Origin of the sequence: Acidovorax sacchari, from assembly GCF_042847045.1 — a bacterium.
GTDB classification, from domain to species: domain Bacteria; phylum Pseudomonadota; class Gammaproteobacteria; order Burkholderiales; family Burkholderiaceae_C; genus Paracidovorax; species Paracidovorax sacchari.
The window spans coordinates 609,833-663,773 of the sequence record NZ_AP035783.1; the positions used below are offsets into that span (position 1 = coordinate 609,833).

General features: G+C 68.5%; 60 protein-coding genes and 1 tRNA gene (2 of these 61 cut by a window edge). 43 read left to right on the plus strand and 18 right to left on the minus strand.

All coding sequences use genetic code 11. The features are described 5' to 3' along the window. Window positions 1-1,580 carry the 5' portion of a hypothetical protein gene (locus tag ACGHC0_RS02855; RefSeq protein ID WP_415267376.1) on the minus strand. The gene continues 118 nt to the left of window position 1, outside the view, so only the first 1,580 of its 1,698 coding nucleotides appear in the window; it begins with the start codon at window positions 1,578-1,580; its stop codon lies beyond the left edge, outside the window. A 464-nt stretch (window positions 1,581-2,044) separates the two neighbouring features. Here ACGHC0_RS02855 and ACGHC0_RS02860 point away from each other — a divergent pair, with 464 nt between their 5' ends. From ACGHC0_RS02860 to ACGHC0_RS02900, 9 genes are all read left to right on the plus strand, one after another. Further along, the gene (locus tag ACGHC0_RS02860) at window positions 2,045-2,614 is read left to right on the plus strand and encodes an aminodeoxychorismate/anthranilate synthase component II (protein ID WP_415267377.1); all 570 of its coding nucleotides are present in this window, start codon (window positions 2,045-2,047) and stop codon (window positions 2,612-2,614) included. A 5-nt stretch (window positions 2,615-2,619) separates the two neighbouring features. Next, a complete protein-coding gene (locus ACGHC0_RS02865) occupies window positions 2,620-3,120 on the plus strand; it encodes a DinB family protein (RefSeq protein ID WP_415267378.1) in 501 nt (166 codons plus the stop codon). A gap of 18 nt (window positions 3,121-3,138) precedes the next feature. Further along, window positions 3,139-3,813, plus strand: a complete 675-nt coding sequence (locus ACGHC0_RS02870) for a LysE family translocator (RefSeq protein WP_368353916.1) — start codon at window positions 3,139-3,141, stop codon at window positions 3,811-3,813. Between the two features lie 35 nt (window positions 3,814-3,848). Next, complete coding sequence (gene trpD, locus ACGHC0_RS02875; protein WP_415267379.1) at window positions 3,849-4,886, plus strand: anthranilate phosphoribosyltransferase; 1,038 nt, start codon at window positions 3,849-3,851, stop codon at window positions 4,884-4,886. Window positions 4,887-4,911: 25 nt separating this feature from the next. After that, window positions 4,912-5,067 carry a hypothetical protein gene (locus ACGHC0_RS02880; RefSeq protein WP_415267380.1) on the plus strand — a complete coding sequence of 52 codons (156 nt, stop codon included), beginning with the start codon at window positions 4,912-4,914 and terminating at the stop codon, window positions 5,065-5,067. Further along, window positions 5,060-5,860: an indole-3-glycerol phosphate synthase TrpC gene (gene trpC / locus ACGHC0_RS02885; protein ID WP_368353919.1), complete on the plus strand. Its 801-nt coding sequence runs from the start codon at window positions 5,060-5,062 to the stop codon at window positions 5,858-5,860. The genes ACGHC0_RS02880 and trpC overlap by 8 nt, the downstream gene beginning before the upstream one ends. A 10-nt stretch (window positions 5,861-5,870) precedes the next feature. Then, window positions 5,871-6,599, plus strand: coding sequence for a uracil-DNA glycosylase (locus tag ACGHC0_RS02890; protein ID WP_368353920.1), 729 nt, complete (start codon window positions 5,871-5,873; stop codon window positions 6,597-6,599). A 440-nt stretch (window positions 6,600-7,039) separates the two neighbouring features. Further along, window positions 7,040-8,971, plus strand: coding sequence for a hypothetical protein (locus ACGHC0_RS02895; protein WP_415267381.1), 1,932 nt, complete (start codon window positions 7,040-7,042; stop codon window positions 8,969-8,971). Window positions 8,972-9,059: 88 nt separating this feature from the next. Beyond that, window positions 9,060-10,676: a gamma-glutamyltransferase family protein gene (locus tag ACGHC0_RS02900; RefSeq protein WP_415267382.1), complete on the plus strand. Its 1,617-nt coding sequence runs from the start codon at window positions 9,060-9,062 to the stop codon at window positions 10,674-10,676. Between the two features lie 48 nt (window positions 10,677-10,724). Here the strand turns inward: ACGHC0_RS02900 and queA are convergent, their stop codons facing one another. From queA to ACGHC0_RS02920, 4 genes are all read right to left on the minus strand, one after another. After that, window positions 10,725-11,834, minus strand: a complete 1,110-nt coding sequence (gene queA, locus ACGHC0_RS02905; RefSeq protein WP_415267383.1) for a tRNA preQ1(34) S-adenosylmethionine ribosyltransferase-isomerase QueA — start codon at window positions 11,832-11,834, stop codon at window positions 10,725-10,727. A gap of 335 nt (window positions 11,835-12,169) precedes the next feature. Beyond that, window positions 12,170-12,955, minus strand: a complete 786-nt coding sequence (locus tag ACGHC0_RS02910; RefSeq protein WP_368353924.1) for a fumarylacetoacetate hydrolase family protein — start codon at window positions 12,953-12,955, stop codon at window positions 12,170-12,172. Window positions 12,956-13,046: 91 nt separating this feature from the next. Then, window positions 13,047-14,012 (minus strand): AraC family transcriptional regulator, encoded by a 966-nt coding sequence (locus ACGHC0_RS02915; RefSeq protein WP_415267384.1) that lies wholly within the window; start codon window positions 14,010-14,012, stop codon window positions 13,047-13,049. Further along, the gene (locus ACGHC0_RS02920; protein WP_415267385.1) at window positions 14,009-15,304 is read right to left on the minus strand and encodes an HD-GYP domain-containing protein; all 1,296 of its coding nucleotides are present in this window, start codon (window positions 15,302-15,304) and stop codon (window positions 14,009-14,011) included. The genes ACGHC0_RS02915 and ACGHC0_RS02920 overlap by 4 nt, the downstream gene beginning before the upstream one ends. Window positions 15,305-15,482: 178 nt before the next feature. Here ACGHC0_RS02920 and recG point away from each other — a divergent pair, with 178 nt between their 5' ends. The 4 genes from recG (at window position 15,483) to ubiA (ending at window position 20,256) form a co-directional block, all read left to right on the plus strand. Next, a complete protein-coding gene (recG, locus tag ACGHC0_RS02925) occupies window positions 15,483-17,609 on the plus strand; it encodes an ATP-dependent DNA helicase RecG (RefSeq protein WP_415267386.1) in 2,127 nt (708 codons plus the stop codon). Between the two features lie 106 nt (window positions 17,610-17,715). Further along, window positions 17,716-18,681 (plus strand): LysR substrate-binding domain-containing protein, encoded by a 966-nt coding sequence (locus ACGHC0_RS02930; RefSeq protein WP_013593054.1) that lies wholly within the window; start codon window positions 17,716-17,718, stop codon window positions 18,679-18,681. 100 nt (window positions 18,682-18,781) lie between these two features. Continuing rightward, window positions 18,782-19,306 carry a Dps family protein gene (locus ACGHC0_RS02935; RefSeq protein WP_368353928.1) on the plus strand — a complete coding sequence of 175 codons (525 nt, stop codon included), beginning with the start codon at window positions 18,782-18,784 and terminating at the stop codon, window positions 19,304-19,306. Between the two features lie 62 nt (window positions 19,307-19,368). After that, on the plus strand, window positions 19,369-20,256 hold the full coding sequence (gene ubiA / locus ACGHC0_RS02940) for a 4-hydroxybenzoate octaprenyltransferase (protein ID WP_415267387.1): 888 nt from the start codon (window positions 19,369-19,371) through the stop codon (window positions 20,254-20,256). A 45-nt stretch (window positions 20,257-20,301) separates the two neighbouring features. On the opposite strand, the gene ACGHC0_RS02945 is transcribed toward ubiA, so the two are convergent. The 7 genes from ACGHC0_RS02945 to ACGHC0_RS02975 form a co-directional block, all read right to left on the minus strand. Beyond that, a complete protein-coding gene (locus ACGHC0_RS02945; RefSeq protein ID WP_368353930.1) occupies window positions 20,302-21,114 on the minus strand; it encodes a ChbG/HpnK family deacetylase in 813 nt (270 codons plus the stop codon). Continuing rightward, the gene (locus ACGHC0_RS02950) at window positions 21,111-21,542 is read right to left on the minus strand and encodes a GtrA family protein (RefSeq protein ID WP_415267388.1); all 432 of its coding nucleotides are present in this window, start codon (window positions 21,540-21,542) and stop codon (window positions 21,111-21,113) included. The genes ACGHC0_RS02945 and ACGHC0_RS02950 overlap by 4 nt, the downstream gene beginning before the upstream one ends. Then, window positions 21,539-21,709 (minus strand): hypothetical protein, encoded by a 171-nt coding sequence (locus tag ACGHC0_RS02955; RefSeq protein ID WP_368353931.1) that lies wholly within the window; start codon window positions 21,707-21,709, stop codon window positions 21,539-21,541. Before ACGHC0_RS02955 ends, ACGHC0_RS02950 begins: the two co-directional genes overlap by 4 nt. A gap of 23 nt (window positions 21,710-21,732) precedes the next feature. Beyond that, window positions 21,733-23,250 carry a glycosyltransferase family 39 protein gene (locus ACGHC0_RS02960; protein WP_415267389.1) on the minus strand — a complete coding sequence of 506 codons (1,518 nt, stop codon included), beginning with the start codon at window positions 23,248-23,250 and terminating at the stop codon, window positions 21,733-21,735. 104 nt (window positions 23,251-23,354) lie between these two features. Further along, on the minus strand, window positions 23,355-24,197 hold the full coding sequence (gene proC / locus ACGHC0_RS02965; protein WP_368353933.1) for a pyrroline-5-carboxylate reductase: 843 nt from the start codon (window positions 24,195-24,197) through the stop codon (window positions 23,355-23,357). 106 nt (window positions 24,198-24,303) lie between these two features. Further along, the gene (gene glpK, locus ACGHC0_RS02970; protein WP_368353934.1) at window positions 24,304-25,824 is read right to left on the minus strand and encodes a glycerol kinase GlpK; all 1,521 of its coding nucleotides are present in this window, start codon (window positions 25,822-25,824) and stop codon (window positions 24,304-24,306) included. A gap of 43 nt (window positions 25,825-25,867) precedes the next feature. Continuing rightward, window positions 25,868-26,632, minus strand: a complete 765-nt coding sequence (locus ACGHC0_RS02975; RefSeq protein WP_013593062.1) for a DeoR/GlpR family DNA-binding transcription regulator — start codon at window positions 26,630-26,632, stop codon at window positions 25,868-25,870. 226 nt (window positions 26,633-26,858) lie between these two features. Between ACGHC0_RS02975 and ACGHC0_RS02980 the strand changes: the two genes are divergently transcribed. The 26 genes from ACGHC0_RS02980 to ACGHC0_RS03105 all read left to right on the plus strand — a co-directional run bounded on the left by ACGHC0_RS02980 (window position 26,859) and on the right by ACGHC0_RS03105 (window position 45,523). Continuing rightward, the gene (locus ACGHC0_RS02980) at window positions 26,859-27,935 is read left to right on the plus strand and encodes an ABC transporter ATP-binding protein (protein WP_368353935.1); all 1,077 of its coding nucleotides are present in this window, start codon (window positions 26,859-26,861) and stop codon (window positions 27,933-27,935) included. A 101-nt stretch (window positions 27,936-28,036) separates the two neighbouring features. After that, a complete protein-coding gene (locus ACGHC0_RS02985; RefSeq protein ID WP_415267390.1) occupies window positions 28,037-29,110 on the plus strand; it encodes an ABC transporter ATP-binding protein in 1,074 nt (357 codons plus the stop codon). Window positions 29,111-29,125: 15 nt separating this feature from the next. Beyond that, entirely contained in the window at window positions 29,126-30,016 is an 891-nt protein-coding gene (locus ACGHC0_RS02990; RefSeq protein WP_092833670.1) for a carbohydrate ABC transporter permease, read from the plus strand. Window positions 30,017-30,076: 60 nt separating this feature from the next. Beyond that, the gene (locus tag ACGHC0_RS02995) at window positions 30,077-30,889 is read left to right on the plus strand and encodes a carbohydrate ABC transporter permease (protein WP_092833672.1); all 813 of its coding nucleotides are present in this window, start codon (window positions 30,077-30,079) and stop codon (window positions 30,887-30,889) included. Window positions 30,890-31,111: 222 nt separating this feature from the next. Continuing rightward, window positions 31,112-31,420 carry a DUF2160 domain-containing protein gene (locus tag ACGHC0_RS03000; protein ID WP_415267391.1) on the plus strand — a complete coding sequence of 103 codons (309 nt, stop codon included), beginning with the start codon at window positions 31,112-31,114 and terminating at the stop codon, window positions 31,418-31,420. An 89-nt stretch (window positions 31,421-31,509) separates the two neighbouring features. Continuing rightward, the gene (locus ACGHC0_RS03005; protein ID WP_415267392.1) at window positions 31,510-33,243 is read left to right on the plus strand and encodes an ABC transporter substrate-binding protein; all 1,734 of its coding nucleotides are present in this window, start codon (window positions 31,510-31,512) and stop codon (window positions 33,241-33,243) included. A 150-nt stretch (window positions 33,244-33,393) separates the two neighbouring features. Beyond that, a complete protein-coding gene (locus ACGHC0_RS03010; RefSeq protein WP_415267393.1) occupies window positions 33,394-34,986 on the plus strand; it encodes a glycerol-3-phosphate dehydrogenase/oxidase in 1,593 nt (530 codons plus the stop codon). 190 nt (window positions 34,987-35,176) lie between these two features. Next, the gene (rplN, locus tag ACGHC0_RS03015; RefSeq protein ID WP_013593070.1) at window positions 35,177-35,545 is read left to right on the plus strand and encodes a 50S ribosomal protein L14; all 369 of its coding nucleotides are present in this window, start codon (window positions 35,177-35,179) and stop codon (window positions 35,543-35,545) included. A gap of 9 nt (window positions 35,546-35,554) precedes the next feature. Next, window positions 35,555-35,875: a 50S ribosomal protein L24 gene (rplX, locus tag ACGHC0_RS03020; RefSeq protein ID WP_013593071.1), complete on the plus strand. Its 321-nt coding sequence runs from the start codon at window positions 35,555-35,557 to the stop codon at window positions 35,873-35,875. A gap of 9 nt (window positions 35,876-35,884) precedes the next feature. Further along, window positions 35,885-36,424, plus strand: a complete 540-nt coding sequence (rplE, locus tag ACGHC0_RS03025) for a 50S ribosomal protein L5 (protein WP_011793788.1) — start codon at window positions 35,885-35,887, stop codon at window positions 36,422-36,424. Window positions 36,425-36,433: 9 nt separating this feature from the next. After that, a complete protein-coding gene (gene rpsN / locus ACGHC0_RS03030) occupies window positions 36,434-36,739 on the plus strand; it encodes a 30S ribosomal protein S14 (protein ID WP_013593072.1) in 306 nt (101 codons plus the stop codon). A gap of 18 nt (window positions 36,740-36,757) precedes the next feature. After that, window positions 36,758-37,153, plus strand: coding sequence for a 30S ribosomal protein S8 (gene rpsH, locus ACGHC0_RS03035; protein ID WP_011793790.1), 396 nt, complete (start codon window positions 36,758-36,760; stop codon window positions 37,151-37,153). A gap of 23 nt (window positions 37,154-37,176) precedes the next feature. Beyond that, window positions 37,177-37,710 carry a 50S ribosomal protein L6 gene (gene rplF, locus ACGHC0_RS03040; RefSeq protein WP_013593073.1) on the plus strand — a complete coding sequence of 178 codons (534 nt, stop codon included), beginning with the start codon at window positions 37,177-37,179 and terminating at the stop codon, window positions 37,708-37,710. Window positions 37,711-37,721: 11 nt separating this feature from the next. Further along, window positions 37,722-38,087, plus strand: coding sequence for a 50S ribosomal protein L18 (rplR, locus tag ACGHC0_RS03045; protein ID WP_011793792.1), 366 nt, complete (start codon window positions 37,722-37,724; stop codon window positions 38,085-38,087). A gap of 16 nt (window positions 38,088-38,103) precedes the next feature. Beyond that, window positions 38,104-38,622, plus strand: coding sequence for a 30S ribosomal protein S5 (rpsE, locus tag ACGHC0_RS03050; protein WP_011793793.1), 519 nt, complete (start codon window positions 38,104-38,106; stop codon window positions 38,620-38,622). Between the two features lie 14 nt (window positions 38,623-38,636). Next, window positions 38,637-38,819, plus strand: coding sequence for a 50S ribosomal protein L30 (gene rpmD, locus ACGHC0_RS03055; protein WP_011793794.1), 183 nt, complete (start codon window positions 38,637-38,639; stop codon window positions 38,817-38,819). Window positions 38,820-38,829: 10 nt separating this feature from the next. Then, window positions 38,830-39,261 (plus strand): 50S ribosomal protein L15, encoded by a 432-nt coding sequence (gene rplO / locus ACGHC0_RS03060; protein WP_208948012.1) that lies wholly within the window; start codon window positions 38,830-38,832, stop codon window positions 39,259-39,261. A 27-nt stretch (window positions 39,262-39,288) separates the two neighbouring features. Then, on the plus strand, window positions 39,289-40,608 hold the full coding sequence (gene secY, locus ACGHC0_RS03065) for a preprotein translocase subunit SecY (protein WP_019699980.1): 1,320 nt from the start codon (window positions 39,289-39,291) through the stop codon (window positions 40,606-40,608). Window positions 40,609-40,754: 146 nt separating this feature from the next. Next, window positions 40,755-40,868, plus strand: a complete 114-nt coding sequence (rpmJ, locus tag ACGHC0_RS03070) for a 50S ribosomal protein L36 (RefSeq protein WP_011793797.1) — start codon at window positions 40,755-40,757, stop codon at window positions 40,866-40,868. A gap of 21 nt (window positions 40,869-40,889) precedes the next feature. Then, window positions 40,890-41,255, plus strand: a complete 366-nt coding sequence (gene rpsM, locus ACGHC0_RS03075; protein ID WP_011793798.1) for a 30S ribosomal protein S13 — start codon at window positions 40,890-40,892, stop codon at window positions 41,253-41,255. Window positions 41,256-41,273: 18 nt separating this feature from the next. Further along, window positions 41,274-41,678 (plus strand): 30S ribosomal protein S11, encoded by a 405-nt coding sequence (rpsK, locus tag ACGHC0_RS03080; RefSeq protein WP_011793799.1) that lies wholly within the window; start codon window positions 41,274-41,276, stop codon window positions 41,676-41,678. A 104-nt stretch (window positions 41,679-41,782) separates the two neighbouring features. Then, on the plus strand, window positions 41,783-42,406 hold the full coding sequence (rpsD, locus tag ACGHC0_RS03085) for a 30S ribosomal protein S4 (protein ID WP_013593079.1): 624 nt from the start codon (window positions 41,783-41,785) through the stop codon (window positions 42,404-42,406). Between the two features lie 111 nt (window positions 42,407-42,517). Further along, entirely contained in the window at window positions 42,518-43,510 is a 993-nt protein-coding gene (locus ACGHC0_RS03090; protein WP_011793801.1) for a DNA-directed RNA polymerase subunit alpha, read from the plus strand. Between the two features lie 101 nt (window positions 43,511-43,611). Then, window positions 43,612-44,016: a 50S ribosomal protein L17 gene (gene rplQ / locus ACGHC0_RS03095; protein ID WP_011793802.1), complete on the plus strand. Its 405-nt coding sequence runs from the start codon at window positions 43,612-43,614 to the stop codon at window positions 44,014-44,016. 19 nt (window positions 44,017-44,035) lie between these two features. Beyond that, window positions 44,036-44,112 (plus strand) — tRNA-Met (locus ACGHC0_RS03100). Between the two features lie 160 nt (window positions 44,113-44,272). Beyond that, complete coding sequence (locus tag ACGHC0_RS03105) at window positions 44,273-45,523, plus strand: Hsp70 family protein (protein ID WP_415267394.1); 1,251 nt, start codon at window positions 44,273-44,275, stop codon at window positions 45,521-45,523. Window positions 45,524-45,584: 61 nt separating this feature from the next. Here the strand turns inward: ACGHC0_RS03105 and rsmI are convergent, their stop codons facing one another. After that, window positions 45,585-46,544: a 16S rRNA (cytidine(1402)-2'-O)-methyltransferase gene (gene rsmI, locus ACGHC0_RS03110; RefSeq protein WP_368353941.1), complete on the minus strand. Its 960-nt coding sequence runs from the start codon at window positions 46,542-46,544 to the stop codon at window positions 45,585-45,587. Between rsmI and ACGHC0_RS03115 the strand changes: the two genes are divergently transcribed. From ACGHC0_RS03115 to ACGHC0_RS03125, 3 genes are all read left to right on the plus strand, one after another. Then, window positions 46,544-46,951: a YraN family protein gene (locus ACGHC0_RS03115; RefSeq protein WP_368353942.1), complete on the plus strand. Its 408-nt coding sequence runs from the start codon at window positions 46,544-46,546 to the stop codon at window positions 46,949-46,951. The genes rsmI and ACGHC0_RS03115 overlap by 1 nt on opposite strands. Window positions 46,952-47,022: 71 nt before the next feature. Continuing rightward, entirely contained in the window at window positions 47,023-47,625 is a 603-nt protein-coding gene (locus ACGHC0_RS03120; RefSeq protein WP_053842687.1) for an SIS domain-containing protein, read from the plus strand. Beyond that, window positions 47,622-48,278: a BON domain-containing protein gene (locus ACGHC0_RS03125; protein WP_415267395.1), complete on the plus strand. Its 657-nt coding sequence runs from the start codon at window positions 47,622-47,624 to the stop codon at window positions 48,276-48,278. Before ACGHC0_RS03120 ends, ACGHC0_RS03125 begins: the two co-directional genes overlap by 4 nt. Window positions 48,279-48,441: 163 nt before the next feature. Here ACGHC0_RS03125 and ACGHC0_RS03130 read toward each other — a convergent pair whose 3' ends face one another. From ACGHC0_RS03130 to ACGHC0_RS03145, 4 genes are all read right to left on the minus strand, one after another. After that, a complete protein-coding gene (locus ACGHC0_RS03130) occupies window positions 48,442-49,380 on the minus strand; it encodes an NAD(P)-dependent oxidoreductase (RefSeq protein WP_368353944.1) in 939 nt (312 codons plus the stop codon). A gap of 83 nt (window positions 49,381-49,463) precedes the next feature. Next, the gene (locus tag ACGHC0_RS03135) at window positions 49,464-50,600 is read right to left on the minus strand and encodes a PilT/PilU family type 4a pilus ATPase (protein ID WP_013593087.1); all 1,137 of its coding nucleotides are present in this window, start codon (window positions 50,598-50,600) and stop codon (window positions 49,464-49,466) included. Between the two features lie 27 nt (window positions 50,601-50,627). Continuing rightward, entirely contained in the window at window positions 50,628-51,266 is a 639-nt protein-coding gene (locus ACGHC0_RS03140) for a cyclic nucleotide-binding domain-containing protein (protein WP_013593088.1), read from the minus strand. 85 nt (window positions 51,267-51,351) lie between these two features. After that, window positions 51,352-52,395, minus strand: coding sequence for a type IV pilus twitching motility protein PilT (locus ACGHC0_RS03145; RefSeq protein WP_368353945.1), 1,044 nt, complete (start codon window positions 52,393-52,395; stop codon window positions 51,352-51,354). Between the two features lie 41 nt (window positions 52,396-52,436). Between ACGHC0_RS03145 and ACGHC0_RS03150 the strand changes: the two genes are divergently transcribed. After that, the gene (locus ACGHC0_RS03150) at window positions 52,437-53,162 is read left to right on the plus strand and encodes a YggS family pyridoxal phosphate-dependent enzyme (protein WP_368353946.1); all 726 of its coding nucleotides are present in this window, start codon (window positions 52,437-52,439) and stop codon (window positions 53,160-53,162) included. An 11-nt stretch (window positions 53,163-53,173) separates the two neighbouring features. On the opposite strand, the gene ltaE is transcribed toward ACGHC0_RS03150, so the two are convergent. Beyond that, window positions 53,174-53,941: the 3' portion of a low-specificity L-threonine aldolase gene (gene ltaE, locus ACGHC0_RS03155; RefSeq protein WP_107132100.1), read on the minus strand. It continues 297 nt past the right edge of the window; the window shows 768 of its 1,065 coding nt (coding positions 298-1,065); the start codon falls outside the window, past its right edge — the gene reads right to left on this strand; its stop codon occupies window positions 53,174-53,176.

A 53,941-nucleotide genomic window follows, 5' to 3' on the forward strand; every position in this document is an offset into this window, starting at 1 on the left:
GCGGCCACGCCGATGGCGCCCTGCACCGCGTCGAAGACGCTGCGCGAGGCCTGCTCGATGGGCTGCATCGCCGCGTTGCGGGTGATGGCCGCCAGGTCGCCTCCCAGGGTGCGGGCGTTGTTGCCGCCGCCCGCCAGGCCCTGCAGCAGGCGCTGTCCGATGGCCTCGGTGGCCTGGCGGGTGGCCTGGTCGATGGCCATCTCGATGGACAGGCCCATCTGCTGGCGGATGTGCGCGGCAGCGCGGCGCGCCATTTCCGCCGGGCCCTGTCCGGTGGGGGGGGCGCTGGTATCCGAGGCTTCCGACAGCGAGGCGAAGCCCTTGAGCGCTGATGCGTCCAGCTGGCCGAGCGCGCTCTGGATGGCTTCCAGGATGGTGCGTGCGATCACCTGCTGCACGAACTGGTCCACGGCGAGCAGGATGGCGCCCTTGGTGGCGGCCAGGGCGGTGGACGGTGCCATCGGCTGCACCGCGCCGTCCAGGCCGCGCTGGCGGCCCGTGAAGGCATGGTTCACCGCGGCGCCGGCCACGCCCGCGGCGGCGTCGGTGCCGATGGCGCCCAGGCTCGAGCCCAGGCCCGTGCCCGTGCCTGCACCCAGCGGCGACAGTTGCTCGTAGATCGCGCCCTGGACGGCGGTCTGCGCCGAGAAGTTCAGGCTGTTGAGCGCGGCGTCCGTGGCGGCGCCCTGCACGCCGCGCAAATGCTCGCCGGCCGTGGCACGCGTGCCGTCGGCGCGGCGGCGGCCGGCAGTGGCCTGGAAGAGGGCGGCGTTCGCCGCGCTGTCGAAGGCGTTCGCCCCTGCTTCGCCGGCGCGCGAGTCGCCGTCGGGGTCCAGGGTCATCTGCACCTTCAGCGTGAGCGTGGACACCTGTTCCTGCGCGAAGCCGAAGGCGGCCGTGCGGGCCGTGTCCTGCACGGCGTGTTTGGCGCCCTGCAGCATGCCCGTGGCACCCGTGCCGCAGCCCGCGAAGCGGCCGGCACGCGATCCGCCCAGGCCGCCGCCCACTGCCGCGCCCACCATGTCGGTGGCCAGCGCTCCGAAGCGGGAGGTTCCGTGCGGGTCCAGCACCTTGGCCGCGAGCTTCGTGGCCTCCTGCCCGGCCAGCCCGATGGCGGCGTCCACGGCCATGCGTGCCATGTTCTTGGCCACGCCGCCGGGGCCGAAGTTGGACGCCGTGTCCACCACCCCCATCGCCAGCTGCGTCAGACCCTGGAAGGCCTTGGAGAAGTTGCCCTTGGCGATGGCCTTGGCCGTATTGACCACGCCGTCCTTGATGTTGGAGAGGCCTCCTTCCACGCTGTCCACGACGGAGTCGGCCAGCTTCTGCGCGGTTTTTTGCACCTTGTTCAGCACCTTGTCGAGCGCGCCGTCGAGCAGTGTGTTGGCCGCCATCGCCGCCGGCATGAGGTTCATGGCGCCGCGCGCCATGGTCATGGTGGCGTCGGCCAGGCCCTTGAGACCTTCGGCCGCGGCCTTCAGGTTCAGCGTGACGATTCCCTTGGCGATCTGGCCGACGCTATGGACGGCTTTTTCGATTCCCTTCCCTATCGCCTGGAAGGCTTTCTTGATGGCACTCATCGGTAGTGGCTCCTAGTGGTTGACGTGGAAAAAAGCACCGGTGCACCAGGCACTTTCACCATCGGAGGGGGAATCGTGGATCGGTGGACCAACGCGGCTACCAATGTGCGGGGGCGGCCCGGCGCGGAAGGCCGGCCGTGCGATGGCATGTAAGAAGATGCGAAGCGGCCGGGCCGCCGCCATGGCTGGCGGGCCCGGGGCGTGGCGCGCGCCGCCCGCCGGGTGATAATGCGGCGCATGCTGTGTCCGCAGGCGTTCCCTTCCCGTCCCTGGCAGGCGACCTTTTCCGGTTTCCGCTGGCGCAAGCCTGCGCGCTGACCACCCCCTCGCGCCCCATGCCGGGCGCCCCCTCCCCCAGTCCGCCCGGAAAGCGCTGCGCCCGCCGCGCGCCCGGGTGCCGGAACCGTCCCTGGAAGGGGCCGACGGACCCGCGGGTCCCGCCCCGTCCGCAGAAGGAAGCACCCATGCTGCTGATGATCGACAACTACGACAGCTTCACCTACAACATCGTCCAGTACTTCGGAGAACTCGGCGCGGAAGTGGAAGTGCACCGCAACGACGAGATCACCGTGGAGGAGATCGCGGCCCGCAATCCGCGCCACCTCGTCATCTCGCCCGGCCCGTGCTCGCCCGCGGAGGCCGGTGTCTCCGTGGAGGCCATCCGCCACTTCGCGGGCAAGCTGCCCATCCTGGGCGTGTGCCTGGGCCACCAGTCCATCGGGGCGGCCTTCGGCGGGCGCATCATCCGGGCCCGCGAGCTGATGCACGGCAAGACCAGCACGATCACCACCACCGGCCAGGGCGTGTTCGCCGGCCTGCCGGAGCAGTTCACCGTGAACCGCTACCACTCGCTGTCCATCGAGCGCGAGTCCTGCCCCGGGGTGCTGGAGGTCACGGCCTGGACAGACGATGGCGAGATCATGGGCGTGCGCCACAAGGAGCTGCCCATCGAAGGCGTGCAGTTCCACCCCGAGAGCATCCTGACCGAGCATGGGCATGCCATGCTGAAGAACTTCCTCGGGGCGAAGGCGTGACCGCCATGGACGTCTCCCTGGTTTCGCTCTTCGAGTTCAAGCGCTGGTCCAACGGTGAGCTGCTGGCGCTGGGCATCGCCTCGCGCGACCAACTGCCCGCGGACGATTTCCGTACCTTCTCGCGGCTGCTGAACCACACCCATCTCGTGGACCGGATCTTCCGCGCCCACCTCGCCGGCGATGCGCAGGGTGCGCCCGCGGCCACCCAGACCGAAGAAACGCCCGCGCTGGAGGCGCTGGTGCCCGAAGTCCGGGCGTGCGACGACTGGCTCGTGGCGTATGTGCAGGCGCTGGATTGGGCCCGCCTCGCCGAGCGCATCGCGTTCCGCTTCACCGACGGGGACACGGGCACGATGACTCGCGCCGAGATGCTGCACCACCTGCTGCTGCACGGCACCTACCACCGCGGCGCGGCGGGCCGCATCCTGGCGGTGCACGGCGTGCAGCCGCCGCGCGATGCGATCACCACGTTCCTGCACCGTTTCGAGCCCGGGCGGCGCTGGTAGGCGAAGGAGGAAAGCGCGATGCCGGATTTCCACCATCTCCTGCTGTTCATCGCCGCGGGCTGGCTGCTGAACCTCACGCCGGGCCCCGACGTCTTCTATATCGCCACGCACGCCCTGCGCTCGGGCGTGCGCGCGGGCATCGTGGCGGGCCTCGGGATCACGGCCGGCTGCTTCGTCCACGTGGCCGCCGCGGCGCTCGGCGTGGGGGCGCTGCTGGCCACGTCGGCCACCGCATTCTCCGTGCTCAAGTGGGTGGGTGCCGCCTACCTGGTCTGGATGGGCCTGCGCATGCTGCGCGCCCGGCCGGGCGGCGGGCTGGCGGCCGTGGCCCGCTCGGCGGGCGGCTTTCCGGAGGACGCGGGCGCCCCGGCCGGCACCCCGCTGCGCCAGGTCTTCCTGGGCGGCTTCTGGACGAACGTGCTGAACCCCAAGGTGGCCATCTTCTTCCTGGCCTTCGTGCCGCAGTTCATCGCCCCGGGCGCGGAGCACAAGGCGCTCGCCTTCGTGCTGCTGGGCACGCTCTTCAACCTCAACGCCATTCCCGTCAACGTCGGCTGGGCCCTGGCCGCCGCCTGGATGGCGCGGCGGGTGTCGCTGGTGCAGCGGCGCATGCACTGGCTGGACCGCGCGGCCGGCGCGATGTTCGTCGGCTTCGGCATCAAGCTCGCGCTTTCCGAGCGCCCGGGTGCCTGAACACTTCCCCGATTTCACGAATAGGCTTTATCCGCATGTCCATCACCCCCCAGGAAGCGCTGCAGCGCACGATCGAACACCGCGAAATCTTCCACGACGAGATGCTGCACCTGATGCGCATGATCATGCGCGGCGAACTCTCCCCCGTGATGACCGCGGCCATCGTCACCGGCCTGCGCGTCAAGAAGGAAACCATCGGCGAGATCACCGCGGCGGCGCAGGTGATGCGTGAGTTCTCCCGCAAGGTGGCCGTGGCCGACAGCACCCACCTGGTGGACATCGTGGGCACCGGCGGCGACGGCGCCAATACCTTCAACATCTCTACCTGCGCCATGTTCGTGGCCGCGGCGGCGGGCGCCAAGACCGCCAAGCACGGCGGCCGGGGCGTGTCGAGCAAGAGCGGCAGCGCCGACGTGATGGAGTCGCTCGGCGTCCATATCGACCTGCCGCCCGAGGCCATCGCGCGCTGCATCGCCGACACCGGCATCGGCTTCATGTTCGCCCCCAACCACCATCCGGCCATGAAGAACGTGGCGCCCGTGCGCAAGGAGCTGGGCGTGCGCACGCTCTTCAACATCCTCGGGCCGCTCACCAACCCCGCCGGCGCACCGAACATCCTCATGGGCGTGTTCCACCCCGACCTCGTGGGCATCCAGGTGCGTGCGCTGCAGCGCCTGGGCGCGGAGCACGCGCTGGTGGTCTATGGCCGCGACGGCATGGACGAGGTGAGCCTGGGCGCGGCCACCATGGTGGGCGAACTGAAGAACGGCGAGATCACCGAGTACGAGATCCATCCCGAGGACTTCGGCCTGGCGATGTCCAGCAACCGCGCCCTCAAGGTGGAGACGCCCGAGCAGTCGCGCGAGATGCTGCTGTCGGTGCTGCGCGGCGAGCCCGGCCCCGCGCGCGAGATCGTCAGCCTGAACGCGGGCGTGGCGCTCTATGCGGCGAACGTGGCCGCCACCATGGCCGACGGCATCGCGCGGGCCCGCGCGGCCCTCGACTCCGGCGCGGCGCTCGCGCGGCTGGAGCAGCTGGTGGCGCGTACCCGGGCCCTGGCCGCGGGTGCCTGAGGCACCAGCCGGCTGCGACCTCCCCATGTGGCGCGACAGCGGAACCTGGATCGCCCTCGGCGTATCCCTGCTATTCATCGTGGCGGGCATCGTGATGCACCGCGTCTTCATCCACATCCTGAAAAAAGGCGCCCCCGAGGGGGAGGCGCCCCCTTCGAAGAAAGCACCGGAACATGAGTGACATCCTGAACAAGATCGTGGCCGTCAAGCGCGAGGAAATCGCGGCGGCGCAGAAGAAGACGCCCCTGGCCGCCATGCGCGCCGATGCCGAGAGCCGCGTGCTCACGCGCGATTTCGAGGGCGCCCTGCGCGCGAAGATCGCCGCGGGCCAGGCGGCCGTGATCGCCGAGATCAAGAAGGCCAGCCCCAGCAAGGGCGTCATCCGCGAAAACTTCATTCCGGCCGACATCGCCCAGAGCTATGCCGAGGGCAACGGCAAGGTCAGCGCGGCCTGCCTCTCGGTGCTGACCGACCGGCAGTTCTTCCAGGGCCAGCCCGACTACCTCAAGCAGGCCCGCGCGAGCTGCGCGCTGCCGGTGCTGCGCAAGGACTTCATGGTCGATGCCTACCAGATCTACGAATCGCGCGCGATGGGCGCCGACGCCATCCTGCTGATCGCCGCCTGCCTGGAGGATGCGCAGATGGCCGAGTTCGAGGCCATCGCCCACAGCCTGGGCATGGCAGCGCTGGTGGAGGTGCACGACGGCGCCGAGCTGGACCGCGCCCTGAAGCTGCGCACGCCGCTGGTGGGCATCAACAACCGCAACCTGCGTACCTTCGAGGTGTCGCTGGACACCACCGTCTCGCTGCGCAAAGCGGTGCCGTCCGACCGGCTGCTGGTGGCGGAATCGGGCATCCTCACGCCGCAGGACGTCAAGACCCTGCGCGATGCCGACGTGCATGCCTTCCTCGTGGGCGAGGCCTTCATGCGGGCCCAGGAGCCCGGGGCGGCGCTGGCGAAGCTGTTTTCCTGATCCTCCGGCCATGAACCCTCCCGCGCACGAACCCTCCGCCCCGCCTTCGCAATTGCAGGGCGCCGATCCCGCCGACTGGCCGGTGGCGCCCGGCTGGCAGCCGCTGGTCGATGATTTCTTCGCGAGCGCGCGCGGGCAGGCGCTGCTGGGCTTCCTGCGCCAGCGGCTGGAGGCGGGCGCGGTGATCTTTCCGCCCCGGCCGCTGCGCGCCCTGGAGCTCACGCCGCCGGAGTCGGTGCGCGTGGTCATCCTGGGGCAGGACCCCTACCACGGGCGCGGCCAGGCCGAAGGGCTGGCCTTCTCGGTCGCACCCGGCGTGGCCCTGCCGCCCTCGCTGCGCAACATCTTCAAGGAGTTGCAGCGCGACCTGGGCACACCGTTCCCGGCCTGGCCCGAGCCGGGCGGCAGCCTCGTCAAATGGGCGAAGAACGGCGTGCTGCTGCTCAACACTTGCCTCACCGTCGAAGAGGCCCAGCCCGCAAGCCACGCGGGCAAGGGCTGGGAACAGCTCACCGACGCGGTGATCCGCAAGGTGGGCGAGGGCGACCGGCCCGCGGTCTTCATGCTCTGGGGATCGCACGCGCAGTCCAAGCGGCCGCTCATCGACACCAGCCGCCACCTCGTGCTGACCGCCAACCATCCGTCGCCCCTGTCCGCGCTGAGGCCGCCCGTGCCATTCATCGGCTGCGGGCATTTCGGCCGGGCGCGGGAGTTCCGCGAGCAGCGGGCGGCGAAGTAGCGCGTGCCGCCTCGTCTCCCTGCCACCGGCTGCGGCGAGGCGTTGGAGCTTGCCGGCCGGCGGACGCTTCGCGCAGATGCGCGGGGCTTCGTCTCCGGCCTGCGCTGTATAGCGCGCTGGCGCAGCATGGAGCTTTCCCGGGTGCAGGCATCCGCGCAGGCCCGCGCGGTGTGCCCCCGCGGATGCAGTTCATGCGGCCCACCATGCAATCACGAAACGTCCACCGGAGCCACTCTACCCGGAGCGGAGGAACAGCACCGCAGCAGCCCCCCGACGCTGGCACCGCCGCCCGGCGCGGCAGTGCACCGGCGCCCCGGGGCAGTGTCCCGGCGCTGATCGCCCCGCGCGCGCAGACAGCGGGCTCCCCGGGTGTGGCGGGCGTGCAAGGGCCGCCGCCGAGGGCTGCCCTGCCCGCACGGACCCGTGCGTCGCCACCGGCCATGAGCGACACGGCCGCGGGCAGGGTGGTCGACGAGGTCATGGTGTATCTGCAACGGTTCGAGAAGCTCATGTCCGACCCGGCGGTGTCTCGAGAAGCCACCGCGCGCATGCTGCCCGGCGCATTGAAGGCCGCGCGGCGCGGGCTGGACGCCGTGCCGTTCCTCAACGTCTACCAGCTCAACAGCCAAAAGGGCCAGATAGCTCTGCGGTATCTCCCGCAGAAACAGGCGTTCATGGCCGGCGACCTGGCGGGGGTGCTGATCGACACCTTCGATGCGAAGGATGCAGGGGGCAAGCTCAAGTGGCGCATGCACGCGGCCGAGGCGGCGCGGATGGGCATGACTCCGGAGTTCGACCGGGAGCTCTCGGACTACCTGACGGGCCTGGACGGGACCCTGCAGCAGCTCGAACCCTGCATGGACGCCGCCTCGGTTTCGATCCGGCGCCTGGGTGCCAGGCCGGATCTCAAGACCGATCAGGGCATGGCCCGGGCCCTCAAGGACGCCGTGGTGGGGCTCACGGAAATGCGGCTCAAGCGCATCGAGCGGCACCTCGATGGCGTCCAGCTGTGCATCCAGCGCCTCGGCATGGAGCCAGCCCTGGCCGGCACGCCGGCCGGGGCCGCCCTCGGTGCGCTGAAAACCCGCGCCGCAGGCCACGAAGAACTGCTGGACGCCCTCGACGTGCTGCTGGACGCGCGCGCACCCGCACCCCCCGAGAAGGTGGCGCAACTGCAGGGCCAGCTGGACGCGCTGCTGGGCGCCGCCCGGGCGTTCGTGGAGGTGGCCGGCGCGCAGTTCGCCTCCGAGGGCGAAGATCCGTCCTCCGCGACGTTGCGGCTGGCACCGCACATCCTGCATTCCATCGCGCGCGTCGCCGGCGAAATGGAAGACGCGCTGGGTGCCTACAAGCTGCCGGAAGCTGCGGCCAGGCATGTGCAGGGGCTCACCTACCTGGGCCAGCATATCGCTCCGGATGCGGCGCCTCGCAACGAGACCGACAGCCCGGGGTCTGACGCGGCGATGGAAGCGGTGCCGGACACGCCGGCTCCCGCGGTGCCCCGGCGGCACCCGCCGCAAGCGCGTGCCAGGCTCCGCAGGCAGAAGGCGCACCAGGGCAGTGGCGAGTCGTCCTCCTCCGTCGCGCAGGATCCCGCACGCGATGCCCTGCTGCAGATGGCCCGCGAGCGCCTGGGCACATTCAAGCGCCCTCCCGCGGTCCGCGTGGCCGGGCTGGACGATGTGATCGAGATGGGCGCATCGCTCCGCAAGAACACGTCGGCTCTCCAGGTCTATCGCAATGCCGACAGCGACCCGCTGGAAGCCGGCAGGCAGATGCGGCTGGCGCTCGACAGCTGGTTCGGCCATGCGGGCCGCTGGAAGGGCGTGCTGGAGCAGTTGCAGGCATCGCAGGACGGTGACGGCGGGGCGCCGGCGAAAGACCTCCTGCGGAAAATCCGCGAGGAGCGGATCGAGCCGCTCAGACAGCTGCACGCACAGATCGATGCCGTGGAACTGGACCGGGTCAAGACTTTCGCGTACCCCCGGCTCAAGCACGTGGAGCACCTGATGCAGGCCGACCCGCAGGGCCGGAGCCTGAGGGTCGGCACGCCCGTGCCGCTGCGCTCGCAGGACAGTGCCAGCGGAAACCGCGCCACGCTCTTCGAGGTAGCGCTGGACGTCGGGACGCTCGCGAACGGCCAGCCCGCGCCGCCGCTCTACGTGCACCTGCACACACGGCAACCGGTCACGGCCGATGCCTGCCGCACCATCGCATTCGACGACCTGGACGCCGTCCACGTCAAGAATGCAGAGCAGCGCGGAAAGGGGCGAACCTGGGAGGTGCTCAATAACGCTCTCGACAGCGTGCACCGGGGCCCCCTCGACGCGAAGGTGCTGGAGCAGCTGCAGCAGCGCATGGCCAGGAGCTGATGCCGCCACGGCGGGCGGCGCGTGCGGACCGCGCACCTGCAAGAATGCCGTCTCCACCTGAACGCATTCCTGAAGGAGACAACGCACCATGACTGCACCCCGCGGCGACCGCGCCATCGATTGGACCCTGCCCTACGCCTCGCACCGGAGCGCGGTCATGGGCCGCAATGTCGTGTCCACCTCCCAGCCCCTGGCGGCCCAGGCCGGGCTGCGGATGCTGCAGGCGGGGGGCAATGCGGTCGATGCAGCCCTGGCCGCAGCGATGGTGCTCACCGTGGTCGAGCCCACGGGCTGCGGCATCGGCAGCGACGCATTCGCCATCGTGTGGGACGGCCAGGAGCTGCACGGCCTGAACGCTTCGGGGCGAGCCCCCGCCGCCTGGACGCCCGGCTACTTCGCCGAGCGTGGAGGCATCCCGGAGACGGGCTGGAATGCCGTGACGGTGCCGGGCGCCGTCTCCGGCTGGGTGGCGCTCTCGCGGCGCTTCGGCCGCCTGCCTTTCGCGCAACTCGCGCAGCCGGCCATCGATTACGCGCGCGGCGGCTTCGCCGTCTCGTCCACCATCGCCCGGCAATGGGCGCTGGGGGCCTCCAAGCTGGGCGGCCAGCCAGGGTTCGCCGAATGCTTCATGCCCGGAGGCCGCACGCCGCGCGCGGGCGAGATCTTCCGCAGCGAAGCCCATGCCCGCACCCTGGAGCGCATCGCCGCCACCGAAGGCGAAGACTTCTACCGCGGCGAGCTGGCCCGGCAGATGGTGGCGCACGCCCGCGCGAACGGCGGCGCGATGACCGAGGAGGACCTCGCGGCCCACCAGGCCGACTGGGTGGGCACCGTGAGCCGGCGTTTCGGTGATTCGGTGATCCACGAGATCCCGCCCAACGGCCAGGGCATCGCGGCGCTGATGGCGCTGGGCATGCTGGATGCGCACGGCATCGGCGCACAGCCCGTGGACCACGTGGACACCGTGCACGCGAGCATCGAGGCCATGAAGCTCGCGCTGGCGGACCTGTACCGGCACAACGCCGATGCGGACGCCATGCGCGTGGCCGCGCGCGACCTGCTGTCGGACGCCTACGTGCGCGAGCGCGCCGCGCTCATCGACCCGGCCCGCGCGGGCGACCCCGGCCATGGCACGCCGCGCCCGGGCGGCACCGTGTACCTCGCCGCGGCCGACGAGAGCGGCATGATGGTCTCCTTCATCCAGTCCAACTACATGGGCTTCGGCTCGGGCGTGGTGGTGCCGGGCACGGGCATCAGCCTGCAGAACCGCGGCCACTGCTTCACTGCCGAGGCGGGCCACGCGAACGAGGTGGCGCCGCGCAAGCGCCCCTCGCACACCATCATCCCGGCCTTCGCCATGGATGCCGGCGGCGCGCCGCGCATGGCCTTCGGCGTCATGGGCGGGCCGATGCAGTCCCAGGGCCATGTACAGATGGTGCTGCGCGTGCTGCGCTACGGACAGAACCCGCAGGCTGCCGCCGATGCCCCGCGCTGGCGCGTGACGGGCGGCCGCGGCGTGGCCGTGGAGTCCACATTCGATCCCGCCGTGGCAGAGGCTTTGCGCGCGCGCGGCCACGAGGTGGCGGTGGAGGCGGGCGACGGCGTCTTCGCGTTCGGCGGCGCCCAGCTGGTGCTGCGGCTGGACAGCGGCACCTATGCGGCGGGATCGGACCCGCGCAAGGACGGGCACGCCGTCGCGTACTGAGTGCCGCTCCGGGACCCGCCCGGGGCTTCCCGTGCGGGCGGTGCCGCGTCAGCGACGCGCCAGCAGCATCGCGTCGCCGTAGCTGAAGAACCGGTAGCGCTGAGCGATCGCGTGGCGGTAGAGGCCCATGGCATGGTCGTAGCCCGTGAAGGCGCTGATGAGCATCATCAGCGTGCTCTTGGGCAGGTGGAAGTTGGTGACCAGCAGGTCCACCACCTGGAAGGCGAAGCCCGGCGTGATGAAGATGTCGGTATCGCCCGTGGCCTGCCCGCTGCGCGCCCAGGATTCGAGCGTGCGCACCGTCGTCGTGCCCACGGCCACCACGCGGCCGCCGCGCTGCCGGCAGCGCTCCAGCGCCGCCAGCGTGGCCAGCGGCACCTCGTACCACTCGCTGTGCATGCGGTGGTCCGCCAGGCTCTCGGTCTTCACGGGCTGGAAGGTGCCGGCGCCCACGTGCAGCGTGACGCTCGCGCGCTCCACGCCGCGCACCGCCAGCGCCGCCAGCACCCCTTCGTCGAAATGCAGCGCCGCCGTGGGCGCCGCCACCGCGCCTGGCGCGCGCGCGAACACGGTCTGGTAGCGTTCGGCATCCTCGGCCGCATCGGGATCGCCGCCGCCTTCCTGGTGGCGCTCGATGTAGGGTGGCAGCGGCATGTGGCCGTGGCGCTCCATGAGCGCATGCGGGCCCGCGCCGTCGGGGCTCGACAGCGCGAAGCGGAACAGGGGACCGTCCTCGTCGGGCCAGCGGCCCAGCAGCGTCGCGCCGAAGCCGCCGCCCGCAGGGCCCCCGGCCATGTGGAGCATGGCGCCCACGGCAGGCTTCTTGCTCACCTTCATGTGCGCGACCACCTCGTTGCCGGGCTCGCCGCCCGGGCCCACGAGCACGCGCTCGATCAGCAGCTCCACCTTGCCGCCGCTGGCCTTCTCGCCGAACACGCGGGCCTTGACCACGCGCGTGTCGTTGAACACCAGCAGGTCGCCTGGCTGCAGCAGGTCCGGCAGCTCGCGGAAGATGCGGTCCACGGGTGCATCCGCACGGCCATCGAGCAGGCGCGAGGCGCTGCGCTCGGGCGCGGGGTGCTGGGCGATGAGTTCGGGGGGCAGCGAGAAATCGAAGTCGCTGAGGGTGAAGGCGCGGGGCGGCTGGCTGGCGGACATGGAGGGCTTGAGGGCCGGACGGGCCCGTTCCAAGGAGAGGGGTCAGAAAGGCGAAGTTTCCGATTCTCCCATGGAGGGCGGTCTGCGCCTTGCCCGGTCCGTGTCGGCCTCGAAGGCCGTTGAGAGCCTCCTGATGCGACCGATCTCATGGTCCCCCGCCTATCTGCCGAAACCAACCTACAGCCAGCTGCCGAGCTGCAGCAGGCCGGCGACGGTGATTGCAATGCGGCGCAGCATTGCCGCGCCAGTCCATGGACCGGACCGAACGCAATCCATTAGGTCCTTTTCTGGCATGCATGTCCGGTCGTTATGTGATCTGTCCCGCAAGCGCCTGCTCACACCACCTTCAACGCCAGGTCCGGCAGCCCGTCGATGTGTGCCACCATCACGTCCCCCCTCACCACCGCGCCCACGTTCTCCGGCGTGCCGCTGTAGATCAGGTCGCCGGCCTTGAGCTCGAAGGCTTCGGAGAGCTTGGCGATCTGTTCGGCCACGCTCCAGATCATCTGGTCGAGGTCGGCCTGCTGCTTCACGGTGCCGTTCACCGCCAGGGTGATCGCGCCGCGGGGGAAATGGCCCGTCCGTGCCACGCGGTGGATGGGGCCGATGGGAGCGGAGAGGTCGAAGCTCTTGCCGATCTCCCAGGGCTTCTTCTGGTCCTTCATGTCGCCCTGCAGGTCGCGCCGCGTCATGTCCAGGCCCACGGCGTAGCCGAAGACGTGCTGCAGGGCCTGGTCGGCCGGGATGTTGCGCCCGCCGCTGTGCAGGGCGGCCACCAGTTCCACTTCGTAGTGGTAGTTGCGCGTCAGCGCCGGGTAGGGGTGGTCGGCAGTCTGTCCGGGCGGCACGTACTGGATCGCGTCGTTCGGCTTCTGGAAGAAAAACGGAGGCTCGCGCGTCGGGTCCGAGCCCATCTCGCGGGCATGGGCCGCGTAGTTGCGGCCGATGCAGTAGATGCGGTGCACCGGGAAGACCTCGGCGCTGCCGGCGATCGGCACGGCGGGCACGGGCAGGGTGAAGGGCGAGGGGGCGGCGGGCGTGGCGGCGACGCTGGCGCAGCCGGCGGCCAGGGCGCCGCCGAGGGTGGCGGTGGTGTTCATAAGGATATCTCTGCGTTGCATGGGCTGTCTCCTGTGTCCTGGATGGCGGGCGGCCTCTCGCGGGCCGGTGCATGCCACTGTAGGAGCGGCCGGGGCGCTGCATGCGGACGATTCAGCGCAAGACTTGGACGCGTTCGCGGGCAGCGGCCTCGCCCTGCAGTTCCCGCAGCCGCTCCGTGCGCCAGTCGCGCGGGCTCAGGCCGTGCCACTGGCGGAAGCGCCGCGCGAAGTACGCCTCGTCCGCGAAGCCGCAGCGCCGAGCGATCTCGCCGATGCGCTCGCCGGTGGCCAGCAGCAGTTCCTGCGCCAGGGCCAGCCTGCGTTCGGTCAGCAGTTCGGTGAAGGTGCGGCCCGTTTCCTTCTTGATGAGGTGGGCGAGGTAGTTGGGCGAGAGGCAGGCCGCCTCGGCCGCGCTCGCGAGCGTGGGCTCGCCCGCCAGTTCGCCGCGCAGGTAGCGCAGCACCCGGGCCAGTGCCGCGCGCCGGCTGCCGCGCTGGGCCTGGTTGGCGGCCAGGGCGCGCAGCTCGCCCTCCCGGCACTGGCAGGCGCGCGCCAGCAGTTCCAGCAGCCCACCGCGGATGCGCGCCGCCGACGCCAGCCGGCGCGCCGTGTTCTCCTGCTGCAGCATGTCCAGCACCGCCAGCACGGCCTGCCAGTCCGCGCCGCCGAAGGTGAAGTCCAGGTGTTCCTGGAACTGGAAGGGCGCGAGTTCGGGCGCCAGCGCCAGTGGCACGTCCTCCAGGTCCAGCGGGTCCACGCGCAGGTCGGGCCAGAGAAAGCGCTGGCTGAAGTTCACCACCAGCCAGCGCGTGCCGGGCGGATGCGGCACCAGGTGCATGCGGTGCGGCAGCACGAAGCTCAGCGTCCCCGGGGTGAAGGGGCGCACCGTGCCTCCCACGTGGTGCTGCGTCGCCCCTTCGAGGCTGGCCTGGATCTGGAAGTACTCGTGCTTGTGCGGCTGCGTGAGCGGCGTGCGGCCGCTCTGGTCGCGGATGTCGAAGTCCAGGTGCCGGGAGCGCTCCACCATCGCATACGTGCGGACGGCCGGGGGCGCGTGGTCCGGACGCGCCCGGCTCATCCGGCTGCGCCCCCGGGCCGGGTCCAGAGATCGACGAGGTCCGGGAAGCGCCATTTGTCCGGGTCTTCGCGCGCGACGATCTTGTCGCCGGAGGCGGGCGAGGAGAGATCGACCACCTCGGGCGGGATGCGCAGGTCGGATTTGGTGGAGAAGAACACTTTCACGCGCGGCGATACCAGCGAGGTGGACTGCTCCATCACCACGCCGATGCGGCCCGAGGCGAGCCGCACCAGCGAGCCGACGGGATAGATGCCGATGCTCTTGACGAAGGCCTGGAACAGCCGTGCGTCGAAATGCCCGTGCGTCCATTCGGCCATGCGGCGCAGCGACTCGGCCGGATCCCAGCCGCGCTTGTAGGGCCGGTCGGAGGTGATGGCGTCATAGACGTCGCAGATCGCCGTCATGCGCGCGATCAGGCCGATGTCCTCACCCGCGAGCCGGTGCGGGTAGCCGCTGCCGTCCATCTTCTCGTGGTGGTGCAGGCAGGCGTCCAGCACCTCCTCGTCCACGCCGCCGCAGGCCAGCAGCATCCGGTGGCCGTGCTCGGAGTGGCTGCGGATCACGTCGAACTCGTCGTCGGTGAGCTTGCCGGGCTTGTTCAGCACCGACAGCGGGATGCGCGCCTTGCCGATGTCGTGCATGAGGCCGGCCATGCCGGCGGTGCGCAGGCGCTCGCCCTCCAGTCCGATCTGGCGGCCCAGGGCCACCATGAGCGCGCACACGGCCACCGAATGCATGTAGGTGTAGTCGTCCGCGGTCTTCAGTCGCGCGAGACTGATCAGGGCCGACGGATTGCGCGTCACGGAGTCGGAGATTTCCTCGACGAGGCTGCGTGCCTCGGTCGAATCCACCACCCGTCCCATGCGTGCCTCGGTGAACATCGAGGTCATCGTCTGGCGGGCGTGGCTGGTCAGGGCCGCCGCATGCGCCAGTTCCTCGGACATGCTGGTCGGCGCCGTCCCCCGCGAACGCGCGGGCGCGGCCGGGGAGGGCGAAGGCGGTGGTGGCGCAGCCACCTTGAGTTCCGGCATGTCCTGCAACTTCTGGAAATCCGTCTCCCGCCGGGCTTCGGCCTGCTCGGGCGTGACGGTTTCCACCCCGGCGCCGACGTCGCGGCCCTTGGAGACGTCGATCCAGACCTCCTGGATGGCCGTGGCGTGGATGCGTGAGAGGTCCGCCGGATCCTGCAGAACGAAGCCCGTGCGCCAGAACGGATGGTCCATCCAGGAGCCGCAGAACTGGTGCAGGTACATGCCCAGGGTGAGGTGCTGTACGCTGATTCGCTTGAGCATGGGGGCGAAAAGGAACTGGTGCGGAAAGGACGGCCGGGGCTGCGGCAGCATGTTAGCCTTTTGCGCGTCCCCGTGGCGCGCAGGGTGCGCTGTTTCCATTTTTGCAATTATTGCGATTTTTAGTATTTTAACGTCCAGCGCGACCCGGTCCTCCCGCTGTCCCGCCGCCGCCTCGCCCATGCCCGTTCCCGCACCCGGTCCCGCCCAGAAAGCCCTCCTGAAGCTGGGACTGTCGCGCGACATCGACCTCGCGCTGCATCTGCCGCTGCGCTACGAGGACGAAACCCGCATCATCCCCCTGCGCAACGTGCGCGATGGCGACACGGCCCAGATCGAGGCTACGGTCACGGCCAGCGAAGTGCAGTTGCGCCCGCGCCGCCAGCTGGTGGTGACGGTGGACGACGGCACCGGCACCTGCGAACTGCGCTTCTTCAGTTTCTATCCCTCGCACCAGAAGACCCTGGCCGTCGGCGCGCGCCTGCGCATCCGCGGCGAGGTCAAGGGCGGCTTCTGGGGGCGGCAGATGCTGCACCCGGCATTCCGCCTGGCGGGCGGTGAGCTGCCCGCCGCCCTCACGCCGGTCTATCCGACCACGGCCGGCCTGCCCCAGCCCTATCTGCGCCGGGCCATCGTGAGCGCGCTGCAGCGCGTGGACCTGTCCGAAACCATCCCGCCGGGCCTGGAGCCCCCGATCCCGCGGTTCCTGGGCGAGGGCGGAGGCGGACGCTCCTGGTGGACGCTGCGCGACGCTCTCGTGTTCCTGCACCATCCCGCGCCCGACGTGGCCCTCGCCACGCTGGAGGACCACAGCCATCCGGCCTGGCAGCGGCTGAAGGCCGAGGAACTGCTGGCGCAGCAGCTCTCGCAGCTGGAGGCCAAGCGCGAGCGCGACCGGCTGCGTGCCCCGGTGCTGCGGCCCGTGCCGGGCGAGCAGGGCGGGCCCGCCCTGCACGAGCGCCTGCTGGCCGCGCTGCCCTTCGGCCTCACGGCCGCGCAGCAGCGCGTGTGCGCCGAGATCGCTGCCGACCTCGCCCGCCCCGTGCCCATGCACCGGCTCCTGCAGGGCGACGTAGGCTCGGGCAAGACCGTGGTGGCGGCGCTTTCGGCGGCCGTGTGCATGGATGCCGGCTGGCAGTGCGCGCTCATGGCGCCCACCGAGATCCTGGCCGAGCAGCACTTCCGCAAGCTCATCGGCTGGCTGGAGCCCCTGCTCGCGGCCGGCGGACGTCGCGTCGCCTGGCTGGCCGGTGGCCAGAAGAAGAAGGAGCGCGCCGCCATGCTGGCGCTGGTGGAAAGCGGCGAGGCAGCCCTGGTCGTGGGCACCCACGCCGTGATTCAGGACCAGGTGCGCTTCCGCAACCTCGCGCTGGCCGTCATCGACGAGCAGCACCGTTTCGGCGTGGCGCAGCGGCTCGCGCTGCGCCGCAAGCTTGCCGACCAGGGCATGGAGCCGCACCTGCTGATGATGAGCGCCACGCCGATCCCGCGCACGCTCGCCATGAGCTACTACGCCGACCTCGACGTCTCCACCATCGACGAACTGCCCCCCGGCCGCACGCCCATCGTCACCAAGCTGATCGCCGACAGCCGCAAGGACGAGGTCATCGAGCGCATCGGCGCGCAGGTGGCCTCGGGCCGGCAGGTGTACTGGGTCTGCCCGCTCATCGAGGAGAGCGAAGCGCTGGACCTCTCCAACGCCACCGCCACCCACCTGGAACTCAGCGAGGCCCTGCAGGGCGATCCGGCGCGCGGGGAGGCGCCGGTCATGGTCGGCCTGCTGCACTCCCGCATGCCACCGGCCGAGAAGAAGGCCGTCATGGAACTGTTCACCGCCGGCACCATGGGCGTGCTCGTCTCCACCACGGTGATCGAGGTGGGCGTGGACGTGCCCAACGCTTCGCTCATGGTGATCGAGCATGCCGAGCGGTTCGGCCTCTCGCAGCTGCACCAGCTGCGTGGCCGCGTGGGCCGCGGATCGGCGGCGTCTGCCTGCGTGCTGCTCTACTCGACGGGCGAGAGCGGCCGGCTGGGCGAGACCGCGCGCGACCGCCTGCGGGCCATGGCCGAAACCCAGGACGGTTTCGAGATCGCGCGGCGCGACCTGGAAATCCGCGGCCCCGGCGAATTCCTCGGTGCGCGGCAGTCCGGCGCGCCGATGCTGCGCTTCGCGGACCTCGCCACCGACACCCTGCTGCTGGAGTGGGCGCGCGAGACGGCCCCGCGCATGCTCGACGGGCATCCCGGCGATGCGCGCCGCCACGTGGGCCGCTGGCTCGGCGGCAAGGCCGATTACCTCAAGGCCTGATCCGGCGGACCTGTATCCGTGGCAGACTTGGCGGCCCGCCGGCACGGTCCGCATTCCGTGTCGCGGGCGCACAATCGCACCTTCCGCATTGCCGACCCTTCAGACAATGACCCTCACAGAACTCAAATACATCGTCGCCGTTGCACGGGAGAAGCACTTCGGCCGCGCGGCGGACGCCTGCTACGTGTCGCAGCCCACCCTGTCGGTGGCGATCAAGAAGCTCGAGGACGAGCTGGAGGTCAAGCTCTTCGAGCGCAGCGCGGGGGAGGTGTCGGTGACGCCCCTGGGCGAGGAGATCGTGCGCCAGGCCCAGAGCGTGCTGGAACAGGCCGCGGCCATCAAGGAAATCGCCAAGCGCGGCAAGGATCCGCTGGCCGGCGTTCTCACGCTGGGCGTGATCTACACCATCGGCCCCTACCTGCTGCCCGAGCTGGTGCGGCACGCCATCGCCCGCACCCCGCAGATGCCGCTCATGCTGCAGGAGAACTTCACCGTCAAGCTGCTGGAGATGCTGCGCACCGGCGAGATCGACTGCGCCATCATGGCCGAGCCGTTCCCGGACACGGGCCTCGCCATGGCGCCGCTCTACGACGAGCCGTTCCTGGCGGCGGTGCCTTCGTCCCACCCCCTCGCCGAGCGCAGGAGCATCTCGGCCGCCGAGCTCAAGAGCGAGACCATGCTGCTGCTGGGCGCCGGCCACTGCTTCCGCGACCACGTGCTCGAGGTCTGCCCCGAGTTCGCGCGCTATGCGAGCAATGCCGAGGGCATCCGCCGCACCTTCGAGGGCTCGTCGCTGGAAACCATCAAGCACATGGTGTCGGCCGGCATGGGCGTCACGCTGGTTCCGCGCCTGTCCGTGCCGCGCGACGCGCTGCACACCGGCACCAAGCGCCGCAAGAGCGACGACACCCACATCCGTTATCTGCCCATCGAGGAAGAGGACGGCAGCCCGCCGCCCATGCGCCGCGTGGTCCTGGCCTGGCGCCGCAGCTTCACGCGCTACGAGGCCATCGCGGCGCTGCGCAACGCCGTGTACGCCTGCGAGCTGCCGGGCGTCACCCGCCTTTCCTGAGAAAGCCGGGCCTGCCCCGATGGCCCGCAGTGCTCCGGGGGCGGTGCGCTTGCGATAAAGTTTCCCCGATTCCCAGCCCATCCAACGAAGGAGCTCCTCCATGGCCAAAGCCTCTGGCAAATCCACTGCATCCCGGTCCCCCGCCACCGCGCCGCGCATCAACATCGGCATCAGCGACAAGGACCGTGCCGCCATCGCGCAGGGCCTCTCGCGCCTGCTCGCCGACACCTACACGCTCTACCTGACCACGCACAATTTCCACTGGAACGTGACGGGTCCGATGTTCAACTCGCTGCACACCATGTTCATGGAGCAGTACACCGAACTGTGGAACGCCGTCGATCCGGTGGCCGAGCGCATCCGTTCGCTGGGCCATCCCGCCCCCGGCTCCTATGCCGAGTTCGGCCGCCTGACCTCGCTGGCCGACGTGCCCGGCACGCCGCCCGCGGCGCTGGACATGGTGCGCATCCTGGTCGAAGGCCATGAAGCCGTGGCCCGCACCGCGCGCGAACTGTTCCCCGTGGCCGACAAGGCCAGCGACGAGCCCACGGCCGATCTGCTCACCCAGCGCCTGACCGTGCATGAGCAGACCGCCTGGATGCTGCGCTCGCTGCTGGAAGGTTGAGTCTTTCCCGCTCCAGCCCACGCCCGCCTGCCGCGGGCGTTTTTCATTCCCGCCGCACGCCCATGCAGAGCACCGCACCGCACCGTCCCCCCCGGCCCTCGCGCCTGGCGCTGTACCTCGACCTGATCCGCTGGAGCCGGCCTGCCGGCTGGCTGCTGCTGCTCTGGCCCACGCTCTCGGCGCTGTGGATCGCGGCCGGAGGCTTTCCGGGCTGGCACCTGCTGGCCGTCTTCACGCTGGGCACCATCCTCATGCGCAGCGCAGGATGCTGCGTGAACGATGTCGCCGACCGCGACTTCGACCGGCACGTGAAGCGCACCGCGCAGCGCCCCGTCACCAGCGGCGCCGTATCGGTGCGCGAGGCGCTGGCCGTGGGCGCGGTGCTCGCCCTGGTGTCGTTCGGCCTCGTGCTCACCACCAATGCGGCCACCGTCGCGTGGTCGCTGCCCGCGCTGGCCGTCACCATGGCCTACCCGTTCGCCAAGCGCTTCGTCTCCATGCCCCAGGCCGTGCTCGGCGTGGCTTTCAGCATGGGCATCCCGATGGCCTTCACCGCGGTGGGCAGCACCGTGCCGATGCTGGCTGCCTGGCTGGTGCTGGGCAACCTCTGCTGGGTGCTGGCCTATGACACCGAATACGCCATGGTGGACCGCGACGACGACCTGAAGATCGGCATGAAGACCTCGGCGATCACCCTGGGGCGACACGACGTGCCGGCCGTGATGGCCTTCTACCTGGCGTTCGTCGCCCTCTGGGCCTGGGCGCTGGCGCCCTTCGGCCTGGGCTGGCCCCTGCATGCCGCGCTGGCCGCCGTGCTGCTCCAGGTGGCTTGGCACTGGCGCCTCATCCGGCACCGCACCCGCGATGGATGCTTCCGTGCATTCACCAGCAACCACTGGCTGGGCTTCACGCTGTTCGCGGGCATCGTGGCGGGGTTCGCACTGCACTGATCTGCCGCCGGCGCGCGTCCTTGGCGCCCGCCGGCCGGCGGTCTGCTACGGCGCGAACGGCCCTTGCTGCACATGCCGGCCGCTGCGCCGCAGCAGTTCGCCGAAGGCCTCGGACATCAGATAGGCGAACTCCACCGGCCGTTGCGCGCCGATGGCATCGCCATGCACCACCTCCGTGGCCGGATGGCACATCAGCAGCCCGCCGTCCGGCAGGTGCGGCAGCCACTTCGCCATGTGCGCCCCGTAGGCCGAGGCATCGGGCGCATCGAAGCCATAGACCCCCCCGAAACCCGGGTTCGTCGCCAGCCCCGTCCGGCGCCAGCGCCGCGTGGCCGTCCAGCCGCCCAGCATGGCGATGATGGATGCCTTCGGTTGGCGCCACAGCCCGGGGGCGGGCGCGGTGGAGCGTACCCAGGGGCGCTCGTGGGGCGCATAGCGGGCCAGCAGCTCGGTCTGCAGCGCATCCCGCGCGCGGGGCAACTGGTGCACATGCTGGTGGCCATCGACGAAGTCCGGTGGCGTGCCTGTCTCCCGCTCGAAGGCGTCGAACTGCGCGCGCCAGGTGGCCCGCAGTGACGCGGCGGACAGCTGCCGGGCGTAGGCCCGCAGGATTACCTCTCCGAGGGGACGGGCGCCGGCGTGCGCACCTCCGTGGGTTTCGGTCAGGTTGAAATGCAGGCCAACGGCCAGGCGGGGGCGCAGATGCGCGAGGCGGCGCGCCGCTGCCGGCCATTGGGGCGATGTCGTCATGCAGCCGGTGGCGGAGAGGCGGCCAGCCAGTACGAGCTGCTCCACCGCTGCATCCACCAATGGATGCAGCGCGTAGTCATCCGCGCACAGGACGAGGGCGCGGGTCACGACCGCGGGCCCGAGGAGTTCCTGAACGCCCAGGACTTGCTCAGCAGGAACGTGCCCGTGGCCACCAGCACCAGCACGCCGACCAGACTCCAGGCATAGTGCCAGTCCAGGGCATGCAGTGCCACGAAGTACAGTAGCTCGTTGGCGGCGAAGGACAGGCTGGCGACCGCGAAATAGCGTGCTACCACTGCGGGGCCCTTGGCCCGGGCGCTGGCGAACGTCAGCAAGGCATGGCCGTTGTAACTCACGGAAAAGGCCACCAGGAACGCGAACACGTTGGCAGCCAGCGGCGCCATGCCGGCGAGAGCCACCAGAGAGACCGCCACAGCGAGGTGTGTGGCGGCGGCAGCACCGCCCACCAGGATGAACTGAAGCTCTTGCGGCAGGCGCCGCAATAAGGAAAAAAGGGTGTGCAGCGTCTGGATCACGACCACTCGCGCGTCAGCGGGGCTCGGTCTTCGCCGCGCGCCGTCAGGTCGGTCGGGTGCCTCCCGATCGCATTGCGGGGCCGTCCGGCGACCCCGGCGCCATCGGGCAGGCAGTCATTCCTGCCGCCGCTGGGGGCGATGGGGGTGTCGGAGAAAGAGACCATCATGTCAGCATGTCCGGAATTCGAGATTAGCGGGCGCATGCGTCGGGCACATAGGTGCGCCAATGCATGGTGAGCGGGGCTTCGGCGCCCCGGTACGGCCAGCGCACCTGCACCTGCCCCTGCTGCACGCGCATCCCGGGGGTGCTGTCCAGTTCTTCGAGCAGCGCCGGCACGGGGGGCTGGTCGCCCAGGCCGATCCACAGTGTGCCATTCGCCTGCAGGCGCTCCAGGGTGATCCACGGAGAAAACCGGTCGTCTCCGGTGATGAAGACGGACGGCCGGTCGGGCAGCTGTGCCGCCACCAGGCCGGTCGCCCAATAGTCGCCCGAGACGGAATCCAGCGGGCAGCGCGAATGCGCCTCCCACAGCGCCCGCGCCTGCTGCGCGACCGCTGTCTGGGGCCAGTCCGTGCGCGCCGGGCGCTTGCGCCACTGCGCACCATAGGCCAGGAACACGCCGGTCAGCACGGAAACCAGCACCAGCCACACGGCCAGGCCGCGCAGCAGCCGCGGCCGCAGGGCCGGCAGCCAGGCCTCGGGCAGCCACGCTGCCACCAGCAGGCCGCTGTACACCCACATGGGCACGCCCCACATGTCGCGCAGCCGCAGCCCCAGCACGATGCCCAGTGCGCAGGCCAGCAGGCACGGGCCCAGTGCGAGAACGAGCAGGTAGCCCGGCATGCGGGCCTGCAGCCGCCACGCGTCGGGACGGGCGTCCGCCGCGCGCTGCCCGCGCGTATTCCACAGCGCCGCCAATACGATGATCGCCAGGGGCAGGTGGTTCAGTGCCTGCGTCGCCAGGAAGGACAGCGCATCCAGCCGCGCCGCGATGGGTCCGGCGCCCTCCACGGCCGCGCGGCCTTTGGCATATGCCATGGGCAGCCAGCCGGACTCCCGCAGCCAGTGCAGGTGCGGCGCGAACACCAGCAGCATCGCCACCAGAGCGAGCCACGGCCCGGGGCCTGACAGCACCCGGCGAGCGGGCGTCAGCAGCAGGTACAGCGCCAGCGCCATCAGCAGCAGGCCGACGGAATACTTCGTGAGCAGGCCCAGACCCGCCACGATGCCCAGTGCCAGCCAGTGCCGCAGCCTGCCTTCCTGGAGCGCCGCCAGCAGGCAGTAACCCGCCGCCGCCCACAGCGGCATCTGCGCGATGTTGTGGTTGAACTCCAGCGCCGGCCGGGTGTAGTAGGCCACTCCCATGGTCAGCAGCGTGCCCAGCAGGGCCCGCTCGCGCGACATCAGGCGACACCCAGTGATCCACACCAGCCACAGCGTGGCCGCGATGAACAACTGGCTCAGCAGGAACGGACCGACGCGCCCGAACGCACGGTAGGACAGTTCCAGCACCCAGGGCGCCAGCGGCGGGTGCTTGTAGTAGCCCCACTCCCACTCCCGCCCCCAGGACAGGCTTTCCACCACGTCCAGCGGCAGGCTGGAGCTCAGCAGGGGCGGCAGCAGCGACCACGCGAGTACGTAGAGCGCCGCCAGCAGTGCGAGGGCTCTATGGGAAATGCTGGACGGTGCAGTGGTGGCGATGGGCATGCAGGCAGGCGTGGCGAGCGTAGCGGGCTCTTGAGGAAGAACCTGCGATTGTAAAAGTTGCAACGCCCTCCGCTACCACCTGCGGTACCGCCATCCCGACACGGTCACCTTCCGAACTCGTCCCCCAGTTCCCGGGCCCGTGCCTGTGCGGCTTTCATCGCGCGGATGAACTGGTCCGGCAGGCCGGCCTGCTCCATCGACTGGACGGCCGCGAAGGTGGTGCCGCCCTTGGAGGTCACGCGCTGGCGCAGCACCGCGGGCGACTCGTCCGAGCGGCGCGCCAGTTCCGATGCCCCCGTGAACGTGCCCACGGCCAGCTGGTGCGCCTGCTCGGGCGCGAGGCCCATCTCCACCCCCGCCTGCGCCATCGCCTCCAGGAACAGGAAGACATAGGCCGGGCCCGATCCCGACAGCGCGGTCACGGCGTCGAGTTGCGGCTCCTCGTCCACCCAGAGCAGTTCGCCCGTGGACGACAGCACCTGCTGCACGGCCGCGCGCTGCGCCGGGCTCACCTGCGTGCGGGCATAGAGCGCCGTCATGCCGCGCCCGATCAGCGCGGGCGTGTTGGGCATGGCGCGCACCACGCAGTCCGTGCCCAGCCAGGCGGCGATGCTGTCCGACCGGATGCCCGCGGCCACGCTGAGGTGGACCGCATTCGCCGTATACGGGCGTGCCTGCTGCGCCGCCTCCTTGAACGTCTGGGGCTTGACCGCCCACACCACCACGCCTGCGCGCTCCAGGGCCGTCCCGGCCTCCGGCAGGGCCTCGATGCCGTGGTGCGCACGCAGGGCGGCCCGCGCTTCCTCCCATGGCTCGACCACCTCGATGCCGGAGGCGGGTGTGCCCTGCCGGATCAGCCCGCCGATGATGGCGCTGGCCATGTTGCCCCCGCCGATGAAGGCGATCGCGGGCTGGTCGGATGCGGGGGAGGGGGTGTCGGGCGTCATGCGTGCGAAAGCGGGGAGGGCCGGCGGGCGGCCCGTGGAAGAAGGGAAGGCCCGCAGCGGAGCGCCGCCGCAGGCCGCGGCACCGGATGGTAGCGCTTCCTTCCGGTCAGTCCAGCGCGGCCTGCCGCACCGCATGCTCCCAGCGTGCCATGCATTCCTGCGCGCGCGCGGCGCTCAGCGTGGGCAGGAACCGCCGCTCGGCGCGCCACAGCGCCGACAGGGCGTCCGTGCCCGCATAGACCCCGCTGGAGAGTCCCGCCAGGTAGGCGGCGCCCAGCGCCGTGGTCTCGATCACCGCCGGCCGCACCACGGGAATGCCCAGCAGGTCGGCCTGGAACTGCATCAGCAGGTCGTTCACGCAGGCGCCGCCGTCCACCCGCAGCTCGCTCACGGGCGCGCCGCCGGCCGCCACCGCGTCGCGGCTCATCGCCTGCAGCAGCGCAGCGCTCTGGTAGGCGATGCTCTCCAGCGCCGCGCGCGCGATATGGGCAATGGTCGTGCCGCGGGTGAGGCCCGTGATGGTGCCGCGGGCGTCCGGCTTCCAGTAGGGCGCGCCCAGTCCGGTGAAGGCCGGCACCATCATCACGCCGCCGGAATCCGGCACGCTCTCGGCCAGCGACTGCACCTCGCTGCTGGTCGATATGGCGCGCAGCCCGTCGCGCAGCCATTGCACCACCGCGCCACCCACGAACACGCTGCCCTCCATGGCGAAGGCCGGCTCCGGCGCCCCGTGGCCCGCGCCGGCCCGGGGAGCGATCTGCGCCGCGCTGGTCGTCAGCAGCCCGTTGCGCGAGGTCTGGAAGCTGCTGCCCGTGTGCATCAGCATGAAGCAGCCGGTGCCGTAGGTGTTCTTGGCCATGCCGGCGGTGAAACACGCCTGGCCGAACAGCGCGCTCTGCTGGTCGCCCGCCACCCCGCCGATCGGGATGGCGCCGCCCAGCAGCGCCGCATCCGTCGCGCCGAAGTCGCTTGCCGAAGGCTGCACGCGCGGCAGCAGTTCGCGCGGAATGCGCAGCAGCGCCAGCAGGTCGTCGTCCCAGGTGTTGGAATGCACGTTGAACAGCATCGTGCGCGAGGCATTGCTCACGTCCGTCACGTGTACCTTGCCGCCCGTCAGCTGCCAGATGAGCCAGCTGTCCACCGTGCCGAAGGCGAGTTCTCCGGCCTCTGCCGCCGCGCGCGCGCCGGGCACGTGGTCCAGCAGCCAGCGCAGCTTGGTCGCCGAGAAATACGCGTCGATGCGCAGACCCGTGCGCTCCTGGATCATCGGCTCGTGGCCCTGCTCGCGCAGTTCGGCGCACAGCGGCTCGGCGCGCCGGTCCTGCCAGACGATGGCGTGGTGCACCGGCTGCCCGGTGCGGCGGTTCCACAGCACCGTGGTCTCGCGCTGGTTGGTGATGCCCAGCGCCCGCACGTCGCCCGGTCCGATCTGCGCCTGCGCGAGCGCCTGCCGCGCCGTGGCCAGCTGCGTGCGCCAGATCTCCATCGGGTCGTGCTCCACCCAGCCGGGCTGCGGGTAGATCTGCGGCAGTTCCTGCTGGGCCTGCGCGACGATGTGCCCATGCTCGTCGAAAACGATGCTGCGCGAGCTGGAGGTGCCTTGGTCGAGGGCGAGCAGATAGGTCATGGCGTCCGGAGGGTATGCGGTGTTGGAAGAGGAAAGGGCGGCCTCACGCCGCCACGTCGAGTTCGACCCCGGCGTCGCGCAGCAGGGCGGGAAAGGGATCGGGCGGTGCCGCGTCCGTGAACATCCGGTCGATCTGCGCCAGAGTGGCCACCTGCACCATCGCGGGCCGGTCGAACTTGCTGTGGTCCGCGGCCAGCCACACCTCGCGGGCCTGGGCGATGATGGTCTGCGCCACCTTCACCTCGCGCAGGTCGAAGTCGCGCAGCGAACCGTCCGGCTCGATGCCCGAGATCCCGATCAGCGCGATATCCACCTTGAACTGGCGGATGAAGTCCACCGCCGCCTCGCCCACGATGCCGCGGTCCCGCGCGCGCACCACGCCGCCGGCCACGATCACCTCGCACTGCGGATTGCCCGCCAGGATCGCCGCCACGTTCAGGTTGTTCGTGATCACGCGCAGCCCCTGGTGGTGCAGCAGCGCCCGTGCGATCGCCTCGGTGGTGGTGCCGATGTTGAGGATCAGGGAGCAGTTGTGCGGCACGGCCTCGGCCACGGCCCGCGCGATGCGCGCCTTGCCTTCGGCATGCAGCGTCTCGCGCTGGGTGTGCCCCAGGTTCTCCGTGGTGGAGCTCGGCACGCGCACGCCGCCATGGAACCGCAGCAGCAATCCGCTGTCGGCCAGCCGCTGGATGTCGCGCCGGACGGTCTGCAGCGTCACGCCCAGCGTTTCCGCGAGTTGTTCGACGGTGGCCGTGCGCCGGGTGCGCACTTCTTCGAGAAGCAGGAGCTGTCGGGGATTGGTGTTCACGCGAAAAGGGGAAAGAGGGCTGTGCCGCAGGGCGCCGGTCGGATGGAGGCCTTGACTTTAAAACGAACGAAAAGGAAAAAACCGAGGGTAAACCTGGAGGTGAATCGAATCAAAAAGAACAAAAATGAACGAAATCGAAACGTATTGGCGCGTTGGGCGTGCGTTTCGGCAAAGAACACGCAGGCTGCGAAGCCCTGCGTCTCAAGACAACACGAAAGGTGCGGGGATGCAGCTGGTACTCGAGCGCATCGGCAAGACGGTGGGTGCGCAAATCTGGCTCCGCGGCATGGACATGGCGCTCCAGCCGGGGGCCGTGACGGTGCTGCTGGGGGCCACGCAGGCGGGCAAGACCAGCCTCATGCGCATCATGGCCGGGCTGGATGCGCCCACCGAAGGTCGCGTGCTGGTGGACGGCGCGGACGTGACGGGCATGCCCGTGCGCGAACGCAACGTGGCCATGGTCTATCAGCAGTTCATCAACTACCCCTCCATGACGGTGGCGGACAACATCGCCTCCCCGCTCAGGCTGCGGGGCGAGAAGAACGCCATGGAGCGCGTGCGGTCCCTGGCCGAGCGGCTGCACATCGACATGTTCCTCGATCGCCTGCCGGCCGAACTCTCCGGCGGCCAGCAGCAGCGCGTGGCGCTGGCGCGTGCCCTGGCCAAGGGCGCGCCGCTCATGCTGCTCGACGAACCCCTGGTCAACCTCGACTACAAGCTGCGCGAGGAACTGCGCGACGAGCTCAGCCAGCTCTTCGCCGCGGGCGACTCCACGGTCGTCTATGCCACCACCGAACCCGGCGAAGCGCTGCTGCTGGGCGGATACACGGCGGTGCTGCACGAAGGCGAACTGCTGCAGTACGGCCCCACCGCCGAGGTGTTCCATGCGCCGTCCTCCCTGCGTGTGGCCCGGGCCTTCAGCGACCCGCCCATGAACCTGCTCGCCGCCGAGGCCGTGGCGGGCGGCGTGCGCGTGGCGGGGCGCGACGTGTTGCCCCTGCCGGAGCCGCTGCCTGCCAGCGCGGCCGGCGGCCTCACCGTCGGCGTGCGTGCCAGCGCCCTGCGCCTGGCCCCCCGGCCCGGCGACATCGCGGTCGCCGGCACGGTGGAACTGGCGGAGATCGCCGGCTCCGACACCTTCGTGCATGCCCACACGCCCTGGGGCGAAATGGTCGCGCAATTCACCGGCGTGCACGACTTCGCGCTCGGCTCCGCCCTCACGCTGCACCTGCAGCCCGGCGACGCCTACGTGTTCGGCGCCGGAGGAGAACTGCTGCGCGCTCCGGTGCGCAAAGGCCGCTGAGATGACGACACACCCCCTGGCCTGCTCCGCGGGCACCGGACGGGCGCGGCAGCGCCGGTATCCCGCCCTGCGGATGGCGTGCAGCACGACGGAAGACTGACATGGCCCGCATCCAACTTGAGCTCGCACATTCGTACAAGCCGAACCCGCAGCAGGACAGCGACTACGCACTGCTGCCCCTGACCATGGAGTTCCGCGACGGCGGCGCCTACGCGCTGCTGGGCCCCTCGGGCTGCGGCAAGACCACCATGCTCAACATCATGTCGGGCCTGCTCGTGCCTTCGCACGGCCGGGTGCTGTTCGACGGCCGCGACGTCACGCGCGCCAGCCCCCAGGAACGCAACATCGCCCAGGTGTTCCAGTTCCCGGTCATCTACGACACCATGACCGTGGCCGAGAACCTGGCCTTCCCGCTGAAGAACCGCAAGGTGCCCGAGGCGCAGATCCGCCAGCGCGTGGGCCAGATCGCCGAGATGCTGGAGATGAGCCACCAGCTGGACATGCGCGCGGCGGGCCTGTCGGCCGACCAGAAGCAGAAGATCTCCCTGGGCCGCGGCCTCGTGCGCCCGGACGTCTCGGCGGTGCTGTTCGACGAGCCGCTCACCGTGATCGACCCGCACCTGAAGTGGCAGCTGCGGCGCAAGCTGAAACAGATCCACCACGAACTCAAGCTCACCCTCATCTACGTCACCCACGACCAGGTGGAGGCGCTCACCTTCGCCGAGGAAGTCGTGGTGATGACGCGCGGCCGTGCCGTGCAGGTGGGTTCCGCCGACGCGCTCTTCGAGCGGCCGGCGCACGTCTTCGTGGGTCACTTCATCGGCTCGCCCGGCATGAACTTCCTGCCCGCGCAGCTGCAGGCCGGCGGCCTGCGCGTCGGCGGCCAGACCCTCCCGGGCCCGGCGCGCGAACTGCCCGAAGGCCCGCTGCAGCTTGGCGTGCGGCCGGAATACCTGGCGGTCGTCGCCGAAGGCACGCCGGGCGCACTGCCCTGCGTGGTGGACAAGGTCCAGGACATCGGCACCTACCAGCTCCTCACGGCGCGGCTGGACGGCCAGCCGCTCAAGGCGCGCGTTTCGCCCGACGAGGCGCTGCCGGCGCCCGGAGACACCGTATGGCTGCAGGTCGTGGGCCCGCACACCTGTTTCTACCGCGACGAGCAACTGCTGCCCTGAGAAGGAGCCGCCTCCATGAGCACCACCACCAAACCCGTGAACCAGAAGGCCTGGTTCCTGATCCTGCCCGTCATCCTCTGCGTGGCCTTCTCGGCCATCCTCCCGCTCATGACGGTGGTCAACTACTCGGTGCAGGACATCATCTCGCCCGAGCGGCGCGTGTTCGTGGGCACCGAATGGTTCGCCCAGGTCATGCGCGACGAGGAACTGCACGGCGCGCTGCTGCGCCAGCTCGGCTTCTCCCTGTCGGTGCTGCTGGTCGAGATCCCGCTGGGCATCTGCCTGGCCCTGGCCATGCCCGCTCAGGGCTGGAAGTCGTCCGCCGTGCTGGTCACCGTCGCCCTCTCGCTGCTCATTCCCTGGAACGTCGTGGGCACCATCTGGCAGATCTACGGGCGCGCCGACATCGGCCTCATGGGCCGCACCCTGCAGCAGCTGGGCATCGACTACAGCTACACCGGCAGCGAGACCCAGGCCTGGCTCACCGTGCTGCTGATGGACGTATGGCACTGGACGCCGCTGGTGGCGCTGCTGGCCTTCGCCGGGCTGCGCTCCATTCCCGATGCCTACTACCAGGCCGCGCGCATCGACGGCGCCAGCAAGTTCGCCGTCTTCCGCTACATCCAGCTGCCCAAGATGCGCGGCGTGCTCATGATCGCCGTGCTGCTGCGCTTCATGGACAGCTTCATGATCTACACCGAGCCCTTCGTGCTCACCGGCGGCGGGCCGGGCAACGCCACCACCTTCCTCAGCCAGTACCTGACCACCAAGGCCGTGGGCCAGTTCGACCTGGGGCCGGCCGCCGCCTTCTCGCTCATCTACTTCTTCATCATCCTGCTGCTGTGCTTCATCCTCTACAACTGGATGCAGCGCGTGGGCACCCAGCAGCCCGAGGTGGAGCATTGATGCGGCCGCTGCCATCGATCACGACGACGAAGCCGATCCACGAAAGAAGGAATAGCCGCCATGACTGAGCGCCGCTTCCGCAAACGCACCATCTTCCTGCTGGCCTACCTGGTCTTCGCCCTGCTGCCCATCTACTGGATGGTCAACATGAGCTTCAAGACCAACGCCGAGATCCTCTCCACTTTCACCTTCTGGCCCCAGCACTTCACCTGGGACAACTACAGGACCATCTTCACCGACGAGTCCTGGTACTCGGGCTACATCAACAGCCTGATCTACGTGGCGATGAACACGGTGATCTCGCTGGCCGTGGCGCTGCCGGCGGCCTACGCCTTCAGCCGCTACCAGTTCATGGGCGACAAGCATGTCTTCTTCTGGCTGCTCACCAACCGCATGACGCCGCCGGCCGTCTTCCTGCTGCCCTTCTTCCAGCTCTACACCACCGTGGGCCTGATGGATACGCACATCGCCGTGGCGCTGGCGCACCTGCTGTTCAACGTGCCGCTGGCCGTGTGGATCCTGGAGGGCTTCATGAGCGGCATCCCGCGCGAGATCGACGAGACCGCCTATATCGATGGCTACAGCTTCCCGCGCTTCTTCTTCACCATCTTCCTGCCGCTCATCAAGGCCGGCGTGGGCGTGGCGGCGTTCTTCTGCTTCATGTTCAGCTGGGTGGAACTGCTGCTGGCGCGCACGCTCACCAGCGTGAATGCCAAGCCCATCGTGGCGACCATGACGCGCACGGTGAGCGCCTCGGGCATGGACTGGGCCACGCTCGCCGCTGCCGGCGTGCTCACCATCGTGCCCGGGGCCATCGTCATCTGGTTCGTGCGCCACTACATCGCCAAGGGCTTCGCCATGGGGCGGGTCTGAACATGGAACACCCCCCTGTGCGGCTTCGCCGCTTCCCCCCGCTCTCGCCGCGCTGCGCGCGGTGGGCAGGGGGACGCCGCCGGCGGCCCGGCAAAGCCGGTTCCGCGGCGTCTGCTGGCCTGGCCTGCTCCGCGGCCATCGGACGGGCGAGGCCGCGCCGGTCTCCAAGGCTGCGCTCCTATTCACCCGTGTCGCTCCCAATCCTGCTGAAAGGCTCCGAACATGTTTGACTGGATGGCCTGGACCACGCCGGTGGCCGTGTTTTTTACCTGCATAGTGCTCATGCTCGCCGGCATGGCCGTGTGGGAGGTCAAGTCCCCCACCACCTTGCGCAAGGGCTTCCTGCCCATTGCCACCACGCGTGGCGACCGGCTCTTCATCGGCCTGCTCTCGGCGGCCTATATCAACCTCATCTTCGTGGGCCTGGGTGCCAGGTTCGTCGAGTGGTTCAAGCTCGAGCAGGAACCATCGGTGTGGATCAGCTTCGTGATTTCCATGCTCGTGCTCGCGCTGATCCTGCGCAAGGGCTGATTTTTCTCGGACGCGTGGCCCCCCGCTCCCCGGGGCCGCCGGCCGGTCGCAATGGCAGCAGGGGACACCCACCTAACAAGGAGACAGTCATGAAGATGCGTTTGACCGCCCTGGCGTTCGCCGCCACGGCCCTGGTGATCGGGCAGGCCGCATGGGCCGGCGAGGCGGAGGCCAAGAAGTGGATCGACAGCGAATTCCAGCCTTCGACGCTCAGCAAGGACCAGCAGATGGCCGAGATGAAGTGGTTCATCGACGCCGCCAAGAAGCTGCAGGCCAAGGGCGTGAAGGACATCTCGGTCGTCTCCGAAACCCTCACCACGCATGAGTACGAATCCAAGACGCTGGCCAAGGCGTTCTCGGAGATCACCGGCATCACCGTCAAGCACGACCTGATCCAGGAAGGCGACGTGGTCGAGAAGCTGCAGACTTCCATGCAGTCCGGCAAGTCCATCTACGACGGCTGGATCTCCGACTCCGACCTGATCGGCACCCACTACCGCTACGGCAAGATCATGTCGCTCACCGACTACATGGCCAAGGCGGGCAAGGAGTGGACCAATCCCGGGCTGGACATCAAGGACTTCATCGGCACGAGCTTCACCACCGCGCCCGACGGCCAGATGTACCAGCTGCCCGACCAGCAGTTCGCCAACCTCTACTGGTTCCGCGCCGACCTGTTCGAGCGCAAGGACCTGAAGGACAAGTTCAAGGCCAAGTACGGCTACGAACTGGGCGTGCCCCAGAACTGGAGCGCCTACGAGGACATCGCCGAGTTCTTCAGCAACGACGTCAAGCAGATCGACGGCAAGCCCATCTACGGCCACATGGACTACGGCAAGAAGGATCCTTCGCTGGGCTGGCGCTTCACCGATGCCTGGCTCTCCATGGCCGGCGCCGCCGACAAGGGCATCCCCAACGGCATGCCCGTCGATGAATGGGGCATCCGCGTGGCCGACGACAAGTGCACGCCGGTCGGCGCATCCGTCTCGCGCGGCGGTGCCACCAACTCGCCTGCCGCCGTCTATGCGCTGACCAAGTACATCGACTGGATGAAGAAGTATGCGCCCAAGGAAGCCATGGGCATGACCTTCGGCGAATCCGGCCCCGTGCCCGCACAGGGCCAGATCGCCCAGCAGATCTTCTGGTACACCGCCTTCACCGCCGACATGGTCAAGCCCGGCCTGCCGGTCGTGAACGCCGACGGCACGCCGAAGTGGCGCATGGCCCCGGGCCCCAACGGCCCGTACTGGAAGGACGGCATGCAGAACGGCTACCAGGACGTGGGCAGCTGGACCTTCTTCAAGGACCACGACGCCAACCGCACGGCCGCCGCCTGGCTCTACGCCCAGTTCGTCACCGCCAAGACCACGTCGCTCAAGAAGACCCTGGTGGGCCTGACGCCGATCCGCGAATCCGACATCCGTTCCAAGGCCATGACCGACGCGGCTCCGAAGCTCGGCGGCCTGGTCGAGTTCTACCGCAGCCCGGCCCGCGTCGCCTGGACCCCCACCGGCAACAACGTGCCCGACTACCCCAAGCTCGCGCAGCTCTGGTGGAAGAACGTGGCCCAGGCCGTCACGGGCGAGAAGACCCCGCAGGGCGCCATGGACAACCTCGCCGAGGAAATGGACCAGGTGATGGCCCGCCTGCAGCGCGCCGGCATGGCCCACTGCGCGCCCAAGCTCAACCCCAAGGGCGATCCCGCCAAGTGGCTGAGCGACGAGCATGCGCCCTGGAAGAAGCTGGCCAACGAAAAGCCGAAGGGTGAAACCATCGCCTACGACCGCCTGCTGCAGGCCTGGAAGGATGGCAAGGTGCGCTGACGACCGGCGGCGGCCCGGCGCGGGCCGCCACTTTCTTTCTCCGGTCTCCCGCCCGGCCCTGTCCCCGGGGGCGCGCGGGAGACCTGCCTTTGCGGGGTGGAATCAGGGTAAACCCTGAAATTCACCCCGGTTGAATGGACAATCGATCCCATGACTTCCCCGAACACGCCCCAGCCCACCGTGCGCGCCCAGCTCCTGGCGCGGCTTGCCGAACCCCGGCAGTACGACCTGGCGGTCATCGGGGGCGGTGCCACGGGGCTCGGCGTGGCGCTCGACGCTGCCGCGCGCGGCTTCAGCGTCGTGCTCGTGGAATCCCATGACTTCGCCAAGGGGACCTCGTCGCGCGCCACCAAGCTGGTGCATGGCGGCGTCCGGTACCTGGCCCAGGGCAACATCTCCCTGGTGCGCGAGGCGCTCCATGAGCGTACGACCCTGCTGGGCAATGCGCCGCACCTGGCCCAGCCCCTGCCGTTCGTCATGCCCTCCTACCACCTGTGGGAGACGCCGTTCTACGGAGTAGGCCTGAAGGCCTACGACCTGCTGGCGGGCCGCGCCGGCCTGGGCTCCACCGAATTCCTCGGCCGCGAAGGCACCCTGCGCCTGCTGCCCACCGTGCGGCGCGAAGGGCTGCGGGGCGGCGTGAAGTACTGGGACGGCCAGTTCGACGACGCCCGGCTGGCGCTGGCGCTGGCGCGCACGGCCGCGCTCCGCGGCGCGCTGCTGGTCAACTATTGCCCCGCCCGCGAGCTCATCCATGAAAACGGCAAGGTGGCGGGCCTGCTCTGCGAGGACGTGGAAACCGGCACCCGGTACACCGTGCGTGCGCGCTGCGTGGTCAACGCGACCGGCGTGTGGGTGGACGGGCTGCTGCGCCAGGACGCCGAGGCGCTCGGCCGTCCGGCCAAGCCCATCGTGGCCCCCAGCCAGGGCGTGCACATCGTCGTGGACCGCGAGTTTCTTCCCTCCGACCATGCCATGATGGTCCCCAAGACGGCCGACGGCCGCGTCCTCTTCGCCGTACCCTGGCTGGGCAAGATCATCCTCGGGACCACCGACAGCCCCCGGCAGGACCTCGAACGGGAACCCCTGCCGTTCCGGGAAGAGGCCGACTTCATCCTGAGCGAGTCGGCCCGCTACCTCACCCGCGCGCCTTCCGTGTCGGACGTGCGCAGCATCTGGGTGGGCCTGCGCCCCCTGGTCCGGCCGCCGGACGACGAGGGAGGCAGCACCAAGGGCATCAGCCGGGAGCACACCGTGCTGGCCAGCCCCAGCGGACTGGTCACCGTGACCGGCGGCAAATGGACCACCTACCGCGCCATGGCGGAGGATGTGTTGCAAAAATGCTTCGACGCCGGCCTCCTGGCAGCCCGCGCCGGCGGCGTCACCCAGCGCCTGCCGGTGGTGGGTGCGCCCCAGGGCGCCGTGCGGCACGGCATGGACGAGGCCCAGGGCCCGCACTCCTACGGCTCCGAGGCAGAGTTCCTCGATACCGTGCCCGGCGCCCAGCGTTGGCTGGCGCCGGGACTGTCGGAGGCCATGGTCCGCTTCGCCGCACGCCACGAATACGCCCGCACGGTCGAGGACATGCTCTCGCGGCGCAGCCGGATGCTGTTCCTCGATGCCGCCCGCGCCCTCGCGATCGCCCCCGACGTGGCCCGCACCCTCCAGGAAGAGCTGGACAGGGACCCCGCGCTCGCCGCCTTCGAGGCCCTGGCGGCGCAGTACCTTTCCGTGCCACGCTAACTACTTGACACGCCTTTGGTTTTTTGAAAGAATCGAGGGCTTCGCGTTTCTCTACGCGGATTTCTGCCCAGCGGGAAGCGGTGCAAATGGTTTGCGCCGCGGACGACGGGCCCAAGACTGACTGGCTGATAAGCAGCCCTGCGAGGTTTCCAGGGCTGTCGATCTTCTGGTGCAAGTTGGGAATATTCACATGATCCAGACAGAATCTCGGTTAGACGTTGCCGACAATACCGGCGCGAAGTCCGTCCTGTGCATCAAGGTGCTGGGCGGTTCCAAGCGTCGCTATGCCAGCGTGGGCGACATCATCAAGGTGAGCATCAAGGAAGCCGCTCCGCGTGGCCGCGTCAAGAAGGGCGAGGTTTACAGCGCAGTGGTGGTCCGCACCGCCAAGGGCATCCGTCGCGGCGACGGTTCGCTCGTCAAATTCGACGGCAACGCAGCAGTGTTGCTGAATGCAAAGCTGGAGCCCATCGGCACCCGCATCTTCGGCCCCGTGACGCGTGAACTGCGTACCGAGCGCTTCATGAAGATCGTGTCCCTGGCTCCCGAAGTTCTCTGAGGACGCGCCATGAACAAGATTCGCAAGGGCGACGAAGTGATCGTGCTCACCGGGCGCGACAAAGGCAAGCGCGGCACGGTGTCGCTGCGCAAGGATGACTCCCATCTGGTCATCGACGGCATCAACCTGGTCAAGAAGCACGTGAAGCCGAACCCCATGAAGGGTACGACCGGCGGCATCGTGGAAAAGGCCATGCCCATCCACCAGTCCAACGTGGCCATTTTCAACGCTGCCACGGGCAAGGCCGATCGCGTGGGCATCAAGGTGCAGGCGGATGGTTCGCGCGTTCGCGTGTTCAAGTCCAGCGGCGCTGAAATCAAGGCGGCCTAAGGAGTCAACATGGCACGACTGCAACAACACTACCGCGAAAAGATCGTTCCCGAACTCACCAAGCAGTTCGGCTACACCTCGCCGATGGAAGTCCCCCGTCTCACGAAGATCACCCTGAACATGGGTGTGAGCGAAGCGGTGTCCGACAAGAAGGTCATGGACAACGCCGTGGCCGACCTGACGAAGATCGCAGGCCAGAAGCCCGTCGTGACGAAGGCCAAGAAGGCCATCGCCGGCTTCAAGATCCGCGAAGGCCAGGCCATCGGCTGCATGGTCACGCTGCGTGGCGTCCAGATGTACGAATTCCTGGATCGTTTCGTGACCGTGGCACTGCCCCGCGTCCGTGACTTCCGCGGCATCTCCGGCCGTGCCTTCGACGGCCGCGGCAACTACAACATCGGCGTCAAAGAGCAGATCATCTTCCCCGAAATCGAGTACGACAAGGTGGATGCCCTGCGCGGCCTGAACATCAGCATCACCACGACGGCCAAGTCGGACGAAGAGGCCAAGGCCCTTCTCGCCGGTTTCCGTTTCCCCTTCAAGAACTAAAGGCAGCGTATGGCTAAAGTAGCTTTGATCCAGCGCGAACTGAAGCGCGAAAAACTGGCAGCCAAGTACGCCGCGAAGTATGCGGAACTGAAGGCCATCGCCGGCGACGCCAAGCGCAGCGACGAGGAGCGTGAAGCCGCCCGCCTCGGCCTGCAGAAGCTTCCCCGCAACGCGAACCCCACGCGCCAGCGCAACCGCTGCGAAATCACGGGTCGTCCCCGTGGCACGTTCCGCCAATTCGGTCTGGCCCGCGCCAAGATCCGTGAACTGGCTTTTGCCGGTGACATCCCGGGTGTCACCAAGGCCAGCTGGTAAGCAGGCAGGAGAAAACACATGAGCATGAGTGATCCCATCGCCGACTTGCTGACCCGCATCCGCAATGCGCAAATGGTGTCCAAGGCCACCGTTTCCGTGCCTTCTTCCAAAGTGAAGATCGCCATCGCGCAGGTGCTGAAGGACGAGGGTTACATCGACGGCTTCGAAGTGAAGTCCGAAGGCAACAAGTCCGAACTCGAAATTTCCCTGAAGTACTACGCCGGCCGTCCGGTGATCGAGCGCATCGAGCGCGTGAGCCGTCCTGGCCTGCGCGTGTACAAGGGCCGCGACTCCATCCCCCAGGTCATGAATGGCCTGGGCGTTGCCATCGTCACCACGCCCAAGGGCGTGATGACGGATCGCAAGGCACGTGCCACCGGCGTCGGCGGCGAAGTGCTTTGCTACGTCGCTTAACGTGGCATCGAGGAGAAACTGAAATGTCCCGCGTAGGAAAAATGCCGGTGGCCATCCCCAACGGGGTCGATGTGTCCATCACGGAAGACCAGATCAGCGTGAAGGGCTCGGGCGGTACGCTGTCCGTGGCGCAGAACCGCCTGGTCAAGATCGCCAACAAGGAAGGCAAGCTCAGCTTCGAGCCTGTCAACGATTCCCGCGAAGCCAATGCCATGAGCGGCACCATCCGCCAGCTCGTGAACAACATGGTGGTGGGCGTCAGCAAGGGCTTCGAGAAGAAGCTGAACCTGATCGGCGTGGGCTACAAGGCCCAGGCTTCGGGCGCCAAGCTGAACCTCGCCGTCGGCTATTCGCACCCCGTGAACTTCGACATGCCCGCCGGCATCACGGTGGCCACGCCTACCCCCACGGAAATCGTGATCAAGGGCGCTGACCGCCAACGCGTCGGCCAGCTGGCCGCCGAAATCCGTGCCGTTCGTCCTCCCGAGCCCTACAAGGGCAAGGGCATCCGTTATTCGGATGAAAAGGTCACGATCAAAGAGACCAAGAAGAAGTAAGGAGCTGCAGCATGTTGACCAAGAAAGAGCAGCGTCTTCGTCGTTCGCGCCAGACCCGCATCCGCATTGCACAGCAAGGCGTGGTCCGTCTGACGGTGAACCGCACGAACCTCCACATCTACGCCAGCGTCATCTCCGAAGACGGCAGCCGCGTGCTTGCCAGCGCATCCACGGCGGAAGCCGAAGTGCGCAAGGAACTGGGCGGTTCCGGCAAGGGCGGCAACGCCGCCGCGGCCCAGATGATCGGCAAGCGCATCGCTGAAAAGGCGAAGGCCGCCGGCATCGAGAAAGTCGCATTCGACCGCGCTGGATTCGCATATCACGGCCGCGTGAAGGCCCTCGCAGAAGCCGCGCGTGAAGCCGGCCTGCAGTTCTAAGCGGAGCGAATAGAAAATGGCTAAGTTTCAACCCAAAGTGCAGACCGAAGGACAAGACGACGGGATGCGCGAGAAGATGATCGCGGTCAACCGCGTGACCAAAGTCGTGAAGGGCGGCCGTATCCTCGGCTTCGCCGCACTGACGGTGGTCGGCGACGGTGACGGCCGCGTGGGCATGGGCAAGGGCAAGTCCAAGGAAGTGCCTGCTGCCGTGCAAAAGGCGATGGAAGAATGCCGTCGCAACCTGGTGAAGGTCTCGCTCAAGAACGGCTCCATCCACCATTCGGTGAAGGGCCATCACGGTGCCGCGTCGGTCGAGCTGCACCCGGCTCCCAAGGGTACCGGCATCATCGCCGGCGGCCCCATGCGCGCCGTGTTCGAAGTGGTGGGTATCACCGACATCGTGGCCAAGAGCCATGGTTCCTCGAACCCCTACAACATGGTCCGCGCCACGTTCGACGCACTGGTGAACTCCACGACCCCCGCGGAAGTGGCTGCCAAGCGCGGCAAGTCGGTCGAAGACATCTTCGCCTGAACGGAGCTCTGCAAATGACTACGCAACAAACCGTCAAGATTCAACTGGTGCGCAGCCCCATCGGCACCAAGGAATCGCACCGCGCCACCGTTCGCGGCCTGGGCCTGCGCAAGCTGAACAGTGTCAGCGAGCTCAAGGACAGCCCCGAAGTGCGCGGCATGATCAACAAGATCAGCTATCTGGTCAAGGTCCTCTGAGAGGTTGATGATGGAACTCAATAGCATCAAGCCCGCAGAAGGCGCGAAGCATGCCAAGCGCCGTGTGGGCCGTGGCATCGGCTCCGGCCTGGGCAAGACCGCAGGCCGCGGTCACAAGGGCCAGAAGTCGCGTTCGGGTGGCTACCACAAGGTGGGCTTCGAAGGCGGTCAGATGCCTCTGCAGCGCCGTCTGCCCAAGCGCGGCTTCAAGTCGCACCTGCTGAAGTTCAACGCCGAAGTGACCCTGAGCACGCTCGAGCAGCTCGGCCTGGCCGAAGTCGACCTCGCCGCGCTCAAAGGCGCCGGCGTGGTGGGCCAGCTCGCCAAGGTGGTCAAGGTCATCAAGAGCGGTGAACTGACCAAGGCCGTGAAGCTGAACGGCATCGGTGCCACGGCGGGTGCGAAGGCAGCCATCGAGGCAGCCGGCGGCAGCCTGGCCTGAACGGCACCCTGAAGAAGGAACGCATTCGTGGCTACCAGCGCAGCGTCGATTGCAAAGACCGGTAAATTCGGCGACCTGCGTCGCCGGCTGGTTTTCCTGCTGCTGGCCCTGATCGTCTATCGCATCGGGGCGCACATCCCGGTGCCGGGCATCGATCCGGCCCAGCTGCAGCAGCTGTTCAGTGGCCAGCATGGCGGTATCCTGAACCTGTTCAACATGTTCTCGGGCGGGGCTCTGTCCCGCTTCACGGTGTTCGCACTGGGGATCATGCCGTACATCTCGGCATCGATCATCATGCAGCTGATGACCTATGTCCTTCCCACCTTCGAGCAATTGAAGAAGGAAGGCGAGGCCGGACGCCGCAAGATCACCCAGTACACGCGCTACGGAACACTCGGCCTGGCCATTTTCCAGTCGCTCGGCATCGCCGTGGCGCTGGAAAGTTCGGCCGGCCTCGTGCTGAGCCCGGGCTTCGGCTTCCGCCTCACCGCGGTGGTCAGCCTGACGGCAGGCACCATGTTCCTCATGTGGCTGGGCGAGCAGATCACCGAGCGTGGCCTGGGCAACGGTATCTCGATCCTGATCTTCTCCGGTATCGCTGCCGGCCTGCCGAGCTCCATCGGCGGCCTGCTGGAACTGGTGCGCACGGGTGCGATGAGCATCCTGGCGGCGATCTTCATCGTGCTGCTGGTGGCAGCGGTGACCTACTTCGTGGTGTTCGTCGAACGCGGGCAGCGCAAGATCCTCGTGAACTATGCGCGCCGCCAGGTGGGCAACAAGGTCTACGGGGGGCAGTCGTCGCACCTGCCGCTGAAGCTGAACATGGCTGGCGTGATCCCGCCGATCTTCGCGTCGTCGATCATCCTGCTGCCTGCCACGATCGTGAACTGGTTCAGCGCGGGCGAATCGATGCGCTGGCTGCGTGACATCTCCGGTGCGCTGACCCCTGGCCAGCCCGTCTACGTGATGTTCTATGCCGCTGCGATCGTGTTCTTCTGCTTCTTCTACACGGCGTTGGTCTTCAACAGCCGTGAGACGGCGGACAACCTGAAGAAGAGCGGTGCCTTCATTCCCGGGATTCGTCCCGGCGAGCAGACGGCCCGCTACATCGACAAGATCCTGGTGCGGCTGACGCTGGCCGGCGCGGTGTACATCACCTTCGTCTGCCTGCTGCCGGAGTTCCTGATCTTGAAGTACAACGTGCCGTTCTATTTCGGCGGCACGTCCCTGCTGATCATCGTGGTCGTCACCATGGACTTCATGGCCCAGGTGCAGAACTACATGATGTCCCAGCAGTACGAGTCGTTGCTCAAGAAGGCGAACTTCAAAGCAACACCAGGCACCTGAGGTCTGGCGAGTCGGAAGCGGATCCGCTACAATAGCGGGTTCGCCTCTAGCTAAGTGACGGTTAATGATGCCCATCGATCCATCGCGGGCACGCAAATGTGTTCCGCGCCTGGCCGGAACGAATGGACTAGTTTTAGGAGAGTGAAATGAGAGTTTCGGCTTCGGTCAAGAAAATCTGCCGCAACTGCAAGATCATCCGCCGCAAGGGTGTCGTGCGGGTCATCTGCACCGACATGCGCCACAAGCAGCGCCAAGGTTGATTGAAAGTTTAGAGGACGCAAATGGCACGTATCGCTGGCATCAACATTCCGCCGCATCAGCATGCTGAAATCGGCCTGACGGCTATCTTCGGCATCGGACGCACGCGCGCTCGCAAGATCTGCGAAGCCTGCGGCATCGCCTACTCCAAGAAGATCAAGGATCTGACGGACGGCGATCTCGAAAAAATCCGCGACCAGATCGCCCAGTTCACCATCGAGGGTGATCTGCGCCGCGAAACCACGATGAACATCAAGCGCCTGATGGACATCGGCTGCTACCGTGGTTTCCGCCATCGCCGTGGTCTGCCGATGCGTGGTCAGCGCACCCGCACGAACGCCCGCACCCGCAAGGGTCCGCGCAAGGGTGCCGCAGCGCTCAAGAAATAAGCAGATTGAAAGATCCACATGGCAAAGTCTCCCGCCAATAACGCAGCGCAGCGTGTGCGCAAGAAGGTTCGCAAGAACGTTTCCGACGGCATCGCGCACGTGCACGCTTCGTTCAACAACACGATCATCACGATCACGGACCGCCAGGGCAATGCCCTGTCCTGGGCCTCTTCCGGTGGCCAGGGCTTCAAGGGTTCGCGCAAGTCGACGCCCTTCGCAGCCCAGGTGGCGTCCGAAGTGGCCGGCCGCGCCGCGATCGAGCAAGGCATCAAGAACCTCGACGTCGAGATCAAGGGCCCCGGCCCGGGTCGCGAATCGTCGGTGCGCGCACTGGGTGCCCTGGGCATCCGCATCACGTCCATCTCCGACGTGACGCCGGTTCCGCACAACGGCTGCCGTCCGCAAAAGCGCCGTCGCATCTGATTTTTTTGCGTAAGCCCACCGCCACCCGGGCGCATGCCGCAAGGCATGGTGCGGGTGGCTCCCGCGTTTTTTGGCGCGGTAGATGACATTTCAAGGAAGCTCAAGTGGCACGTTATCTCGGCCCCAAGGCCAAACTCTCCCGCCGTGAAGGCACCGACCTGTTCCTGAAGAGCGCACGCCGCTCGATCGCGGACAAGGCCAAGTTCGACTCCAAGCCCGGCCAGCACGGCCGCACCTCCGGCGCCCGCACCTCCGACTTCGGTCTGCAGCTGCGCGAGAAGCAGAAGGTCAAGCGCATGTACGGCGTGCTGGAAAAACAGTTCCGCCGCTACTTCGAAGCCGCTGACCGCCGCAAGGGCAACACCGGTGCCAACCTGCTGTCGCTGCTCGAGTCCCGCCTGGACAACGTGGTGTACCGCATGGGCTTCGGCTCCACCCGTGCCGAAGCACGCCAGCTGGTGTCGCACAAGGCCATCACGGTGAACGGCCAGTCCGTGAACATCGCTTCCTACCTCGTGAAGCCCGGCGACATCGTGGCCGTGCGCGAGAAGTCCAAGAAGCAGGCCCGCATCGTGGAAGCGCTGCAGCTGGCCCAGCAGGTGGGTATCCCCGCCTGGGTGGAAGTGAATGCCGACAAGGTCGAAGGTACCTTCAAGAAGGCTCCCGACCGCGACGAGTTCGGTGCAGACATCAACGAATCCCTGATCGTTGAGTTGTACTCGCGCTAATCCACAGCGTTCATCGATCGCAATTGTTTCCCGTACCGCGAGGCATCGCGGTACGGGTGCTTCGCCAGCCTTACCGGTGTAACGAGCTGGGGGTATTGAGAGGAAGTCTGCATGCAAACCAATTTGCTGAAACCCAAGACGATCAACGTCGAGCAGCTCGGACACAACCGCGCCAAGGTCGCGCTGGAGCCCTTCGAGCGCGGTTACGGGCACACGCTCGGCAACGCCATCCGGCGCGTGCTGCTGTCGTCCATGGTGGGTTACGCAGCAACGGAAGTGACGATCGCCGGCGTGCTCCATGAGTACTCGTCCATCGACGGCGTTCAGGAAGATGTCGTGAACATCCTGCTGAACCTGAAGGGCGTCGTGTTCAAGCTCCACAACCGCGACGAGGTCACGCTGAGCCTGCGCAAGGATGGCGAGGGCGTGGTCACCGCGCGCGACATCCAGACGCCGCACGACGTGGAAATCGTCAATCCCGACCACGTGATCGCCCACCTGTCGCAAGGCGGCAAGCTGGACATGCAGATCAAGGTGGAGAAGGGCCGCGGCTACGTGCCGGGCAACCTGCGCCGCTATGCCGACGAATCGACCAAGTCGATCGGCCGCATCGTGCTGGACGCCTCCTTCTCGCCCGTCAAGCGTGTGAGCTACACGGTGGAGAGCGCCCGCGTCGAGCAGCGCACCGACCTGGACAAGCTGGTGGTCGAGATCGAGACCAATGGTGCTATCACCGCGGAAGACGCCGTGCGCGCCTCCGCCAAGATCCTGGTCGAGCAGCTCGCGGTCTTCGCACAGCTCGAGGGCGGTGAACTGGCTGCGTTCGACACGCCGGCCGGCCCGCGTGGCAGCGCCACGTTCGATCCGATCCTGCTGCGCCCCGTGGACGAGCTCGAACTCACCGTGCGCTCGGCCAACTGCCTGAAGGCCGAGAACATCTACTACATCGGCGACCTGATCCAGCGTACCGAGAACGAGTTGCTCAAGACCCCGAACCTGGGTCGCAAGTCGCTCAACGAAATCAAGGAAGTGCTGGCTTCGCGCGGCTTGACGCTGGGCATGAAGCTCGAGAACTGGCCCCCGGCCGGCCTCGACAAGCGCTGATCCGGCGTTTTATAATCTTTGGCTTCCCATTTCGGGAACCAGTGCTGCGGGCAGTACCTGATACGGCTGCCCGTTTTAATTGACTGATAAGGAAAAGCACCATGCGCCACGGACACGGCCTCCGTAAACTGAACCGCACCAGCTCGCACCGCCTCGCGATGCTGCAGAACATGATGAACTCGCTCATCGAGCACGAGGCCATCAAGACCACGGTCCCCAAGGCCAAGGAACTGCGCCGCGTGATCGAGCCCATGATCACCCTGGCCAAGGAAGACACGGTGGCGAACCGCCGCCTGGCCTTCGACCGCCTGCGTGACCGCGACAGCGTGACCAAGCTCTTCAACGTGCTCGGCCCCCTGTTCAAGGCCCGTCCCGGTGGCTACACCCGCATCCTGAAGATGGGTTACCGCGTGGGCGACAATGCCCCCATGGCCTTCGTCGAATTCGTCGAACGCCCGGAAGTCGCTGAAGTTTCTGAAAATTCTTCCGCAGACGCCGCAAAGTAAGCTATAATTTATTTCTTGCCGCGCGATGGAGCAGTCTGGTAGCTCGTTGGGCTCATAACCCAAAGGTCGGAGGTTCAAATCCTTCTCGCGCAACCAACAAAAGTGCTTTGCACTCTCAAAAACGCCCACTCCACAGTGGGCGTTTTTGTTTTTGCGCTTCCCGCTGCCATGCTGGTTTCCCGGCTGGCGCTCTGTCCGGGTATGGCCCCTGCGAACCGGGGCGTGCCACTGTTTCTCACCCTGCTTTTCGTATTCCATGCGCCCGCTGACCCTTGGCATCGACTTCGGCACTTCCAATTCCGCAATGGCGGTCCGGCGCGACGGGGAAACGGCGCAGATGGTGCCCGTGGAGCAGTCGTTCCACACGCTGCCGACGGCGATGTTCTTCAATACCGAAGAGTCCCGGACGCACGTGGGCCGGGATGCGATCGCCCAGTACCTGGCGGGTACCGAAGGGCGGCTGATGCGTTCGCTCAAGAGCCTGCTGGGCAGCGCGTTGCTGGAAGAGAAGACGGCGGTGCAGGGGGCGCTGATGAGCTACCAGGACATCATCGCGCTGTTTCTGCGCACGATGGCGCAGCGCGCGCAGGCCGTCGTGGGCGGTGTTCCCGCGCATGTCGTGCTGGGGCGGCCGGTGCATTTCGTGGACGGTGACCCGGCTCGGGACGCCTTGGCGGAGGGCGCGCTGCGGCGGGCCGCGGAGATGGCCGGCTTCGCGGATGTTTCCTTCCAGCTTGAACCCATCGCCGCGGCGCTCGACTATGAGCAGCGCGTGGACCGGGAAACGCGCGTGCTGGTGGTGGACATCGGCGGGGGGACATCCGACTTCACGGTGGTCCTGCTCGGACCGGAACGCTCCCGCCGCGCCGACCGCAGCGGCGATGTGCTTGCCACCGCCGGCGTGCACCTGGGCGGCACGGACTTCGACCAGCGGCTCAGCCGCTCGCAGGTGATGCCCCTGCTCGGCCTGGGGCACCACGGCCCATCGGGGCGGGAAGTGCCCAGCCGCATCTTCTTCGACCTTTCGACCTGGCACCTGATCCAGTGGCTGTACAGCCCCAAGGCCCTCGCGGAAGCGAAGGGTCTGCGGCCGGACTATCGCGACGCACGCCTGCATGACCGGCTGATGGTGGTGCTGTCGGAGCGGTGGGGGCATCGCCTGGCGCAGGCGGTGGAGCAGGCGAAGATCGATGTCTCGAGCACCGGGGCGCCGGCAGCGCTTCCGCTCGGATGGCTGGAGCGGGGTCTCGAGGCGACCATCGCCCCGCTTGCGATGGCGGGCACGCTGCAGCAGCCATTGCAGGAGGTGGTGCGTTGCGCCGCGGAATGCCTCGCCGCGGCCGACCTCGGAGCCCGGGGCGTGGACGCGCTCTACCTCACGGGCGGTTCCTCGGCCCTCAAGCCCTTGCGTGAAGCGCTGGCCGTGGCGTTTCCCGGTGTGCCCCAGGTCGAAGGGGACCTGTTCGGCGGCGTGGCCTCCGGGCTGGCGTACACCGTCCGCTCCTGACCGCCCCACCCAGCTTCCGTCTCCATGCAGGGCCGCCGTCGTGCGGCGGGCGCCGGCGCTCTCAGCTGCCCTCGGCGTCTTCCTTCTTCATGGCCAGCGCAGCGTCGTAGAGCGTATTGCGCGGCGCTCCACTGATTTCGGCCGCCAGGCGGACGGCGGTCTTGACGGGCAACTCGGCCAGCAGCTGGCGCAGGATGCGCAGGCCGGCGGCGGTGGCGGGGTGGTCATCACCGCCCGACAGCGCAGCGGGGTGCACGACGATGGCGAATTCCCCGCGCGTGCGCGAGCTTCCTTCTTCTCCCAGCCAGGCGGCGAGGTCCTGGGCGGGCAGGGTGGCGATTTCCTCGAACTGCTTGGTGATCTCCCGCGCCAGGGTGACCGGCCGGTCGCCCAGGGGGGCGAGCGCCGCGGCGAGGTCGGCGATGCGGTGGGGCGCTTCGAGCAGGACGGTGCAGCGGTGTTCGGCCGCGAGGGCCTGGACGGCAGCCTGGCGCTCCGAGGCGCGCGTGGGCAGGAAACCGGCGAAGAGAAATCCCCCGGCCAGTGGCCGGTGCGAGGCCGCGCCGGCATCCACGGCCCCGGCCACGCTGAGTGCAGCCGTCACGCTGCTCGCCCCGGGCAGCGGCAGTGCGCGCAGCCCGGCTGCCTGCACGGCCGCGACGAGCCGGGCGCCCGGGTCGCTCACGCCCGGGGTGCCGGCGTCGCTCACGTAGGCGATGCGTTCGCCGCGCTGCAGCCGCTGCACGACGGCCTGCGCCGCCTCGGCTTCGTTGTGCTGGTGCACGGCCATCCATTGCGACGAGGTCTTGTCGATGCCGTAGGCGCGCAGCAGGGACTGCGTGTGCCGGGTGTCCTCGCAGGCGATGGCATCGGCCAGCTGCAATACGTGCAAGGCGCGCAGGGTGATGTCCGCGAGATTGCCGATCGGCGTGGCGACGACGTAGAGGGCGCCTTGCGGATAATGCTGCGCTGCGGCCGCGTCACGCGCGGCGGACAGGGCGGAGGCGAAAGAGGCGCTCAATGGGAATCCTTGAAAAAAAGACCGGCGGCACCGACGGGGCCGCGCGCAAGACAACGACGCGGGCGGCAGGCATGGCCGCGGAGGACCGTGCGCTGGCCCATCTGCAGGCCGCCGGCCTGCGGCTGCTGGCGCGCAATTATCGGACGCCGGGCCGCGGAGGCGGGGAGATCGACCTGATCCTGCGCGACCGCGACGGCACCCTGGTGTTCGTGGAGGTGCGCAGCCGGGCGAGCGATGCCTACGGCGGTGCGGGCGCGAGCATCGGCGCAGCCAAGCGGCGGCGGATCGTGTTCGCGGCGCGGCACTACCTGCTGCGCTGGCCGTCGCTGCCGCCATGCCGCTTCGATGCGGTGCTGGTGAGCGGCGACGCGGTGCAGTGGCTGCAGGCTGCGTTCGATGCCGGCTAGCGTGACGGCCACGGGCCGCGCCAGTGCTTTGCCACGAAAGCGATAGCACCCGGGGGGTATCATCGGCGCACATGCTCGAGCAACGCATCCAACAGCATTTCATCGACAGCGCGGATCTCAAGTACCAGGCCGCGCAAATCCTCAGTCAACCCATCGGGGCGGCCGTGCAGGCCATCCTGGCGTGCGTCACCAGCGGAGCCAAGGTCCTGGCCTGCGGCAGCGGTGCGGCCTCCGCACAGGCGCGGCAGTTCGCGGCGCTCTGCGTGGCCGGCTTCGAGCGGGAGCGGCCCGAATTGGCTGCGGTCGCCCTGGAGCCCGACGCGCTCTGGTCCGCGCCCGGCATGCCCGGAGGCGACGCGCAGGTGCTGGCGCGGCAGGTGAGGGCCCTCGGCCAGGCGGGCGACGTGCTGCTGGCGGTGGCCGACGGCAGCGCGGCCACCGATGCCGCACTGGTCGAGGCCATCCAGTCCGCGCACGAGCGGGACATGACCGTGATCGCCCTCACCGGGCGTGGCGGCGCCGCGCTGGCCGGACTGCTGCGCGAGACGGACGTGCTGATCGAGGTGCCGCACGACCGCGCGGCCCGCGTGCGCGAAGTGCATGCGCTGGTGCTGCACTGCCTGTGCGATGGGGTGGATGCCCAGTTATTTGGTGAACAGGAGATACCGCTATGACCTTGCAGACGATGACCCGAACCACTGGCGCCGTGCTGGCCGCCGTCGCCCTGGGGACCGTGCTTTCGGCATGCGCACCGCTGGTGATCGGCGGCGCCGCCGTGGGCACCATGATGGCCGCGGACCGGCGCACCACCGGTACCCAGGTGGAGGACGAGACCATCGAGCTGCGCGCGGGCAACCGGCTGCGCGACACCTTCGGTGACCGTATCCACGTGAACGTGACCAGCTACAACCGCCAGGTGCTGCTGACGGGCGAGGTGCCCTCCCAGCAGGACAAGGAGCGGGTGGAGCAGACGGTGCTGACCGTCGAGAACGTGCGCTCGGTGGTGAACGACCTGGCGGTGATGTCGGCCAGCACGCTTTCCCAGCGCGCCAACGACACGCTCATCACGGGCAAGGTGCGCGCCAGCCTGGTGGACGCCAAGGACATCTTCGCGACCGCCTTCAAGGTGGTGACGGAGCGCAACACCGTCTATCTGATGGGCCGCGTGACGCAGCGCGAGGCTGACCGCGCCACGGAGATCGCGCGCGGCGTGAACGATGTGCGCAAGGTGGTGCGCGTGTTCGAGATCGTCTCCGAGCAGGAGCTGGCGCGCGGCTTCTCGCAGCAGCCCCAGAGTCCTGCGCCGGTCACCGCCGACAGCAAGTAAGAGGCACCCCCCGGAGCGGCTGCGCCGCTTTCCTCCGCTCTCGCCGCTCTGGCGGGGGGCTGGACGCCAGTGGCCCGGCGAAGCCGGTTCCACGGCGTCTGCTGGTGTGGCCTGCTCCGCGGCCTTCTGACGGGTGAGGCCGCGGCGGTTTCTTGCGCCGTACTCAGTTGCTCTGCGGCTTTTTCACGCCCAGGCGGGTGATGAGGCTGGAGGTGTCCCAGCGCGCGCCGCCGGCCTGCTGCACGTCGGCGTAGAACTGGTCCACGAGGGCGGTGAGGGGCAGCCGTGCGCCGTTGCGGTGGGCCTCTTCCAGCACCAGGCCCAGGTCTTTGCGCATCCAGTCCACGGCGAAGCCGAAGTCGAAGCGGCCTTCCACCATGGTCTTGCCACGGTTGTCCATCTGCCAGCTCTGGGCGGCGCCCTTGCCGATCACGTCCAGCACCAGCGGCATGTCCAGCCCGGCATGCTGGCCGAAGGCGATCGCTTCCGACAGGCCCTGGACGATGCCCGCGATGCAGATCTGGTTGACCATCTTGGCGAGCTGTCCGGCGCCGCTGTCGCCGATGCGCGTGAAAGCGCGCGAGAAGGCCATCGCCACGGGGCGCACGCTGTCGAATGCTTCGGCGTCACCGCCGCACATGACGGTGAGCTGGCCGTTCTGCGCGCCGGCCTGACCGCCGGAGACAGGCGCATCGATGAAGCGCAGGCCCAGCGTGCGGGCGGCCTGGGCCAGTTCGCGCGCGACTTCGGCGGATGCGGTGGTGTGGTCCACGAAGACCGCGCCCGGCTGCATGCCGGCGAAGGCGCCATCGGCACCGAGCACGACCGAGCGCAGGTCGTCGTCGTTGCCCACGCAGCAGAACACGATGTCCGCGCCCTGGGCGGCCTCGCGCGGGGTGGCTGCATGCCGGGCGCCGGCCGCCTGGGCGAATTCCTCGCACCAGGCCGCTGCCTTGGCGGCGGTCCGGTTGTAGACGGTGACCTGGTGGCCGGCGAGCGCCAGGTGGCCCGCCATCGGGTAGCCCATGACGCCCAGGCCCAGGAAGGCGACCTTGCGCGATGGGGTGGCGTCGTAGCTGCGCGGTGCGGTGCTGGATGGCATGGGGTGGTCTCCTGTCGGGTGCTGGGGAACGGTGGAAAAGACAACGCCCGCCGGGCTGCGGCGGGCGCGGCATGGGGCTGGCGTCAGACGATGGCGAAGTGCTCGGTGCCGGACGACAGGTCGGTGCTGCGGGCACGCTGGCTGCCCAGCTTGATCTGCAGCCGCAGGTCGTTGAGCGAGTCGGCGTTGCGCAGGGCGTCCTCGTAGCCGATGACGTTGGCCTCGAAGAGGTCGAAGAGCGACTGGTCGAAGGTCTGCATGCCGAGGTTGCGGCTCTTCTTCATGATTTCCTTGATCTCGGCGACCTCGCCCTTGAAGATCAGGTCGGCGATCAGCGGCGTGTTGAGCATGACCTCCACCGCCGCGGCGCGGCCCTTGCCGTCCTGCTTGGGGATGAGGCGCTGGGACACCATGGCACGCAGGTTGAGCGACAGGTCCATGAGCAACTGCGCGCGCCGTTCCTCGGGGAAGAAGTTGATGATCCGGTCCAGCGCCTGGTTGGCGCTGTTGGCGTGCAGCGTGGCCAGGCACAGGTGGCCGGTCTCGGAGAAGGCGATGGCATGGTCCATGGTCTCGCGGTCGCGGATTTCGCCCATGAGGATCACGTCGGGCGCCTGGCGCAGCGTGTTCTTGAGGGCGGCCTCCCAGCTGTCGGTGTCCAGGCCCACCTCGCGCTGGGTCACCACGCAGTTCTTGTGCGGATGCACGAACTCGATCGGGTCTTCCACCGTGATGATGTGGCCGAAGGAGTTCTCGTTGCGCCAGTCCACCATGGCCGCGAGGGTGGTGGACTTGCCCGAGCCGGTCGCGCCCACGAGGATGCACAGCCCGCGCTTGGACATGGTGATTTCCTTGAGCACCTGCGGCACGCCCAGCCCGTCGATGGTGGGCAGCGTGAGCGGGATGGTTCGCAGCACCATGCCCACGCGGCCCTGCTGGATGAAGGCGTTCACGCGGAAGCGGCCGATGCCCGCTGGGGAGATGGCGAAGTTGCACTCCTTGGTACGCTCGAAGTCCGCCACCTGCTTGTCGCTCATGATGGCGCGCGCGAGGGTGAGGGTGTGCGCCGGCGTGAGCGGCTGGGGGGAGACCTTCGTGACCTTTCCGTCCACCTTGATGGCGGGGGGGAATTCCGCCGTGATGAAAAGGTCGCTGCCGCCGCGCCCCACCATGAGCTTCAGCAGGTCGTTGATGAATTTGCTGGCCTGATCGCGTTCCATTCAGTGCTCCGGTCGTGCGCCGCGGCGTCAGCGCTGGCTGTCGCTCAGGCGGGCGCTGACGACCCGCAGGCGTTGCGAGAGCTTGCGCGCGAGCAGGGCGACCAGGCTCGCGGCGAGCTGGGGGTCCTTGGCCATCATGTCGTCCAGGGCTTCGGCGCTGAGCACGGCGATCTCGCAGTCGGTCAGCGTGGTGCAGGCGGAGAAGCGGATGCCGCTGTCCAGCAGTGACATCTCGCCGAGGATGTCGCCCGGGCGGGTCTCCGCGAGCCGCAGGTGCTCACCCCAGGGCTGCACGCGGTCCACGGCGATGGTGCCGGTGAGCAGCACGACCATGAAGTTGCCGTATTCGTCCTGGCGGATGACGTCGCGGTCGGCGGGCACGGCCGCGAAATGGAAGAACCGCTCCATGCGTTCGACGGCGGAGGCGTCGAGGTGGGCCATGTAGCGGTCTTTCGACCAGAGCGCCTGCAGCAGCTTGCCGCCCCGGCTGGCGGGCAGGCGCTGCGCGGCGACCTCCACGGCACGGGCTTCCCAGGGTACGAGCATGGAACTGTCCACGCCCTGGCCGGCGAAGGCCGTGGTGAAGAAGACCGAATCGCTGGCGCCTTCGCCGCCCGACTTGTTGCCGCGGGACTTGGCTTTGAGCAGGCCGAGGATGCCTTTCATGGAGATGCTCCGGTGCGCGCGGCGGGGTGGATGTCTGCAGCGCGGTATGTTGGGGAATGGGGATGGCGGGGCGCCCGGACCGGTGTCAGCCCGGGAAGTTCTCCGGAATCTTGGCCTTGCCGCGGGCTTCCGCGGGGCTGATGATGTTGCGCCGCACGAGGTCGGTGAGGTTCTGGTCCAGCGTCTGCATGCCGACGCTGCTGCTGGTCTGGATGGTGGAGTACATCTGCGCCACCTTGGCCTCGCGGATCAGGTTGCGGATGGCACTGGTGCCCAGCATGATCTCGTGCGCCGCCACGCGGCCCTGGCCGTCCTTGGTCTTGCACAGCGTCTGGGAGATCACGGCCTGCAGCGATTCGGACAGCATGGCGCGCACCATCTCCTTCTCTTCGGCGGGGAACACGTCGATGATCCGGTCGATGGTCTTGGCGGCGCTGGAGGTGTGCAGGGTGCCGAACACGAGGTGGCCCGTCTCGGCGGCGGTCATGGCCAGCCGGATGGTCTCGAGGTCGCGCATTTCACCCACGAGGATGGCGTCCGGGTCTTCGCGCAGCGCGGATTTCAGCGCGGCGGCGAAGGACAGCGTCATCGGCCCGACCTCGCGCTGGTTGATCAGGCACTTCTTGGAGTCGTGCACGAACTCGATCGGGTCTTCCACGGTCAGGATATGCCCGTACTCGGTCTCGTTGAGGTGGTTCACCATGGCCGCGAGCGTAGTGGACTTGCCCGAGCCCGTGGGGCCGGTGACGAGCACGAGGCCGCGCGGCTTGAGGGCCAGGTCGGCGAAGATTTTCGGGGCGTTGAGCTGCTCGAGCGTGAGGATCTTGCTCGGGATGGTACGGAACACGGCGGCCGCGCCGCGGTTCTGGTTGAAGGCGTTGACCCGGAAGCGCGCCAGGCCCTCGATCTCGAACGAGAAGTCCACTTCCAGGAACTCCTCGTACACCTTGCGCTGGGCGTCGCTCATGATGTCGTACACCATGGCATGCACCGTCTTGTGGTCGAGCGCATCGACGTTGATGCGGCGCACGTCGCCATGCACGCGGATCATCGGAGGCAGGCCCGCGGACAGGTGCAGGTCGGAGGCCTTGTTCTTCACGCTGAAGGCGAGCAGTTGGGTGATGTCCACGAAAAGCCCTTGGTCGTTTGGTACGCTTGAGAGCAATCATTATGACGACGATTGGTAACAACCTCCAAGGGGTCCTGGACCGCATCGCGCAGGCCTGCGCGGGGGCGGGCCGGGCGCCCTCCAGCGTGCGGCTGCTGGCCGTTTCCAAGACCTTCGGCGCACCGGCCGTCCGCGAGGCGGCGCTGGCGGGACAGCGGGCGTTCGGCGAGAACTACATCCAGGAGGGCGTCGGGAAGATCGTTGCCCTGGGCGCGCCGGAGTCCGGCTTGGCCCATGCGCTGGAATGGCACTGCATCGGCCCCGTGCAGAGCAACAAGACGCGGCTGGTGGCGGAGCATTTCGACTGGGTGCACACGGTGGACCGCCTCAAGACGGCCGAGCGCCTGGCGCAGCAGCGTCCGGACCACCTGCCGGCGCTGCAGGTGTGCATCCAGGTGAACGTGGACGGCGGCGCCACCAAGGCCGGCCTGCCGCCGGACGACGTGCCCGGCCTGGCCCTGGCCGTGGCGCGGCTGCCACGCCTGAGGCTGCGGGGGCTGATGGCCATCCCCGAGCCGGCGCCGGACTTTGCTGCGCAGTTCGCGGTGCATGCGCAGGCGAGGGCGCTCTTCGACCTTCTGCGCGCATCCGGCGCGCCGGGCATGGAGGACTTCGACACGCTTTCGCTGGGCATGACGGCCGACCTGGAGGCCGCCATCCACGCGGGCAGCACCATGGTGCGCGTGGGCAGCGGCATCTTCGGCGCGCGCAGCTACCCTGCGCGCTGAGGAGCGCAGGGTCAGCCCTGGAATGCCTCGACGCAGCCCAGGGTGTGTTCGACATCTTCGGGCCCCACGTCCAGGTGGGTGACCCAGCGCAGGCGGATCTGCCCGCCGCAGAGGCTGCGCGTGACGTAGATGCCGTGCTGGGACAGCCAGGCCATCAGGGCCGGGGCGATGTCGGAGTGCACGTCGGTGAACAGGATGTTGGTGTGCGCGGAGGCCACGCTGAGGCGCCGGCGCAGCACCGGATGGCTGCGGCCGACCTCCGCCAGGCCCTCGGCCAGCGAGCGCAGCAGGGTGTGGTCGTCCGCCATGCGGCGCACGTGGTGGTCCAGGGCGTAGTGCCCTGCCGCAGCGAGCATGCCGACCTGCCGCATGGCGCCGCCCAGCATCTTGCGGGTGCGGCGGGCGCGCGCGATGAAGTCGTGGGAGCCGAGCAGCAGGGAGCCCACGGGAGCGCCCAGGCCCTTGCTCAGGCAGATCGACGCGGAGTCGAAATGCGCGCAGATGGCGCGCGCCTCGTCGTACACGTCCGTGCCGTGGGCCATGGCGTTGGCGGTCGCCGCATTGAACAGTCGTGCGCCGTCGAGGTGCATGGACAGCTGGCGGCTGCGCGCGAGGGCGGCCACGTCGGCGATGTACGGGTTGGGCAGGACCTGGCCGCCGGCCGTGTTTTCCAGCACCACCAGGCGGGTGCGGGCGAAGTGCGGGTCGTCCGGCTTGATGGCCGCGGCGATGTCGCGCAGGCACAACGTGCCGTCGGCGCGGTTCTCGATGGGCTGGGG

What these genes read in the sequence shown, in the direction of transcription:
- ACGHC0_RS02860 (WP_415267377.1), top strand. Translation starts at nt 2,045, where the DNA reads ATGCTGCTGATGATCGACAACTACGACAGCTTCACCTACAACATCGTC.
- ACGHC0_RS02865 (WP_415267378.1), top strand. Translation starts at nt 2,620, where the DNA reads ATGGACGTCTCCCTGGTTTCGCTCTTCGAGTTCAAGCGCTGGTCCAAC.
- ACGHC0_RS02870 (WP_368353916.1), top strand. Translation starts at nt 3,139, where the DNA reads ATGCCGGATTTCCACCATCTCCTGCTGTTCATCGCCGCGGGCTGGCTG.
- trpD (WP_415267379.1), top strand. Translation starts at nt 3,849, where the DNA reads ATGTCCATCACCCCCCAGGAAGCGCTGCAGCGCACGATCGAACACCGC.
- ACGHC0_RS02880 (WP_415267380.1), top strand. Translation starts at nt 4,912, where the DNA reads ATGTGGCGCGACAGCGGAACCTGGATCGCCCTCGGCGTATCCCTGCTA.
- trpC (WP_368353919.1), top strand. Translation starts at nt 5,060, where the DNA reads ATGAGTGACATCCTGAACAAGATCGTGGCCGTCAAGCGCGAGGAAATC.
- ACGHC0_RS02890 (WP_368353920.1), top strand. Translation starts at nt 5,871, where the DNA reads ATGAACCCTCCCGCGCACGAACCCTCCGCCCCGCCTTCGCAATTGCAG.
- ACGHC0_RS02895 (WP_415267381.1), top strand. Translation starts at nt 7,040, where the DNA reads ATGAGCGACACGGCCGCGGGCAGGGTGGTCGACGAGGTCATGGTGTAT.
- ACGHC0_RS02900 (WP_415267382.1), top strand. Translation starts at nt 9,060, where the DNA reads ATGACTGCACCCCGCGGCGACCGCGCCATCGATTGGACCCTGCCCTAC.
- queA (WP_415267383.1), bottom strand. Translation starts at nt 11,834, where the DNA reads ATGTCCGCCAGCCAGCCGCCCCGCGCCTTCACCCTCAGCGACTTCGAT.
- ACGHC0_RS02910 (WP_368353924.1), bottom strand. Translation starts at nt 12,955, where the DNA reads ATGCAACGCAGAGATATCCTTATGAACACCACCGCCACCCTCGGCGGC.
- ACGHC0_RS02915 (WP_415267384.1), bottom strand. Translation starts at nt 14,012, where the DNA reads ATGAGCCGGGCGCGTCCGGACCACGCGCCCCCGGCCGTCCGCACGTAT.
- ACGHC0_RS02920 (WP_415267385.1), bottom strand. Translation starts at nt 15,304, where the DNA reads ATGCTCAAGCGAATCAGCGTACAGCACCTCACCCTGGGCATGTACCTG.
- recG (WP_415267386.1), top strand. Translation starts at nt 15,483, where the DNA reads ATGCCCGTTCCCGCACCCGGTCCCGCCCAGAAAGCCCTCCTGAAGCTG.
- ACGHC0_RS02930 (WP_013593054.1), top strand. Translation starts at nt 17,716, where the DNA reads ATGACCCTCACAGAACTCAAATACATCGTCGCCGTTGCACGGGAGAAG.
- ACGHC0_RS02935 (WP_368353928.1), top strand. Translation starts at nt 18,782, where the DNA reads ATGGCCAAAGCCTCTGGCAAATCCACTGCATCCCGGTCCCCCGCCACC.
- ubiA (WP_415267387.1), top strand. Translation starts at nt 19,369, where the DNA reads ATGCAGAGCACCGCACCGCACCGTCCCCCCCGGCCCTCGCGCCTGGCG.
- ACGHC0_RS02955 (WP_368353931.1), bottom strand. Translation starts at nt 21,709, where the DNA reads ATGATGGTCTCTTTCTCCGACACCCCCATCGCCCCCAGCGGCGGCAGG.
- ACGHC0_RS02960 (WP_415267389.1), bottom strand. Translation starts at nt 23,250, where the DNA reads ATGCCCATCGCCACCACTGCACCGTCCAGCATTTCCCATAGAGCCCTC.
- proC (WP_368353933.1), bottom strand. Translation starts at nt 24,197, where the DNA reads ATGACGCCCGACACCCCCTCCCCCGCATCCGACCAGCCCGCGATCGCC.
- glpK (WP_368353934.1), bottom strand. Translation starts at nt 25,824, where the DNA reads ATGACCTATCTGCTCGCCCTCGACCAAGGCACCTCCAGCTCGCGCAGC.
- ACGHC0_RS02980 (WP_368353935.1), top strand. Translation starts at nt 26,859, where the DNA reads ATGCAGCTGGTACTCGAGCGCATCGGCAAGACGGTGGGTGCGCAAATC.
- ACGHC0_RS02985 (WP_415267390.1), top strand. Translation starts at nt 28,037, where the DNA reads ATGGCCCGCATCCAACTTGAGCTCGCACATTCGTACAAGCCGAACCCG.
- ACGHC0_RS02990 (WP_092833670.1), top strand. Translation starts at nt 29,126, where the DNA reads ATGAGCACCACCACCAAACCCGTGAACCAGAAGGCCTGGTTCCTGATC.
- ACGHC0_RS02995 (WP_092833672.1), top strand. Translation starts at nt 30,077, where the DNA reads ATGACTGAGCGCCGCTTCCGCAAACGCACCATCTTCCTGCTGGCCTAC.
- ACGHC0_RS03000 (WP_415267391.1), top strand. Translation starts at nt 31,112, where the DNA reads ATGTTTGACTGGATGGCCTGGACCACGCCGGTGGCCGTGTTTTTTACC.
- ACGHC0_RS03005 (WP_415267392.1), top strand. Translation starts at nt 31,510, where the DNA reads ATGAAGATGCGTTTGACCGCCCTGGCGTTCGCCGCCACGGCCCTGGTG.
- ACGHC0_RS03010 (WP_415267393.1), top strand. Translation starts at nt 33,394, where the DNA reads ATGACTTCCCCGAACACGCCCCAGCCCACCGTGCGCGCCCAGCTCCTG.
- rplN (WP_013593070.1), top strand. Translation starts at nt 35,177, where the DNA reads ATGATCCAGACAGAATCTCGGTTAGACGTTGCCGACAATACCGGCGCG.
- rplX (WP_013593071.1), top strand. Translation starts at nt 35,555, where the DNA reads ATGAACAAGATTCGCAAGGGCGACGAAGTGATCGTGCTCACCGGGCGC.
- rplE (WP_011793788.1), top strand. Translation starts at nt 35,885, where the DNA reads ATGGCACGACTGCAACAACACTACCGCGAAAAGATCGTTCCCGAACTC.
- rpsN (WP_013593072.1), top strand. Translation starts at nt 36,434, where the DNA reads ATGGCTAAAGTAGCTTTGATCCAGCGCGAACTGAAGCGCGAAAAACTG.
- rpsH (WP_011793790.1), top strand. Translation starts at nt 36,758, where the DNA reads ATGAGCATGAGTGATCCCATCGCCGACTTGCTGACCCGCATCCGCAAT.
- rplF (WP_013593073.1), top strand. Translation starts at nt 37,177, where the DNA reads ATGTCCCGCGTAGGAAAAATGCCGGTGGCCATCCCCAACGGGGTCGAT.
- rplR (WP_011793792.1), top strand. Translation starts at nt 37,722, where the DNA reads ATGTTGACCAAGAAAGAGCAGCGTCTTCGTCGTTCGCGCCAGACCCGC.
- rpsE (WP_011793793.1), top strand. Translation starts at nt 38,104, where the DNA reads ATGGCTAAGTTTCAACCCAAAGTGCAGACCGAAGGACAAGACGACGGG.
- rpmD (WP_011793794.1), top strand. Translation starts at nt 38,637, where the DNA reads ATGACTACGCAACAAACCGTCAAGATTCAACTGGTGCGCAGCCCCATC.
- rplO (WP_208948012.1), top strand. Translation starts at nt 38,830, where the DNA reads ATGGAACTCAATAGCATCAAGCCCGCAGAAGGCGCGAAGCATGCCAAG.
- rpmJ (WP_011793797.1), top strand. Translation starts at nt 40,755, where the DNA reads ATGAGAGTTTCGGCTTCGGTCAAGAAAATCTGCCGCAACTGCAAGATC.
- rpsM (WP_011793798.1), top strand. Translation starts at nt 40,890, where the DNA reads ATGGCACGTATCGCTGGCATCAACATTCCGCCGCATCAGCATGCTGAA.
- rpsK (WP_011793799.1), top strand. Translation starts at nt 41,274, where the DNA reads ATGGCAAAGTCTCCCGCCAATAACGCAGCGCAGCGTGTGCGCAAGAAG.
- ACGHC0_RS03090 (WP_011793801.1), top strand. Translation starts at nt 42,518, where the DNA reads ATGCAAACCAATTTGCTGAAACCCAAGACGATCAACGTCGAGCAGCTC.
- rplQ (WP_011793802.1), top strand. Translation starts at nt 43,612, where the DNA reads ATGCGCCACGGACACGGCCTCCGTAAACTGAACCGCACCAGCTCGCAC.
- ACGHC0_RS03105 (WP_415267394.1), top strand. Translation starts at nt 44,273, where the DNA reads ATGCGCCCGCTGACCCTTGGCATCGACTTCGGCACTTCCAATTCCGCA.
- ACGHC0_RS03115 (WP_368353942.1), top strand. Translation starts at nt 46,544, where the DNA reads ATGGGAATCCTTGAAAAAAAGACCGGCGGCACCGACGGGGCCGCGCGC.
- ACGHC0_RS03120 (WP_053842687.1), top strand. Translation starts at nt 47,023, where the DNA reads ATGCTCGAGCAACGCATCCAACAGCATTTCATCGACAGCGCGGATCTC.
- ACGHC0_RS03125 (WP_415267395.1), top strand. Translation starts at nt 47,622, where the DNA reads ATGACCTTGCAGACGATGACCCGAACCACTGGCGCCGTGCTGGCCGCC.
- ACGHC0_RS03130 (WP_368353944.1), bottom strand. Translation starts at nt 49,380, where the DNA reads ATGCCATCCAGCACCGCACCGCGCAGCTACGACGCCACCCCATCGCGC.
- ACGHC0_RS03135 (WP_013593087.1), bottom strand. Translation starts at nt 50,600, where the DNA reads ATGGAACGCGATCAGGCCAGCAAATTCATCAACGACCTGCTGAAGCTC.
- ACGHC0_RS03140 (WP_013593088.1), bottom strand. Translation starts at nt 51,266, where the DNA reads ATGAAAGGCATCCTCGGCCTGCTCAAAGCCAAGTCCCGCGGCAACAAG.
- ACGHC0_RS03150 (WP_368353946.1), top strand. Translation starts at nt 52,437, where the DNA reads ATGACGACGATTGGTAACAACCTCCAAGGGGTCCTGGACCGCATCGCG.